Here is a 56,863-nt window from a genome sequence, read left to right on the forward strand (position 1 = left end):
CACCGGCCCGTTGGGTATTCGCATGCACTTGCAGATCCCGATCGGTATGCCAACGCTGGGGGCTTCGCTGGCGACCCAGTCGGGGCTGTTGTTCTTCGCCGGGACACAGGATTTTTATCTGCGTGCGTTCGATACCGGCAATGGCAATGAGATCTGGAAGGCGCGTTTGCCGGTGGGTAGCCAGTCAGGGCCGATGACGTACGTTTCGCCCAAGACTGGCAAGCAGTACATCTTGCTGACGGTAGGTGGTGCGCGTCAGTCGACGGATCGTGGGGATTATGTGATTGCGTATGCGTTGCCCAAGTAGGGGGTGAATCGCAAGTACGACAAAGCTGTGCCATTCGCACACAAAAAGCCCGGCATTTTCGCCGGGCTTTATCGCAGCATTCATATTCAAGCGCATGCATTACCTTGGTTATGCCATCCGCCTTCAAACTCCAAATTCAGTTTGTAGAGGTCGTGGTCCAATTTGTTGATGGTATTGATAGCTGCCATCAAATCCGCTTCGCCAGTTTTGGCTTCGAGATAAAGGCCCCTCAAGTAGCGGTCGTTCACCATTGGGATTTTGTCGGTCTTTTCCCAGATTGCTACAGCCTGGCTCGTCAAACCAACGATCTCAGCGAGACTTTCTTGAGACAGCCCAAGCTCTTTCCTGAGAAATCGGAACTCAGCCCCTGTCAACACAGATGTCTTCTCGGCGATGGCCTTGCCGATAACGTCATGTAAGCCTTTCACATCGGTGATGGCGACGGACTCGCCATACGCGGTCTCTTTCACCACGAAGCCATTGCTAAGCCATACATTTGGCAGGCCGCTCTCTACGTAGTGGTACATAAAATTCACCCCTTTTTTTGTATCGTGGTCACTATGACGAGAAATGTCCCGTCGTCATCAACGTCGATTGCGCCGACGACCTGGAGAGGTGACCCAGCTCTAAACCAGGAAATAGTAAACCTCCAATCACCCCCTGGTTGCTGAAACGGCCCTTCAGTGATCTGCCCCTTGCCCAGACAATCCATCACATCCGGCATGCTCACACCTCGCTCAATCATCCTTGCCTTGGCATGCGGAGAGTAGAAGATGCGTTCCGATACCTCCGAAAGCCCACGTATTATTTCGAGAGCTTTCTTTTTTGGCAGTGGAAAAGGCAGTAGGAGGCTCATTAGTTTTCTATAGTATTTATAGGTTGAGTCATCCTAAAGTTCAAGGCTAGCTTGTCAAATTCAATTGTATGTCTAGGAATGACGCCACTGAGGTGGCAAGCCCACGCCGACACTAAGCTGCCTTTTGAAGAAAAAAGCTTGGGGAGCCTGAACGCCGGACACGAAAAAGCCGCGCAATGCGCGGCTTTTTTGTTTGGTGGGCCCACACGGACTTGAACCGTGGACCAAAGGATTATGAGTCCTCTGCTCTAACCAACTGAGCTATAGGCCCTCAGTAGGCCGCGGATTATAGCGACGGTTTCTCGGCTGTGCTATCCGAAAAATCCGATACGGCTATACGAAGAAACGTCGCGGCGAATTCGTCGGCGGGAAGAGGCGGGCTCACGATGTAACCCTGGATCTGTTCGCAGCCTTCGGCGGCGAGGAATTCCTGTTGCGCCAGGGTCTCCACACCCTCGGCGATGACGGTGAATTGCATGCTGCGGCCCAGGGCGATGATCGCGCGAACGATGGCGGCATCATGCGGATCGTCAGGCAGGCCGCGGACGAACGACTGATCGATCTTGAGAATGTCCAGTGGCAGGCGCTTGAGATAGCTCAATGACGAGTAGCCAGTACCAAAGTCATCGATGGCTAACTGCACGCCCAGTTGTTTGAGCTGGTGCAGCACCGCCAGCGCTTCTTCGGCCTGGCTCATGATGAAGTTTTCGGTAATCTCCAGTTGCAAAAATCCGGGCTGGAGATGGCTGTCCTTGAGCAATTGTTCGATTCGCCCCAACAGATTGGGTTGACGCAATTGGGCGCCAGCGAGGTTGACCGATAGCGGGCCGAGGCATTCATACACCTGATTCCACTCGTTCATTTGCCGGCAGGCGGTTTCAAGGACCCAGTCGCCGATTTGCAGAATCATGCCGTTTTCTTCGGCCAGGGGAATGAAGTGTTCTGGCGGCACCATGCCAAAGGTCGGGTGATGCCAACGAATCAGTGCCTCGGCGCCGACCAGTCGATGGTCGTCGAGGCTGATTTTTGGCTGGTAGTGCAGGAACAGTTCGTTGCGCTCGATGGCGCGGCGCAATTCGTGTTCCAGCGCCACGCGCTCGCTGGCCTGGGCGGTGAGGTCGCGGGTGTAGCTTTCGACCCGGTTGCGCCCCTTCGCCTTGGAACGGTACATCGCGGCATCGGCGTTCTTGACCAGCGTGGCGACGTCGCAGCCGTCCTTGGGGTACAGGCTGGTGCCGATACTGGCGCTGATGAAAAACTCGTGTTCACCGGCCTGGAACGGCGCCCCGAAGCAGTTGAGCAGTTTGGTCGCGATATTGTCGGCATCGCTGTTCTGTTGCAGGCCCGGCAGCAGGATGATGAATTCGTCACCGCCCAGGCGCGCAACGGTATCGATGTCGCGTAGCTGCTCCTTGAGGCGCACCGCGATGCCTTTGAGCAGCAGGTCGCCGACCGGGTGGCCGAGGCTGTCGTTGATGTGTTTGAAGCGGTCCAGGTCGAGGAACAGCACGGCGCCTTGGCCACCATTTTCCTGTTGGGTGTTGAGCGCGGTCTGCAGTCGACTCTCGAACAGTGTGCGGTTTGGCAAGCCGGTCAGCGGGTCGTGGTGCGCCTGGTAGTCGAGTTTGGCCTGAGCGTGTTTGAGGCTGGAAATGTCGGCGAACACCGCCACAAAGTGGGTGATGAACTTGTCCCGGTTACGCACGGCGCTGATGGTCAGCCAGCTCGGGTAGAGTTCGCCATTTTTGCGGCGGTTGGAGATTTCGCCTTGCCAATGACCTTCTGCAGTCAACTGGTGCCACATCGCCGCATAAAACGCGCTGTCATGAAGGCCAGAGGCAAGCAGGCGAGGGGTGTGGCCCAGTGCTTCGCTCTCGCTGTAGCCGGTAATCTCGGTAAACGCGCGGTTGACCGCGCTGATGTGCTGCTGGGTGTCGGTGATCAGCACGCCTTCGGCCGTGCTTTCGAACACGGTGGCGGCCTGTTGCAGCTTTTCCTGCATCAGGTGCCGCTCGGTGATGTCCCGGGCGATGGTCAACATGCAGTCGTCATCACCGATAGGTAATGGGCGGCTCGACACCTCGCAGAGGCGAATCTGCCCGTCGCTGCGGCGGATGTGGCAACTGAAGTCGCGGACGAAACCATCCCGGTGCAGCAGGTCAAGCATCTGTTTGCGTTCGTTGAGGTTGACCCATATCCCCAGGTCCAGGGACGATCGATCAACGGACATCGCGCTGTTGAAGCCGGTAATGCGGCTGAAACCTTCATTGACCTCCAGCAGCAATCCGTCGCTCTGGCGCGACAGCAACAAACCGTCCGGGGACGCGTGGAAGGCCTTGGCGAATTTCTCTTCGGACGTTTGCAGTTGTTGCTGGGTTTCTTTGAGCTGGCTGATATCACGCACCACCACCACCAAGGCAGGTGTTGTGTTCAAATCAAAAGGCTCGGCGGAAATCAGGCCGGTGAACACGTGGCCGTTACTGCGGCGAAAAGGCATCTCCAGGTTGCGGATGCTGCCAGCCTGCAATCGCTGCAACAGACCCGGCCCGACGCCGGGGATGCCCCAGATGTTGAGGTCGGTGGCGGTCTGGCCGATGACGTCTTCAGCCCTGAGGCCGATTTGCTCTTCGAAGGCTTTGTTCACCTCCAGTAGGCAACCGTCGGACAGTCGCGCGATCACCAGAATGTCCGGGCATTGCTGGAAGACCGAAGCAAATTTTTGCTCGGACAGACTCAACGCTTCTTCAGTGCGTTTGGCATCACTGATATCGATCATCAGCCCGCGCATGATCGGTTCATGACCGTGCTCGATCAGGCTGACTATATCGCGCACCCACAGGCAGCGACCGTCGGCGGTGATAACCCTGTAATCGACGCTGTGATCGCGCCCGGCCAGCACTTCGTGATCACAAAAAGACTGTGCCCGGGTCAGGTCTGCGGGGTGGATGATGTTGCGCCAGAAGCCTGGAATCAGCCAATGAGACAGGGGATAACCGAGGAGGTCTTCGGCATGGGGTGAGACGTAGCTGTAGGTGAAATCGCTGATCCGTGCTTCCCAGGCGATGGCCGACAAACTTTCGACGAGCCCGCGATAGTGGTACTCGCTGCTGCGCAGTTCCTGCTCCAGGTCGACCCGGCGCGCAATTTCAGAGCTCAGGCGTCGGTTGATCCGGATCACCACGGCCAACATGACCGTCAGAAACAGCAACCCCGGCAAGCCGTAGACCAGCAAGTCCGACCAGAAGGTGCGATGTTCCAGGACATTGCCCACCCAGTGTTCCTGAATGGCGCTGATTTCACTGGGGCTCATGTCCGCCAGCACTTTGTCCAGAATGCCGACCAGAACCTTGTTGCCGGGAGGCACAGCCATTGCCAGTTGATAGCGGTAGGGGGTTTCGCCGCTGACATACAGCCCTTCGAGCTTGAGCTGGCGAAGGCTCCAGACACTGGAAGCGAGATCGCCCACCACGGCGTCCACTTCGTCGGTGGCCAATGCCTGCAAGGCCGAGCTCACACTGGACATCGGCACGAGATTCAGGTCCGGGTGGTGGGTGCGCAGCAGCTCATGGGGCGCATAGTTTTCCACCACGGCGATCTTCAGCCCGTACAGGTCTTCGAGTTTGTGCGGTTGGGCGCCGCCGACATGGGCCAGAATGACAATTGGAAAGTCAAGATACGGGCGAGTAAACGACAGGTAGGACTGGCGCTCCGGGGTCGACATGATGCCCGGTAAAACGTCCAGCTTGCCTTGCTTGGCCTGTTCCAGCACGACCGTCCAGCTGACCGGTTCGATGGGCGTGAGCTTGATGGCCAGCCGTTGACGGATCACGTTGATGTAGTCCGCAGCAAGGCCCTGATAGCGGCCCTGTTCATCGCGAAACTCAAACGGCGGCCAGGACGCGTCCACGCCCAGGCGCAAATCCGGGTGTGCGCTCAGCCAGCTACGTTCGTCGTCGGTCAGAGTCAGCGCGCCAGCCGTTGCGGTCCAGGTCATCAGCGACAGCAAAAAAAACACGGTCGGCAGTCTGGGCATAACGGTCTCGTTATGGCTCGGGGGAATGTTTCGAGTGTAGACGGGCTAGGCGGCGGGGGGGAGGTGCGAGGGATTTAATCTGCATAAAGCAAAACCCCCGGCCTGGGCCGGGGGTTCTGTTATTACTCGTCGAGGAAGGAGCGCAAATGCTCGCTTCTCGTCGGGTGGCGCAGCTTGCGCAGTGCCTTGGCTTCGATCTGACGAATCCGCTCACGGGTCACGTCGAACTGCTTACCAACCTCCTCAAGGGTGTGGTCGGTATTCATGTCGATACCGAAGCGCATGCGCAGAACCTTGGCTTCACGGGCAGTGAGGCCGGACAGAACTTCGCGAGTCGCTTCTTTAAGGCTCTCAACGGTGGCGACATCGATTGGCGACTGCATGGTCGAGTCTTCGATGAAGTCACCCAAGTGGGAGTCTTCGTCATCACCGATCGGGGTTTCCATGGAGATCGGCTCTTTAGCGATCTTCAATACCTTGCGGATCTTGTCCTCAGGCATTTCCATGCGTTCGCCCAGCTCTTCCGGGGTCGGTTCGCGACCCATTTCCTGCAACATCTGCCGGGAAATACGGTTGAGCTTGTTGATCGTCTCGATCATGTGCACCGGAATACGGATGGTGCGGGCCTGGTCGGCGATCGAGCGAGTGATCGCCTGACGGATCCACCAGGTGGCATAAGTCGAGAATTTGTAGCCGCGGCGGTATTCGAACTTGTCTACCGCTTTCATCAAACCGATGTTGCCTTCCTGGATCAGATCGAGGAATTGCAGGCCGCGGTTGGTGTACTTCTTGGCGATGGAGATCACCAGACGCAAGTTCGCTTCAACCATCTCTTTCTTCGCGCGGCGGGCCTTGGCCTCACCGATCGACATGCGACGGTTGATGTCCTTGATCTCGGCGATCGTCAAACCGGTTTCGGTTTGCAGCGCGGTCAGCTTCTGCTGGCAACGAACGATGTCCGGTTGCAGGCGACCAATGGCTTCAGCGTATTTGCTTTTGCCCTTGGCCAGTGCATCGGTCCAGCTTTCGTCAACTTCGTTGCCCGGGAACTGGCGCAGGAAGTCGGCACGCGGCATGCGCGCATCACGAACGCAGAGCTGCATGATCGCGCGCTCTTGCTGACGCAGGCGATCCAGGGCGCTGCGAACACGCTCGACCAGGCCTTCGAATTGCTTCGGAACCAGTTTGATCGGCATGAACAGCTCAGCCAGTATCAACAGCTCGGCGATTGCCAGCTTATTGCTACGACCGTGCTTTTTCAGCGCCTTGCGGGTGATTTCCATCTGATCGGAGACAGCGCCAAAACGCTGGGCTGCGATGACCGGATCCGGACCGCTTTCGGCTTCTTCTTCGTCGTCGGTGCTGGCTTCAGCTTCATCGTCGTCGGTGTCGTCATCCGCTTTCACGGCTTTCGGATCGATCGGCGGCGGCACTTCTGCAGCAGGCGGCGCAATGCCGTCGTCCGGGTCGATATAACCGCTCAGGACGTCGGACAGGCGGCCACCTTCGGTGGTGACGCGAGTGTACTCGGACAGAATATGATCAACCGTGCCAGGGAAGTGCGCAATTGCGCCCATCACTTCACGGATGCCCTCTTCAATACGTTTGGCGATTTCGATTTCGCCTTCACGTGTGAGGAGCTCTACCGTACCCATTTCGCGCATGTACATGCGCACTGGGTCGGTGGTGCGACCAATGTCGGTCTCGACCGCTGCCAACGCTGCTGCTGCCTCTTCGGCCGCGGCTTCGTCGGTATCGGCGTCGGCCAGCATAAGGGAATCCTTATCTGGCGCAACCTCGAATACGTTGATCCCCATGTCGTTGATCATGCGGATGATGTCTTCCACCTGTTCCGGATCTGAAATATCCTCCGGCAGGTGGTCGTTGACCTCCGCGTAAGTCAGGTAACCCTGCTCACGACCAAGTGTGATCAACTCTTTGATACGAGACTGCTGTTGCGCTTTTCCGGACATAACACCCTATCCACTGAAGGTCTTGGCGGGCAAAAAACAAGCCGAGGATTATACCTGAGCTATGACCTCACGCGCCAGTTGAGGTCGGGTTTGATACAGCCATATTGCGTTTTAATAGGTCGCGCATCTGATTTGCGATCTGATTTGCTTCCTCCGGGGTCAATCCCGGCTGTCTGGCTTTCCTGATAAGTACTTCCAGGCTATCCGTGTGTTGAGCGGCCGATAACCTAGTAATGGTGTCTAAAAACTGTTGTTCAAGGTTATCGCCTGCAATCAGCCATTCCTTTTCTGCCAATGCCTTGAGCAGTCGTCCCTGTTCGGTACCGTGCCAGCGTGCCATTAACTGAATTGAGTTTAGCTTAGGATTTTTTTGCACCGCCTCGATCAGAGCCACGAGCAGTTGTGCGTAGGTGTTGCTCTCATTGGCAAAATGGTTGGCGGTTTCTACCCGGCCAGCCAGATCCGGATGATGAATAAGGGTGCGCAGCGCGATCAGGGTGGGTGCCTCTACCGCAATCGGTGTGCGCGGGGCGCTCGGTTGATCGCGATCGCCGCCGCGCTTGCCGTTCTTGTCCCACGGTTTCTTGTCCCACTTCTTGCCGCCAGCGCCGGGTTTCTTCGGCGTCCACTCCTGCTGCGGCACATACATTTCTTGTGACTGCGGCTGATGGTAGTCGCTGTAGTCCGGCATGGCGTCGTAATCCATGCCTGGATCGTAAGCCGGTGGCGCGTTCTGAGGGGCGCTTTGCACCAGTTGGCTCACTGCTTCGCCGCTGAGGCCGGTGATTTCGGTCAGGCGCTGACGCATCAGGATGCGCAGGTTGGCACCTGGGACTTTGTCGATGAGCGGCGCGGCGAGGGTGGCCATGTGGGCCTTGCCCTCCAGCGAGCGCGGGTCCGACTCTTCGGTCAGTTGCTGGAAGAAATAATCCGCCAATGGCTGGGCGTGCTGGTTGATTCGGGCGCGGAAAGCATCCGTGCCTTCGGAGCGGACCAGCGTATCCGGGTCTTCACCTTCCGGGAGGAACAGAAAGCGTGCACGCCGTCCGTCTTGCAAGCAGGGCAGCGTCGCCTCCAGTGCTCGCCAGGCAGCATTGCGGCCCGCCTGGTCACCGTCAAAACAGAACAGCACGTTGGGCACGACGCGAAACAGTCGCTTCAAGTGCTCTTCGCTGGTGGCGGTGCCCAGGGTCGCCACGGCATTGCGCAGGCCTTGCTGGGCGAGGGCGATGACGTCCATATAGCCTTCGACGACGATGATTTCGTCGAGGTTGCGGTTGTTCTTGCGTGCTTCATAAAGGCCATAGAGTTCCTGGCCTTTATGGAATACCGGGGTTTCCGGTGAGTTCAAGTATTTCGGCTTGTCGTCGCCCAATACCCGGCCACCGAAAGCGATGATGCGCCCGCGGCTGTCGCGAATCGGGAACATCACGCGATCGCGGAAGCGGTCATAGCGTTTGCCGGTTTCGGCGTTCTCGATCAGCAGGCCGGCATCGACCATGGCTTTTTGTTGCAGTGTGTCGCTGCTCAGGTGTTTGAACAGGTTGTCCCAGCCCGGCGGAGCAAAGCCGAGGCCGAAGTCGCGAGCGATCTCGCCGGTCAGTCCGCGACCTTTCAAGTAATCCACAGCGGCTTTGCGCGATGGATGGCTTTTCAGTGCCTGACGGTAAAAGTCGGCGGCGGCGGTGAGCAGCGGATACAACGGCGAATCGGTCGGTTGCCGCGGTTTGTGCGGTCGGCCGCTTTCTTCGCGGGGGATTTCCATGCCCGCGGCTTTGGCCAGTTCCTCCACGGCCTGGACGAAATCCAGGTTGTCGTGGTCCATCATGAAGCCGAGGGCGTTACCGCCAGCACCGCAACCGAAGCAGTAATAGAACTGTTTGTCAGGGCTGACGCTGAAAGACGGGGTTTTCTCTTTGTGAAACGGGCAGCAAGCGGTGTAGTTCTTGCCGGCCTTTTTCATTTGCAGGCGCGAGCTGACCACATCGACGATGTCGGTGCGGTTCAGAAGGTCGTCAATGAAGCTCTGGGGAATTAGCCCGGCCATGGCGTTCTCGTCATCTGCGCTGAAAGGGACCTATAACGAAGTGCGGCCGAACGCGGGTCGTTGTTTGAGGCGCGCAAAAGATGCGGCTCGACCGGTGTCGTCTGCGTAATCGCTATCGGGGAGTGTATCTGCCGAAAATCCACTGACGTTAATACCAATCAGTAATCGACTGTTTGAAAGTGTTGCGCTGAATCCGCTACGGCCTGTCGATGGCCTCGGATAGCTCAATAAGCGGGCACGCAAGCAGGTGCCTTGGGCTGATCGTCGTGAGAGGAATCAGTGGGTGTGCTCGTCAGTAGCCTTGGAAGGCTCGTCAGAAAAGACGTGCACCGCTGGCAAAAGAGCCAGGTCTGACGCTGTGAAGCGGGTTTGTCTTGGTCGCGTCTGCGGCTTCGACGGTGAAGCATCAAGCGTTTTACGCAAATGCCATTAGCCCGGCTTGGAGCCGGGCTTGGCAGAAGCTTGCTACGATCGTCTGTGTATTAGTACAGACGAACGGCGCGGCGCTGTTCGCGCTGAACTTTCTTCGCGTGACGCTTAACAGCGGCTGCTGCTTTGCGCTTACGCTCAGAAGTTGGCTTCTCGTAAAATTCGCGGCTACGAACTTCAGCCAGTACACCGGCTTTTTCGCAGGAGCGCTTGAAACGACGCAGAGCTACGTCGAAGGGTTCGTTCTCTTTTACTTTGACGGCTGGCATCCAGAGCTACCTTCATTCATTACCGGGGTCAACATCCTCGCGGCAAAAGAGCACTTGAAGACGTCGGTTTTTAAGGGTTGCGGATGTTAACTCCTCATCGCTCGGAATGCAAAGCCTCTGATCGAAAACCGCTGGTCGGGGCATCACGTGGCGACTATTATGCGCGCCTTCGAATTCAGCCTAAACAAGGCGTAAACCCATGCTAGTACTGGGATTAGAAACCTCCTGCGACGAAACCGGTGTCGCATTATATGACAGTGAACGCGGGCTGTTGGCCGACGCACTGTTCAGCCAGATCGACCTGCACCGTGCCTATGGTGGCGTGGTGCCGGAGCTGGCCTCGCGCGACCACGTCAAACGCATGCTGCCCTTGATTCGTCAGGTGTTGGCCGAAGCTGGCTGCGTGCCGACCGAGATAGACGCCATCGCTTATACCGCGGGTCCTGGCCTGGTCGGGGCGTTGCTGGTGGGCGCTTCCTGCGCCCAGGCGCTGGCCTTCGCCTGGGGCATTCCGGCCTTGGGCGTGCACCACATGGAAGGCCACTTGCTGGCGCCGATGCTGGAGGCGCAACCGCCAGAATTCCCGTTCGTCGCTTTGTTGGTGTCCGGCGGCCATACGCAGCTGGTTCAGGTCGACGGAATCGGCCAATACACGCTGCTGGGCGAGACCCTGGACGATGCCGCCGGTGAGGCTTTCGACAAGACCGCGAAAATGATGGGGCTCAATTACCCGGGCGGCCCGGAAATCGCGCGCCTGGCCGAGCAAGGCGTATCGGGGCGTTTCACGTTTCCGCGTCCGATGTGCGATCGCCCGGGCCTGGCGTTCAGCTTCAGCGGCTTGAAAACCTTTGCGTTGAACACCTGGCAGCAAAGCGTCAGCGCCGGGGACGACAGCGAGCAAGCCCGTTGCGACATCTCTCTGGCGTTCCAGCAGGCCGTGGTGGAGACTTTGACCATCAAGTGCAAGCGAGCCCTCAAGCAGGCGGGCATGAAGCGCCTGGTCATCGCTGGGGGCGTCAGCGCCAACAAGGCCCTGCGCACCTCGCTGGAAAAAATGCTCGGTGACATGAAGGGCGATGTGTTTTACGCCCGTCCGGAGTTCTGCACCGACAATGGAGCGATGATCGCGTTTGCCGGATGCCAGCGCTTGCAGGCCGGTCAGCATGAAAGTCTGGCGATCAGCGTGCAGGCGCGTTGGCCGATGGAGCAATTGTCGGCGCTGCGATGAGCCGCGCTCACGTCCGGTATTTAGAAATGCCGTTCGCGCCCGGCAAACAGGTCGCGTAGATTGCCGCGATGACGCCAGACAATCAGCCCGGTGAGCACGCTCATGGGCAGCAAGGCCGCCGGTTCCTGCCAGGCAAGCAACGGTAGGGTCAGCGGTGTGGCGATCAGTGCAGCGAGTGAGCTGGTGCGGGTCAGGTAGAACGTCAGCAGCCAGGCGCAGATCGCTAGCAGTGCCGCCGGCGGGTAAAGCCCCAGCAGCATGCCGGCAGCGGTGGCGACACCTTTGCCGCCGCGAAAGCGGAAGTACACTGGAAACAGATGGCCGATGACGGCGCAGATGCCGATCCAGGCCTGTTCTTGCAGCGAAAGGCCCGCAAGGCCGGCGATCAGCACCGGCAGCAAGCCTTTGCAGAGGTCGCCGAGCAAGGTCAGGACGGCGAGTTTTTTGCCGGCCAGGCGCAACATGTTGGTGGCACCGGCATTGCCCGAGCCACTCATTCGCGGATCGGGGTTCCCGGTCAGGCGGCTGAGCAAAATGGCAAAGGACAGAGAGCCGAGCAGGTAGGCGAGGATCGCCAATAACCAAAACATGCTAACTATTCCGGGCGAGGACGCCCTGATTCTAACGGCGCATTGCGCCCTTGTCGTGCAGCGGAGAAAAGTGCTTGGACAGAGTGTTTATCGAGGGCCTGGAAGTCGACACCGTGATCGGTGCCTACGACTGGGAGCGAGGCATCCGACAGTGCCTGCGTCTTGATCTGAGCTTCGCCTGGGATAATCGCCCAGCCGCCGCCGGTGATGACCTGACCCTGGCGCTCGATTACGCGAGCGTTTCGTCGCGCATCCAGGCGTTTGCCGAGCAGGCGCAGTATCAGCTGGTCGAGACCTTTGCCGAGCGCCTGGTCGAAGTGCTGATGAGTGAGTTCAAGATCACCTGGGTGCGTCTCAAGCTGACCAAGCCTGGCGCTGTCCCGGCTGCCAAGGGCGGTGTGGGCGTGGAGATCGAGCGCGGATGTCGCTGACTCAGGTGTACCTCGGGCTCGGTAGCAATATCGAGCGTGAAACCCATTTGCAGGCGGGGCTTGAGGCCTTGGCGGCGTTTTTGGTGGATATCCGCTGCTCGGCTGTGTTCGAAAGCCAGCCAGTGGGCATCAAGAGCGGGCCATTCTTCAATTTTGTGGTGTCGGCATACACCGATCTGCCACTGATCGAGTTGGACCGTCGATTGAAATTCATCGAGGCGGACAATGGTCGTTATGCGCCGGACCGCAAGGGTTTGCCGCTGGACATCGACGTCCTGTTGTTTGGTGAACTGGTGGGCAATTTCGATGGTTTGATCCTGCCGCGGGCAGAGATTCTGAAGAATGCTTTTGTGTTGTGGCCTTTGTCGCTGATTGCGCCGGATCGTGTGCATCCGGGTGTAGGCAAAAGCTTTGCGACCTTGTGGAGTGAAGCGCAGATTGATCAGGTGTTGGCGCCGGTGGCGTTTGAGTGGCGCGGCGAGCAGTTGACCCCTTTAGAGTTGTTGTGATGCGGATGACGCCTTCGCGAGCAAGCCCGCTCCCACATTTGATGTGTGTACGACGCAGATGCAATGTGGGAGCGGGCTTGCTCGCGAAGCTTTTTCAGGCAGACGCCGCCTCTTTGTAAGCTTTCAGCGCTTTGAGTCGCTCACGTTTGATCGCCTCGCCCAGCTCCGGCCCCTTGAATCCTTTCTCCAGCAACGGCTGAACTGCGACGCTCCGTGCTGCCGTCGCCGCCCCGCGCAAATAATCCGCCTGTGGATAACTTCTCTGCTCCAGCCCTTTGCGCCCGCGAGCGTCCATCTCGCACGCGCTAATGAACTCTTCAAAGCGCTGAGGCCGACGGTAAACGTCAAAGCTTTGCAGCAACTCCAGCAAGGTCGAAGGTTTCAGCTCCAGGGCGCGATGGCCATGGGTGTGATATTGGCCGACCAGCAGCGCCAGTTCCTGACAGTCTTTCGGCGCCTTGAAGCGTTCGTTGACCGCTTTGATCAGCTTCAGGCCGGTGTGCTCGTGTGCAATATGGCGCGGCCATTCTTCCTCGGGCGTCAGTCCTTTGCCGAGGTCGTGCAGCAGGCAGGCCCAGCGCACGGTCAGCGGTTGTTTGTGCTGCGCCGATTGCTCAAGCACGCTCAATGTGTGCACGCCGGTGTCGATTTCCGGGTGGTGAGCTTCGGGCTGTGGAACGCCAAACAGCGCGTCGACTTCAGGCATCAGCACCTTCAATGCGCCGCACTCGCGCAGCACTTCAATGAACACCTGCGGCTGATCTTCCATCAATGCGCGAGAGATTTCTTTCCAGCTGCGTTCAGCGGTCAGGGCTTGCAGTTCGCCGGATTCGCTGAGTTCTCGCATCAATCCAAGCGTCTCGGGAGCGACCGTAAAACCCAGCGTCGCATAGCGCGCAGCAAAGCGGGCAACGCGCAGGACACGGAGAGGATCTTCGGCGAACGCGGGGGAAACGTGACGCAGCAAGCGCGCTTCAAGATCACGCTGACCATGGTAAGGGTCGGTCAGGTTTTGCTGATCGTCTTCGGCCATCGCATTGATCGTCAGGTCGCGGCGAATCAGGTCTTCTTCGAGGGTGACTTCGGGGCTGGCGTGAAAAGTAAAGCCGCCATAACCGCGCCCGCTTTTGCGTTCGGTGCGGGCGAGGGCGTATTCCTCGCCGCTTTTCGGATGTAGGAACACCGGAAAGTCTGCACCCACCGGGCGAAAACCCTTGGCGAGCATTTCTTCGGTCGTTGCACCCACCACCACCCAGTCGATATCGGTGACAGGTTTGCCGAGCAGGCGATCACGTACCGCACCGCCGACTTTATAAATCTGCATAAAAAACCTCCGTTAGCTCGACAGAATAACCGTTGCGTCGAACTTGCGGAGGTTCAAACAGGCTCAAAGATGAATGACGGCCAAGTCCAGCCGCCCGTAATCCCCTTCGCTGTGCTCGCTTCTGGGTGGAACATGATGGGTTTTCATCACCTGATCCCCTTGCAGGGTTTCCAGGTGAATATCGAAGCCCCACAACCGGTGCAGGTGTTTGAGCACCTCCTCGGTGGATTCGCCCAGCGGCTTGCGGTCGTGTTGCTGATGACGCAGGGTCAGGGAGCGGTCGCCACGCCGGTCGATGCTGTAAATCTGCACGTTAGGCTCGCGATTGCCCAGGTTGTACTGCGCCGCCAGGGTTTCACGGATGGTGCGGTAGCCTTCTTCATCGTGGATCGCGGGTACGAGCAGGTCGTCCTTTTGGTCGTCATCGAGAATGCTGAACAGCTTCAGGTCGCGGATCACTTTCGGTGACAGGTACTGCAGGATAAAACTCTCATCCTTGAAGCTGCTCATGGCGAACTTGATGGTCGACAGCCAGTCGGTGCCGGCAATTTCCGGGAACCAGTGGCGATCTTCATCGGTGGGTTCCTCGCACATGCGCCGGATGTCCCGGTACATGGCAAACCCGAGGGTGTAAGGGTTGATTCCGCTGTAGTAAGGGCTGTCAAAACCGGGTTGAAACACAACGCTGGTGTGGGATGTCAGGAACTCCATCATGAAGCCGTCGGTGACCAGGCCTTCGTCGTACAGGTCGTTCATCAGCGTGTAGTGCCAGAACGTGGCCCAGCCTTCGTTCATCACCTGGGTCTGACGCTGTGGATAAAAGTACTGGGCGATCTTGCGCACGATCCGCACGATTTCCCGCTGCCACGGCTCCAGTAGCGGCGCGTGTTTTTCGATGAAGTACAGGATGTTTTCCTGAGGTTCGGCGGGGAAGCGCGCATTGTCCTTGTCGCTGTACTTGTCTGCGCCTTTGGGAATGGTGCGCCACAGATCATTGATCTGTTTCTGCAGATGCTCTTCCCGATCCTTTTGCCGACGCCGTTCTTCTTCGGCGGAAATCGGGTAGGGGCGTTTGTAGCGGTCGACGCCGTAGTTCATAAGCGCATGGCAGGAGTCGAGCAAGTCCTCCACGGCGTCGATGCCGTGGCGTTCCTCGCACTGCATGATGTACTGCTTGGCGAACACCAGGTAATCGATGATCGAACTGGCGTCAGTCCAGGTTCGGAACAGGTAATTGCCTTTGAAAAAGCTGTTGTGCCCGTAGCATGCATGCGCCACGACCAGCGCTTGCATGCAGATGGTGTTTTCTTCCATCAGGTAAGCGATGCACGGGTCGGAGTTGATTACGATCTCGTAGGCCAGCCCCATCTGCCCACGGCTGTAGGATTTCTCGGTGCTGAGGAAGTGTTTGCCGTAAGACCAATGGTGATAGCCCAACGGCATGCCGACAGAGGCGTAGGCGTCCATCATCTGCTCGGCGGTGATCACTTCGATCTGGTTAGGGTAGGTATCGAGGGCGTAACGAGCCGCCAGGCGACTGATTTCTTTGTCGTAGGCCTGGATCAGCTCGAATGTCCATTCGGAGCCGGTGGAAATGGGTTGGCGCTTCTGCTCTTTGGCGGTCATGTCACTAACCTGCGCTGGAAGAGTTCACGGAAGACCGGGTAGATATCCCCGGCCGAGACCAGTTGCTGCTGGGCAAAAGTGTCAGAGAAGGCTTCGGCGATGCGTTCGTACTCGAACCACAGGGCCTGATGTTCGCGCGGGGTGATCTCAACGTAAGTGTAGTACTGCACGAACGGCATGATCTGGTTGATCAGAATGTCGCGGCAGATCGGTGAATCGTCGTTCCAGTTATCGCCGTCGGACGCCTGAGCCGCATAGATGTTCCACTCGTTGCTCGGATAGCGCTCGGCCATGATCTCCTGCATCAATTTCAAGGCACTGGAGACAATGGTGCCGCCGGTTTCGCGCGAGTAGAAGAACTCTTCTTCGTCCACTTCACGGGCGCTGGTGTGGTGGCGGATGAACACGACGTCAATCTTGTCGTAATTACGCTTGAGAAACAGGTACAGCAGGATGAAGAAGCGCTTGGCGATGTCCTTGGTCGCCTGCGTCATGGAGCCGGACACGTCCATCAGGCAGAACATCACTGCCTTGGAGCTGGGGTTGGGCTGCTTGATCAGCAGGTTGTACTTGAGGTCGAACGTATCAAGAAACGGCACGCGATGAATGCGTGCACTGAGTTTTTCGATTTCGGCTTCGATTTTCTGGATATCGCCGAAATTGTCTGGTTCTTCCTGCTTGAGTCGCAGCAGTTCCTCTTTGGCCTCACGTAACTTGGCGCGGCTGCTGCCGGACAGGGCGATGCGCCGCGCGTGGGCCGAGCGCAAGGTGCGGATGATGTTGATGCGCGACGGGTTGCCTTCGTTGCTGATCCCGGCACGTACGGTTTTGAAGGTGTCGGTGCCGGTCAGGTTGCGCTTGACCAGGTTTGGCAGCTCGAGGTCCTCGAACATGAATTCGAGGAATTCCTCCTGGGTGATCTGGAAGACGAATTCGTCCATCCCTTCGCCCGAGTTGCCTGCCTTGCCAGGGCCCCTGCCACCTCCACCACCGGGCGGACGGGCAATGTGCTCGCCGCTGGTGAATTCCTTGTTACCGGGGTGCACGACGGTTTGTTTGCCGCCACGGCCGTGATGAAGCACCGGCTCGTCGATGTCGCGGCCGGGAATGCTGATCTGTTCGCCGTGTTCCATATCGGTGATGGAGCGCCGGCTGACCGCCTCTTCGACAGCCTTTTTGATGTGATCACGGTAGCGTCGCAGAAACCGCTGGCGGTTCACCGTGCTCTTGTTCTTGCCATTGAGACGTCGGTCGATCACATAGCTCATAGGCCCCTCCGGGGAGCTTCAAGTCGTAAGCTTCAAGCTGCAAGCGAAAGCGCCGCCAGTTCCCGGAATCGGGAGTTACCCGCTTTTCTCTTGCAGCTTGTAGCTAGAAGCTTGCAGCTGCTTCACTGCGACTTCCGGACCCGTAGGTACCATTCGGAAAGAAGCCGTACCTGTTTGTCGGTGTAGCCGCGCTCGACCATCCGTGTGACGAAGTCGTTGTGCTTCTGCTGGTCCTCTTTGCTGGCCTTGGCATTGAAGCTGATGACCGGCAACAGGTCCTCGGTGTTGGAGAACATTTTCTTCTCGATGACCACCCGCAGTTTTTCGTAACTGAGCCAGGTCGGGTTTTTGCCGTTGTTGTTGGCCCGGGCGCGCAGTACGAAGTTGACGATTTCGTTGCGGAAATCCTTCGGATTGCTGATGCCGGCCGGTTTTTCGATTTTCTCCAGTTCTTCGTTCAGGGCCACGCGGTTGAGGATTTCGCCGGTTTCCGGGTCGCGGTATTCCTGGTCCTGGATCCAGAAGTCGGCGTACAGCACGTAGCGATCGAAGATGTTCTGGCCGTACTCGCTGTACGACTCGAGGTAGGCGGTCTGGATCTCTTTGCCGATGAACTCGATGTAGCGCGGTGCCAGGTATTCCTTGAGGAATCGCAGGTAGCGTTCGCGGGTTTCGGCCTGGAACTGTTCCTGTTCGATCTGTTGTTCCAGCACGTACAGCAAGTGCACCGGGTTGGCGGCGATTTCGTGCGGATCGAAGTTGAAGACCTTCGACAGAATCTTGAACGCGAAGCGGGTAGACAGGCCGTTCATGCCTTCGTCAACACCGGCGTTGTCGCGGTATTCCTGAATCGACTTGGCCTTCGGATCGGTGTCCTTGAGGTTTTCACCGTCGTACACGCGCATCTTGGAATAGATGTTCGAGTTTTCCGGCTCCTTGAGGCGTGAGAGCACGGTGAACTGGGCGAGCATCTTCAAGGTGTCGGGCGCGCAATGGGCCTTGGCCAGAGAACTGTTGAACAGCAGCTTGTCGTAGATCTTCACTTCGTCGCTGACCCGCAGGCAGTACGGCACTTTGACGATGTAGATCCGGTCGATGAACGCTTCGTTGTTCTTGTTGTTACGGAAGGTGTGCCATTCAGATTCGTTGGAGTGGGCCAGCAGGATCCCGGTAAACGGAATCGCGCCGAGGCCTTCGGTACTGTTGTAGTTGCCTTCCTGGGTGGCCGTCAGCAATGGGTGCAGCACCTTGATCGGCGCCTTGAACATTTCGACGAATTCCATCAGGCCCTGGTTGGCCCGGCACAGTGCGCCCGAGTAGCTATAAGCATCGGCGTCGTTCTGTGGGTACTCTTCCAGTTTGCGGATATCGACCTTGCCCACCAAGGCCGAAATGTCCTGGTTGTTCTCGTCACCCGGCTCGGTTTTGGCCACGGCGATCTGATTGAGGATCGACGGATAGAGTTTCACTACGCGGAACTGGCTGATGTCGCCGCCGAATTCGGCCAGGCGCTTGGTGGCCCATGGCGACATGATGGTGTTGAGGTAGCGCCGCGGGATGCCGAAGTCTTCTTCGAGGATCGCGCCATCTTCGGTGGCGTTGAACAGGCCCAGTGGCGACTCGAATACAGGCGAGCCCTTGATTGCGTAGAAGGGGACTTTCTCGATCAACTGTTTCAGCTTCTCGGCCAGGGACGATTTACCGCCGCCGACGGGGCCTAGCAGATAAAGGATTTGTTTCTTTTCTTCCAGGCCCTGAGCGGCATGGCGGAAATACGACACGATCTGGTCAATGCATTCTTCCATCCCGTGGAAGTCTTCAAAGGCCGGGTAGCGGCGGATCACCTTGTTGGAAAAGATTCGCGACAGTCTCGAGTTGGCCGAGGTGTCGAGCAGCTCCGGTTCTCCGATGGCCAGCAATAGACGCTCGGCGGCGGAGGCGTAGGCGCTGCGGTCCTGTTTGCACAGCTCAAGATACTCTTGCAGCGAGAGTTCTTCCTGGCGTGTGGACTCGAAGCGTTGTTGGAAGTGGCTAAAGATACTCATGACGTCACCTCGCTCGATACGTGGAGCCGACGCCGGATCACTCAGTCGATGCTGGCAGCAACCGAACAGGCGGTTGCTGTTTACCCCCCAGAACTCTAACGGAGCTGACTACTCCGAAAGCTACTCCCGATGACCCGCGCGCCGGTGTACCGGCTCTCCCCTGTTTTGGATGGCCTGCGCTTAAGGATAGTTGGGAATTCGGGAGGTAAAGGCGAGATACGTAATTAGTTGTGGCAGACCGTTCGTCTGCCACCGCGCGAGCCCGCGGGGGCCGGGGGCTCGCAGGTTACAAAAAAATTATTCGGAGGTGCCTTGCGCAGTTTCCGCAGGGTAAGTCGTGCGCCACAGCTCAAAACCGCCGTCCATGCTGTAGACGTCGGAGAAACCCTGGCTGATCAGGTACGCCGCAGCGCTTTGACTTGAATTGCCGTGATAGCAGACCACTACCGTCGGTGCATCAAGGTCGGCGGCGCGGATGAAGTCAGAGATGGAGACATTGTCCAGGTGCTTCGAGCCGCTGATGTGCAGCGCAGCGAAGGTGGCAGGATCGCGGACGTCGACGACCACAGCGCCTTTTTCGCGCAGGGCCTGTGCCTGTTCCGGGGGGATACGTTTGAATTCGCTCATGGCGGGCTCCTGTGGCTCGGCTGATAGCGCAGCCTAGCGCGGGGCGCTGGCTGGGGTTTGTTCGGTAATGGTTGGGGCGACGGCGGGTTCGCTGTGGCCCTGATCGTTGCATTGGCACTGCAGACGCTCGAAGGTATCGACGTTCATCAGGGTCATGGCCCCGCCCCAGACACAACCGGTGTCGAGCGCGAAGATTCCCGGTTCGTCACAGTGGCCTTCGAGGGCCGCCCAATGGCCGAAGATGATCTTGAGGCCCTTGGTCTTGCGTTCCTTGTACGTGAACCATGGCTTGTAGCCCGGTTGCGCTGTGCCGACGCCTTCCTTGCTCTTGAGGTCGAGTTTGCCCTCGCTGGTGCAGAACCGCATGCGGGTGAAATAATTGGTGATGACGCGCAGGCGGGTCACGCCCTTGAGGTCGCTATCCCATTTCACCGGTTCGTTGCCGTACATGCCGTCCAGGTACGGGGCGATGCGATTGTCGTCGCGCAGGGCTTCTTCAACTTCGGCGGCGCACTTCAAGGCTTTGCGCAGCGACCACTGCGGTGGAATGCCGGCGTGCACCAGTGCGATGTCGCGCTGTTCGTCGTAGTGCACGAGCTTTTGCTGGCGCAGCCACTCCAGCAGGTCCGCACAATCGGGCGCTTCGAGGATCTCGCGCAGGGTGTCGGCTTTCTTCAGGCGTTCGATGTTGCGTCCGGCGGCCAGCAGATGCAGGTCATGGTTGCCGAGTACGCACACCAGCGATTCACGAATGCCATAGAGAAAACGCAAGGTTGCCAGCGACTGCGGACCGCGGTTGACCAGGTCGCCGACCAGCCAGAGGCGATCTTTTGCCGGGTCGAAAGCGACCCGCTCAAGCAGGCATTGCAGGGGCTCGAGGCAGCCCTGCAAGTCTCCGACGGCGTACGTTGCCATCAGTGCAAGGCTCCGGGCACCGCCAGACGGAATGGAGCGATGATGGCGTCGAAATGCTTACCGTCGTCGGCAATCATCTGGTAAGTGCCCTGCATGGTGCCGACTTTGCTGGTCATGACCGTGCCGCTGCTATAGGTGTGACTCTCTCCCACCTCGATCAACGGCTGCTGGCCAACCACACCGGCTCCGCGAACCTCCTCGACATGCCCGTCACCGTCGGTGATCACCCAGTGCCGCGACAACAGTTTGGCCGGTAGCCTGCCTTTGTTGTGCACGGTGATGGTGTACGCGAAGGCAAAGCGGCTTTGCTCGGGTTGCGATTGTTCTGCCAGATAGCGGGTGACGACGCTGACGTCGACCTGATAACGAGGATCGGACATGCAAGAGGCCTTAAAAACGAAGCGGGACGCGGGGCGTAGCTGATGGAGTTCAGTCTAGGCCAAGTACCGGGTAGTAAACCAGACATCGCGTCTGGCGTCCTACCCGATAACGCTCGTCACCTGTCAGTCGGCGGCGGGCGGGTTCAGGACTTGCTCGCTGAGCTTGTCGGCCAGGCGCACGAAGGCGGCCAGGTCGAGCTGCTCGGGACGCAAGCTGCCATCGACGCCAGCGGCTTCGATTTCGGCATTGCTCAGCAGCAACTTGAGGGTGTTGCGCAGGGTCTTGCGGCGCTGGTTAAAGGCTTCGCGAACCACGCGCTCCAGCAATTTATGGTCTTTGGCCGGGTGTGGCAGAACCGCGTGAGGCACCAGGCGCACGATGGCCGAATCAACTTTTGGCGGCGGATTGAACGCGCCCGGGCCGACATTGAACAGATGTTCGACGCGGCAGTGGTACTGGACCATGATCGACAGGCGACCCCAGTCACCACCGCCAGGACCCGCCGCCATGCGCTCTACCACTTCTTTTTGCAGCATGAAGTGCATGTCGCGGATCAGGCTGGCGTTATGCAGCAGGTGAAAAATCAGCGGTGTAGAGATGTTGTACGGCAGGTTGCCGACCACGCGCAGGCTGCCCGGCGCAGCATTCAGGCTGGTGAAGTCGAACTTCAGCGCATCGCCCTGATGCAGGCTGAAGTTGCTCCGTCCGGCGAACTGCTGATTGAGGATCGGGACCAGGTCCTTGTCCAGCTCCACCACGTCCAGCTGCGCGCCGCTATTGAGCAGGCCTTGAGTAAGGGCACCCTGGCCCGGGCCGATTTCCAGCACGCGGTCTTCGGCCTTGGCATGGATGGAGCGCAGGATTTTGTCGATAACCCCTGCATCGTGCAGGAAGTTCTGGCCAAAGCGTTTGCGCGCCTTGTGTTGGTAATGCTCGGTCATAAACGGGTCTCGGCCATCTGGTAGGCGGTTTCCAGGGCGACTTGCAGGCTGCCGGTGTCGATTTTTCCGCTGCCGGCCAGATCCAGGGCGGTGCCGTGGTCGACCGAGGTGCGGATGATCGGCAAGCCGAGAGTCACGTTGACTGCCGCGCCGAAGCCTTTGTATTTCAGCACGGGCAGGCCCTGGTCGTGATACATCGCCAGCACTGCGTCGCAGTGCTCCAGATATTTGGGGGTAAACAGAGTGTCGGCGGGCAGGGGGCCACGAAGGTCCATGCCTTCACCGCGCAGGCGCTCTAATGTAGGTTCGATGATGTCGATTTCTTCATGGCCCAGGTGTCCGCCTTCGCCGGCATGGGGGTTGAGCCCACACACGAGGATGCGTGGCTGGGCGATGCCGAATTTTTCTTGCAGGTCGGCGTACAGAATTCGTGTGACCCGCTCCAGGCGCTCCGGTGTGATTGCATCGGCAATCTCGCGAAGAGGCAGGTGAGTGGTGACCAGCGCTACGCGCAATCCACGCGTGGCCAACATCATCACCACTTGGGCGGTATGGGTCAGGTCAGCCAGAAATTCCGTATGGCCGGAGAAGGCGATCCCGGATTCGTTGATCACACCCTTGTGCACAGGCGCGGTGATCATCCCGGCAAAGTACCCGTCCAGGCAGCCCTGGCCCGCACGGGTCAGGGTTTCCAGGACAAAAGCGGCATTGGCCTTGTTCAGATGGCCGGCGGTGACTGGCGCATTGAGCGGAGTATCCCAGACATACAGACTGTTTGCAGGCGCAGGAACATCCGGCCAACTGTCCGGCGTTACCGGCAGCAGATCGACAACCACACCCAGCTGCGCGGCCCGCTCAAGGAGCAGGTCGCAGCTGGTAATGGCAATCAGGGGGTGTGGCTGGGCGTGCGAGGCGAGCAGCAGGCACAGGTCAGGACCTATGCCGGCCGGTTCGCCGGGTGTCAGCGCGAAACGCTTGGGTTTCACTGCGCTGCCTGGCTTGCACCAGGGAGTTTGATTTCTACGTACGCTTCGTCACGGATTTGACGCAGCCAGGTTTGCAGCTCTTCGTCGTATTTGCGGTTACGCAATACGGTCATCGCCTGTTGCTCGCGTGCCTGGGCGGTGCTGTCGGTGGCGCGACGGCCCAACACTTCCAGGACGTGCCAGCCGTACTGGGTCTTGAATGGCTTGGACAACTGACCTTGCGGGGTCTTGGCCATTACTTCGCGGAACTCAGGCACCAGTGCGTTCGGGTCGATCCAGTTCAAGTCGCCGCCGTTGAGGGCAGAACCCGGGTCTTCCGAATAGCTTTTGGCCAGTTCGCTGAAGTCTTCACCAGCTTCGATACGCGTGTAGAGCGACTGGGCCAGGGCCTTGGTTTTCTCTTCGTCACGGATCGGGCTTGGTTTGACCAGGATGTGGCGCACGTGCACCTCATCTCGCGTCTGGGTTGCACCGCCACGCTTGTCCAGGATCTTCAGGATGATGAAGCCACCCGGTGTGCGCATTGGTTGGGTAACTTCGCCAACGGTCATGGTGCTCAACATGCGATCGAACGGAGGTGGCAGTTGAGCGGCTTTACGCCAGCCCATATCGCCGCCTTCCAGTGCCGTTTCGCTGGCAGACTTGGCGATGGCCAACTGACCGAAGTCAGCGCCTTGCTTGAGCTGCTGGTAAACCGCGTCGGCCTGTTTGGCAGCATTCTGAATCGCGTCGGAGTTGGCGCTTTCCGGCGTAGGAATCAGGATGTTGGCCAGGCGGAACTCTTCGGACAATTGCATCTTGCCAAGGTCGGAGGCGAGGAAGTTCTTCACTTCCTGCTCAGACACCTGGATGCGCTCGGCCACGCGGCGTTGACGCACTCGGCTGATGACCATTTCACGGCGAATCTGTTCACGGGCGTCGTCGTAAGACAGACCGTCGTGAGCCAGCGCGGCGCGGAATTGATCTACCGACATGTTGTTACGCTGGGCAATGGTGCCCACCGCCTGGTTCAGTTCTTCATCGGTAATGCGGATGCCCGAACGCTCGCCGATCTGCAATTGCAGGTTTTCGACGATCAGGCGCTCAAGCACCTGCTGCTCCAGCACGCTGGCTGGCGGCACGGCGGAGCCACGCTTGGCAATGGTTGCCTGAACTTCATGAACGCGTTGGTCCAGTTGGCTCTGCATGACCACGTCGTTGTCGACGATGGCCACCACTTTGTCGATGGACTGTACGGCGGCGTTAGCCGCGGTACCCAGGAACAGCGCGCCCAGCAGCAGCGGGCGCAGACAATCAGAAAGCTTGGTCTTCACGTTCACGATAACCTTGGATGCCTTTGTCGAGGAAGCTCTCTACTTTGGCGCCGGTGAGGCCGCCGAGACCTTTCAGAACGATTTGTAGGAAGACGCCGTGGTCGCCTTTTTCGTTTTGTGGCGCTTGTTGACTGAACTCGTCGAAATTAATGAAGTAACGGTTGATCACGCGCAGCTTCCAGCAGCAGTTGTCGTATTCGAAACCACCGAAGGCTTCAAGGGTCCGGTTTTGGTTGTAGTCATATTGCCAGCGGCTAATGAGATTCCATTGCGGTACGATCGGCCAGATCACCGAGAAGTCATGCTGTTCGATCTTGTAGTAGTCCTTCACGAAATCAGGCGTGCCAGGGGTGCCGTAGTCACCGCCGAATTGCCATTGACCGGTGTTCTGGTTGTAGATCACCTGGTCGTTACGATAGCGATAGCCGGCGTTGATGACCTTGTTCGGATTGTCTTCAGGCTGGTAGTGGAACATCGTGCTGCCCGAGCGAGTGCTGCGGCTGTTCGGATCCCAGTTGAAGTCGGTGGTGTTATACCAGTCGCGGTTCCAGTGATATTCGTATTCCAGTGCATAGGGCGAATTGCTGGTTTGCGCATCGGCACGGGTTTTTGGATTGACACCGGGCAACTGGACTTCGCGGTCCTTGAAGAACAAGGCCTGACCTACGCTGAAGCGTTGGCGTTCAAAGCCATCTTCTTCGATCCAGCGGTTGGTGATGCCCAGCGACAGTTTGTTCTCGTCGCCGACACGGTCGGAGCCAGAGAAGCGGTTGTCCCGGAACAGCGATGCATAGTTGAAGGTGTATTCACTGGTGTCGAACACAGGAATGTCTGTCTGGTCTTCCTCTGGTACATAGAGGTAGTACAGGCGCGGCTCCAGTGTCTGGCGGTAGTTCTTGCCAAACCATTGGGTGTCGCGATCGAAGTACAGACCACTGTCAATGCTGGCAATCGGCACGCCACGGTTCTGGTTGCTGCCGAAATTGCCGTTGAAGTTTTTAGTCCCGGCGGCAGCGGCGGCTTGATCCTGAGACACGATCTGGTTCTTGCCGATGCTGTCCAGGTCCAGTTGGTACTGGGTGTATTGGTACTTGAGCTTCGGCTTCACGAAGCCATAAGTCCAGTCCAGCGGCAGGCTGACGGCTGGCGCCAGGTTGAGGCGATCGCCGTTGGCACGGGCCAGGCCTTGAACGTTGGTGTCCAGACGTGGGGACACGTTGCCGTCTTCGTCCGTGTACGTACCGTTAAGCAGGTCTCGTTCGAACCGCACGATTTCAGTGCTGTAACTGAAATCCAGACCACCTGGATGATCCGGCAGCTCACCGTTGAAGGTGATCTGCGGCAAGCGATCATACGGCGTGATGGAGGCAACAGTCGCCAGCTGAAACGCCTGGGCGTTGACAGTGGCGGCATAGTCGTCACCACGGTAGGTGACGGAACCCTGCTGGTTCACGAAGTCAGCGCTTTTCACGCCAATCTGGTCAGTCTGCAGATCCTGGAAGTAATAAGGATCGCTGAGCTTGGTGTAGTCGACTTGCGTGAGGACACGCTCATCGAGACCACCCTTGTGCTGCCAGTTATACATGTAGCGTTCTTTCTGGAAGTCGGTCTGCTTGTCGCGTTGGGTGTCCTCGTCATTGAGGTACGCCGCACCGAACTGACCTTCGCTGGACTTGGTCAGGTAGCGGAATTCGCCTTCCATCAACAAGCCATGCTTTTCCATGTAACGTGGGTACAACGTGGCATCGTAGTTCGGTGCCAGGTTGAAGTAATACGGGGTGACCAGCATGAAGCCGGTATCGCTGCCGGTGCCGATAGTCGGCGGCAGGAAGCCCGACTGGCGACGGTCGTCGATCGGGAAGTAGATGTACGGCGTGTACAGGACAGGAATGTCCTTGACCCGCAGTGTCACGTTGGTCGCGGTGCCGAAGCCGGTCGCCGGGTTCAGGGTGATGTTGTTACCCTTGAGCTGCCAGGCGTTGCTGTTCGGTTCGCACGTGGTGTACGTACCATCCTTGAGGCGGATGATCGCGTTTTCGGCACGCTTGGCGTACAGCGCGTTACCACGGATGCGCGATTTGTGCATCACGTATTCGGCGTTGTCGACCTTGGCTTCACCGGTGTCGAGCTGCACGTCGGCATGGTCGCCGACGATCAGTGCGCCGTTGTCGCGGATGCGCACGTCGCCATTGAGTTCGGCGCGGCTTTCGGCCTGATACAGGCTGGCTTCGTCGGACTCGACCTGCATGCTGCCTTGACGCAATACAACGTCACCTGCCAGCGTGCCGACTTGATCTTCGGTGTTGTAACGAGAGGCCTTGGCGCCGATAAAGGTCGGTGCGTCACTTTTATTCGTCTTGTCATTCATGCCAGGACGAATCGGTTCGATATAGGAACCAGAGCAGTAAGGACCGGTTTCGGCCAATTGCGCGGCAGTGAGGCTCTCGCGTGGAACCCAGTCGAGGTGACTGTAGTCTGCACTACGCGACTTCATGCCACGGCCCTTGGACTCGGTAACGAGTGCAGGCTTGGCGGCGGAACCGCTCTCGGCTTCTGCGTCGTCAACGGCAGTGACCGCACCGTCATGGGCGGGGCGCGGTGGCAATGCCGCCGCTGGCGATTTTGGCGCACAGTCCCAGGCACCCGAAGCAGAGACTGAGCAGTCATACTGTTCCGCGGCGACCACGAATGAAGTGGCTAGGGGTTGCAGGGCCAGCAGACTGCCGGTAACCAACAACGGAAATTTTTTACGAAACGCGGGGGATTTCAATGCCATCTTATTAGTCCGGGCTTCCTGCGTGCCATCTGCCCGCGGTGTGGGCCGCACGCCTCTCGATGGTCTGAAAAAGATGCTGGATAATAAAGCATGACCCGCTTGACGGCTAGCGCCGTCGGAGACCCTTGCAATGCCTGACCAAGATGTACGTTTGCAACACCTGAAAGTTTGGCTCGATGAGCAGTTGGCAATTCTCTTTGCAGAACAGGGCTGGGGCGCCGTACCCCCGGCCACGTTGACTGCGGCGAGTAGTGACGCGAGTTTTCGGCGCTATTTTCGCTGGGAAGGCGAGGGCAAAAGCTTCATCGTAATGGACGCTCCGCCGCCCCAGGAAAACTGCAAACCCTTCGTGGATATCGCTTTTTTGCTGGCGAAATCCGGAATAAATGTGCCGAAAATTTATGCCGAAGACCTCGAACGCGGTTTTCTCTTGCTCAATGACCTGGGCAACAAGACTTACCTTGACGTGATCGACAGCGAAAATGCCGATGATTTGTTCAACGATGCCCTGCAGGCACTGTTGGCTTTTCAGCAGTTGCCGATGGTTGCGCCATTGCCGAGTTATGACGTCGCACTGTTGCGTCGCGAACTGGAACTGTTCCCCGACTGGTATGTGAAACACGAGTTGGGCATCGAGTTCGACGCGGCGCAGAAAATGCTCTGGCAGAACGTCACCGATCTGTTGATCGATAGCGCTCTGGCCCAGCCCAAAATCCTGGTGCACCGCGACTACATGCCACGCAACCTGATGCTCAGCGAACCGAATCCGGGCGTGCTGGATTTTCAGGACGCGGTGTACGGTCCCGTGACCTACGACGTGACCTGCCTGTTCAAGGACGCCTTCCTCAGCTGGCCCGAAGAGCGTGTGCGCGGCTGGCTCGAACTGTACTGGCAGCGAGCCGGCGAGCTCGACATTCCGGTTCAACCGGACTTCGAAGAGTTCTTGCGTGCCAGCGACTTGATGGGCGTGCAGCGTCATCTGAAAGTCATCGGCATCTTCGCCCGCATCTGCCATCGCGACGGCAAACCGCGCTACCTCGCTGACGTGCCGCGCTTCTTCGCCTATATAGAAGCTGTGATTGCCCGCCGCCCTGAACTGGCCGAGCTGGATGTGTTGCTGCTGAGCCTGCGTGCCGGAGCGAATGCATGAAGGCAATGATTCTGGCTGCCGGTAAGGGCGAGCGCATGCGCCCGTTGACCCTGACCACCCCCAAACCGCTGGTTCGCGCCGGCGGCGTGCCATTGATCGAGTACCACCTGCGCGCCCTCGCGGCGGCCGGGTTCAACGAGATCGTGATCAACCACGCCTGGCTCGGTCAGCAGATCGAAGACTATCTGGGCGACGGTTCGCGCTATGGCCTCAGCATTCAGTACTCGCCGGAAGGCGAGCCGCTGGAAACCGGTGGTGGGATTTTTCGCGCATTGCCGTTGCTGGGGGATGAGGCGTTTGTGGTGGTCAATGGCGACATCTGGACCGACTACGACTTCAGCGTGTTGCATCAACCCATCAACGGGCTGGCTCACCTGGTGCTGGCGGATAACCCGGCCCATCACCCGACGGGCGATTTCACCTTGCTCGACGGGCACGTGCGCGACGGTCGGCCGGAGACAGCGACCCTGACGTATAGCGGCATCGCGGTGCTGCATCCGCAACTGTTCGACGGCTGTTCGGACGGGGCCTTCAAGCTTGCGCCGCTGTTGCGCAAAGCCATGGCCGACGGGCAAGTGACGGGGGAGCGCCTGAAAGGCCATTGGGTGGATGTCGGTACGCACGAACGCCTGGCCGACGTTGAAACCCTGATAGAAGCGAGCCGCTGAGGTGCTGTGGCCAGGGACTCTGATCGGAGCCGGAGCAGGCTTTGCCATAGCCAGCATTCCGGGGGCCATGCTCGGCGCCTTGTTGGGGCAGGCGCTGGATCGGCGCTTGCACCTGCAAAGCTTCGGGCACTTGCTTGAAAAGCTCGGCGGTCGTCCGATGCTGCGCAATGATGAGCTGCTGTTCGTGTTGTTGGGGCGCTTGGCCAAGAGTGACGGGCGAGTGGTGGATGGCCATATCCAGCAAGCCCGCCAGGAAATGCGTGCGCTGGAAATGACGGACTCGGCGCAGCGTCGTGCCATTGCGGCGTTCAATCGCGGCAAGTCCGGCAATGACCGGCTACGCGGCTATCTGCGGCGCTTGAGCGCTCAACCGCACGCGGCGGAAGGTGTGTTGCGTGCCTGCTGGCGGATGGTTTGGGCCGATGGTCGTGCCGGCAGTCATGAACGCGAGTTGATTGCCCAATGGGGTAAGTGGCTGGGCTGGACGCCGCGTCAGGTTCAGGCGCTGGCCGCCGATTACGAGCAACACAAGCGTCCGCAGGTGAGCAGCGCGATCACCTATCAGGATGCGTTGCGGCTTTTGGGGGTGTCGGCAACCAGCGAGCCGGCGCAGATCAAGCGCGCTTATAGGCGCCTGCTGAGTCGTCATCATCCGGACAAGATCGCCGGCAGCGGGGCGACGGCGTTGCAGGTGCGGGAGGCAACGGACAAGACGCGTGAATTGCACGCGGCTTATACGTTGATTCGTGAGCGGCGGGATTTTCGCTAGCTGGTAAGAGTTGTATCGCCCGGGATGCCGCCTTCGCGAGCAAGTCGAATCGTCGCACCGCCGCTCCCACATTTGATCTTCGTCGCACGCAGATTCTGTGCCGACTGAAGATTAAATGTGGGAGCGGGCTTGCTCGCGAACGGGGCGACTCGGTCTATCAGTCCGCAGCGTTCTGCGGGTTCAACCAGCCGCGCACCCGGCGCACCAATTGCTCCTGCTCAGCCTTGGCATCACCCGGCAGTGCCTTGAGCGCCACCTGACTAAACGCCGAGGCCTTCAACCGTTTGCTGGCCTGCATGCGCTCCAGCGCCGCTTTGCGATCCAGCGGCTTATCCACATAGAAAAGGTCGGCAGTCGGCAGCTTCAATGTCGGCGTCAGTTCGGCCAGTTCAGGCTTTGCCGTCACCGGTGTCTGAGCGGCGACCATCACAAACTTTTCCACCTGCGAGGGTTGTCTCTCGCTCAGATAACGCGCCGCCCAGTAAGCGCCAGTACCATGGCCCAGCACGACAATGCTGCGAGCACTTTGCTGTTCGGCATAAGTGATGGCGGCGTCGATTCGCGCGAAGATGCGCTCGGCGTCGACCTTGGCGTGTTCTTCGGTTGTTTCGGCGATGGCCTTGTCAGCCACTTCCGCTTCGCCGCCGGCGGCCTGCTCGATGGGCGCCGCGGTGGTGGAATCCTTGCTGCCGGTCTCCGGCGCTTTAGGCGCCGGCGCGACTTCGACGATGCGTGGTGCAATGGCGTCGCTTTGCAGGTCCGGCAAGGTGATACTCAGGCTGCTCCATTTGGCGTCCGGCAATTGACGGCGCAAAGGACCGATTGCTTGCGGCCAGTCAACAGTTTCACCAGCGCCCGGGATGATAATCACCGCGCCCTTGGGCTCGGCGGTGTTGGCCGGCTTCCACAAAGCGAGAAAAGTGTCGGTGCCGGCTTGCAGTTGTTGCTGCTCCTGAACAGGGACTTTTCGCTCAAGTGCGGTCGCTTCTTCCTGACTACGCTCAGGCAATGGCTGGCGTTCGACCGGTTTTTCTTCGGCGGGTTTTTCTGCCGCGGCAGGGGCCGGGTCGGCGGCCTCGACAGAAAAGGCACAAGGCAGGATCAGCGACAGGCACAATGCTGGCAGTGCCAGGCGGTAGACAGGGGGCATCGGATATTCCAGGCCAGAAGTGATTCCGGCAGCCTAATGGGTTAGTCAGTGTTTGTCAGTGTGTGAGACTTCGATGATGCGTTTTCGCTGCCTGTGGGTTATCGGCTGGTTGTGGTTTCCCTTGATGGGGTGGGCGGCGTCCGCGCCACCGGGGCATGCCGCGGCCTTGTCACCTGAGCAACAACAATGGCTCGCCGCCCATGACGAATTGCGCGTCGGCGTGGTGTTGCAGGCGCCTTATGCTCAATACGATCGCCGCTTGCAGCGTTTGTCCGGAGTCAACGTCGAGCTGATGAAGTGGCTGGCCAGTGCGCTCAAGGTCGAGCTCAGCTGGCGCAATTTCCCGGACGTCGCGCAACTGGAAGACGCCGCGCGCGAGGGTGAAATCGACATCGCCGTCGGCCTGACGCAAACCCCGGCCGGTTTGCGCCTGTGGCAATTTACCGACCCGTACATGCGGGTTCCGCAACTGGTGGTCAGTGATGAAAAGGGCACCGGTGTCGTGGAGCTGGAGAAACTCGACAGCCAGACCCGCGTCGCGGTGCGTATGCCCAGTGCGACCGCCGATTATCTGCGCAGCAACTTTCCGCATCTGAACCTGCAAGGCGTCCCCATCGAGCGCCAGGCGCTGCAATTGTTGCTCAGTCAGCAAGCCGGGTACGCCGTGGTCGACGAGGCGCAACTGGGGCGTTTGTCCGCCGAACCGGAGTTCGCCGGGCTGGTCGTGGTGGGCGACATCGGCCTGCCGCAATTGCTGCGCGTGGCTACTCGCCGGGATTGGCCGGAACTGGCCGGTATTGTCGAAAGCGCGCTACGGGCAATCCCGGCCAAGGACCTGGAACAACTGCACAACCATTGGCTACAACCCAAGTATCCGAGACTGACCGAATCCCCGGGGTTCTGGCAAAACCTGTGCCTGCTGTTCGCCGTCATGCTGTTGAGCAGCATGGCCATCGTGTTTTGGCAGCGGCGTCAGCAACACAGTCTGGAGGCGCGTCTGTTGGCCGCGCGTGAAGACATTGCGTTGCGCGAGGCCAGCGAAGAGGCGCTGCGCCTGACGCAGTTTTCCATCGATCAGAGCACCGTCGGCATTCTCTGGGTCAACTGGGACAGCCATGTGCGCTACGCCAACCGTGCCGCCGAAAACATGCTCGGCTATGCGCCAGGCGGAATCATCGATCGGCCGCTGATCGACTTCGAACCCGGCCTGCACATGGACCGCTGGTTGAATCTGTGGAAACGCGCACGGGCCAGTGACGACGGACCGCAAAGTTTCGAAACCCACTGCGTGCGGGCCGATGGCAGCATTTTGCCGACGGATGTCTCGTTGAGCTTCATGCGCTTTCGTGAGGGTGAATACCTGGTGGTCTACCTCAACGACGTCACCGAACGCCGTCGCGCACTGGCCGCGTTGCAGGAAAGCGAGGCGCGGTTACAGGGGATCGCGGCCAACGTTCCGGGACTGGTCTTTCGCCTGGAGCGCGCGCCGGTGACGGGACAGATCGACTTTGCCTACATCAGTGAAGGCAGTGAAACCCTGGTCGGTTACTCGCCGGCCACCCTGGCCCATCGCGACAAAGGCCTGCGCAGTCTGGTGCACCCGGACGACAAGGCCAGCTATCACCAGACGCAGGACCGTGCTCTGGACACCGACAGCGACTGGTCGTGGCAAGGCCGGATACTGACCCGTTCGGGCGAACAACGCTGGGCCGAGATCAAGGCCATCACCCGTAGGCTTGATGATGGCGCTTACGTCTGGGACGGTATCGTCTGGGACATCAGCGAGAGCAAGCGCATTGAACTGGAACTGGCCAGCTCCCGTGAACAGTTGCGTGAATTGTCGGCGCACCTGGAAAGCGTGCGGGAAGAGGAAAAGGGGCGCATCGCCAGGGAGGTTCATGACGAACTGGGCCAGATGCTGACCGTACTCAAACTGGAAACGTCCATGTGCGAACTGGCCTACGCCCAACTCGACCCAGGCCTGCACGAACGCTTGAACAGCATGAAGCGCTTGATCGCTCAGCTGTTCCAGTTGGTGCGCGATGTGGCCACGGCGTTGCGACCACCGATTCTCGATGCCGGCATCGCTTCCGCCATCGAGTGGCAGGCTCGGCGTTTCGAGGCGCGCACGCAGATTCCGTGTCTGGTGCAGGTGCCGGAGAATCTGCCGGTGCTCAGCGATGCCAAGGCGATTGGCTTGTTCCGGATCCTTCAGGAAGCCCTGACCAACGTCATGCGCCATGCCCAGGCGCATACTGTTGAACTGTCGCTGGCGCTGGAGGGCGACGAGTTGTGTCTGACGGTCAGTGATGATGGCGTAGGATTTGTTCCCGCGACGGGAAGGCCGACCTCCTTTGGGGTCGTGGGCATGCGTGAGCGGGTGTTGATCATGGGTGGGCGGTTGTCGCTTGAGAGTGAGCCGGGGGAGGGCACGACCCTGAGTGTGCGGGTGCCGCTGGATGCAGTCTGATTTTTTGTAGCGCCTTTGCTCGCGATAGAGCTTGGCTCTGAAATAAAAAGAATGGAGAAGAACGTGATCCGTGTACTGGTAGCCGAAGACCACACCATCGTCCGTGAAGGCATCAAACAGTTGATCGGCCTGGCCAAGGACCTGCTGGTGGTGGGGGAGGCGAGCAATGGTGAGCAGTTGCTCGAAACCTTGCGGCATGTGCCGTGCGAGGTGGTATTGCTCGACATCTCCATGCCAGGCGTCAATGGCCTGGAAGCGATCCCGCGGATTCGTGCGCTGAACAATCCGCCCGCCATCCTCGTGTTGTCGATGCACGACGAAGCGCAAATGGCCGCGCGGGCGTTGAAGGTCGGCGCAGCGGGTTACGCGACCAAGGACAGTGATCCGGCGCTGCTGCTGACCGCGATTCGTAAAGTGGCGGCAGGCGGGCGCTACATCGACCCGGACCTCGCTGACCGCATGGTCTTCGAAGTCGGCCTGACCGACTCCCGACCGTTGCACTCATTGTTGTCGGAACGAGAGTTTTCGGTGTTCGAACGCCTGGCCCAAGGCGTCAACGTCAATGACATCGCCCAGCAACTGGCCCTGAGCAGCAAAACCATCAGCACTCACAAGGCGCGGCTGATGCAGAAGCTCAACATCACCTCGCTGGCTGAACTGGTGAAGTACGCGATGGAACACAAACTCCTCTAAAACCCACCACTGTCCAATGTGGGAGCGGCGGTGCGACGATTCGACTTGCTCGCGAAGGGGCCATGTCAGTCGACATCAATTTCGCCTGATCCACCGCTTTCGCGAGCAAGCCCGCTCCCACAGGTTTTTTGGTGGCTTGTCTGTTTGCGACATCCACTAACTCCGTGGTCACCGGTTCCTGCGGCTTGCAGCCCGCCGCCTGTCGCAATACCCGATCCACATATCCATCCCCGCCATCCTTGTAGGGCAATCCCTACCCCAAACCTTCCATCCCGCTGAGGCGATTCTCTCTTGCGCCCCGATTTGCGTGGTCGGCAGTGTCCACTAGGCTTAGTCCACAGCAGTCATCAACAACAAAGGTGTGGGTATGAGCCAGGTCGATTCAAACGCAGGGGCCAGTGACATTCTGGTCAGCTTTCGTGGAGTGCAGAAAAGCTACGACGGCGAGAACCTGATCGTCAAAGACCTCAACCTGGACATTCGCAAAGGCGAATTCCTCACTTTGCTCGGGCCGTCCGGCTCCGGCAAGACCACCAGCCTGATGATGCTCGCCGGCTTCGAAACACCGACCGCAGGCGAAATTCTGCTGGCCGGGCGTTCGATCAACAACGTGCCGCCACACAAGCGTGACATCGGCATGGTGTTCCAGAACTACGCGTTGTTCCCGCACATGACCGTCGCCGAGAACCTCGCGTTCCCGCTGACCGTGCGCGGCCTGAACAAGAGCGACGTCAGCGACAAGGTCAAAAAAGTCCTGAGCATGGTCCAGCTCGATGCCTTTGCGCAGCGCTATCCGGCACAACTGTCCGGCGGCCAGCAACAGCGTGTGGCCCTGGCCCGTGCATTGGTGTTCGAGCCGCAGCTGGTGCTGATGGACGAACCCCTCGGCGCACTCGACAAGCAACTGCGCGAACACATGCAGATGGAAATCAAACACCTGCACCAGCGCCTGGGCGTGACCGTGGTCTATGTGACACACGACCAGGGCGAAGCCCTGACCATGTCCGACCGCGTTGCCGTGTTCCACCAGGGCGAGATCCAGCAGATCGCACCGCCGCGCACCCTCTACGAAGAACCGAAAAACACCTTCGTCGCCAACTTCATCGGCGAGAACAACCGCCTCAATGGGCGCCTGCACAGCCAGACCGGTGATCGCTGCATCGTTGAACTGAGTCGCGGTGAAAAAGTTGAAGCGTTGGCGGTCAATGTCGGCAAGACCGGTGAGCCGGTCACGCTGTCGATTCGTCCCGAGCGCATCAGCCTCAACGGTTCCAGCGAGTCATGCGTCAACCGCTTCTCAGGGAGGGTGGCGGAATTTATCTATCTGGGCGATCACGTCCGGGTTCGCCTGGAAGTCTGCGGCAAGACCGACTTCTTTGTGAAACAACCGATTGCCGAGCTCGATCCCGCGCTGGCTGTCGGCGACGTGGTACCGCTTGGCTGGCAGGTCGAACACGTTCGCGCGCTCGATCCACTTCTAGAGGCGCATTAATCGCCCCGGCAATACCAACACCAACCCTGCACGTGGAGAGAACAATAAATGTTGAGATCCCTGAAATTCACCGCCCTGGTCATGGGCATGATCGGTGCGGCACATGCGATGGCGGCGGGCCCGGACCTGACCGTGGTGTCCTTTGGCGGGGCGAACAAGGCTGCGCAGGTCAAAGCCTTCTACGCACCGTGGGAAGCGGCAGGCAACGGCAAGATCGTGGCGGGCGAGTACAACGGCGAAATGGCCAAGGTCAAAGCCATGGTCGACACCAAGAGCGTGTCCTGGGACCTGGTAGAAGTTGAATCGCCAGAACTGTCCCGTGGTTGCGACGAAGACATGTTCGAGCAGCTGGATCCGAAGCTGTTCGGCAAAACCGAAGACTACGTCAAAGGCGCTATCCAGCCGTGCGGCGTGGGTTTCTTCGTGTGGTCGACCGTGCTGGCCTACAACGCCGACAAACTGGCTTCCGCGCCAACCAGCTGGGTGGATTTCTGGGACACCAAGAAATTCCCGGGCAAGCGTGGCCTGCGTAAAGGCGCCAAGTACACCCTGGAATTCGCTCTGATGGCCGACGGCGTGGCGCCCAAAGACGTCTACAAAGTGCTGGCTGGCAAAGATGGTCAGGACCGCGCATTCAAGAAACTTGATGAGCTGAAGCCAAACATCCAGTGGTGGGAAGCCGGTGCACAACCGCCGCAGTACCTCGCCTCCGGTGACGTGGTCATGAGCTCGGCCTACAACGGCCGGATCGCTGCCGTGCAGAAAGAAAGCAATCTGAAAGTGGTGTGGAACGGCGGCATCTACGACTTCGACGCATGGGCGATCCCAAAAGGTCTGGACAAGGCACGCGCTGAAGCGGCGAAGAAATTCATCGCGTTCTCGGTGATGCCGCAGCAGCAGAAGACCTACTCGGAAAACATCGCTTACGGCCCGGCCAACACCCTGGCCGTACCGTTGCTGTCCAAGGACGTGCTGAAAGACATGCCGACCACCCCGGAAAACATCGCCAACCAGGTGCAGATCGACGTCAGCTTCTGGGCTGACAACGGCGAGCAACTGGAGCAGCGCTTCAATTCCTGGGCTGCGAAGTAACCAGAGGGCTCGCCCTCTTGTGAGGGCGAGCTTTTGTGGCGAGGGGGCTTGCTCCCGCTTGAGTGCGCAGCACTCACAAAATTGGAAGTTGTCAGCAGAATTTTGGGGCCGCTTCGCAGCCCAGCGCGAGCAAGCTCGCTCGCCACAAAAGTTCGCTCCCACTTTAATGATCGTTTAAAGATTTCCGGAGTACGCCATGGCCACCGCCATTCCCCTGAACGCGGGCACTGACCCCACCTTGAAGCAGCGACTCAGGCACGCCGAGCGGATCAACCGCTGGAAGGCCCAGGCCTTGATCGCGCCGCTGGTGCTGTTTCTGTTGCTGGTGTTCCTGGTGCCCATCGTGGCGCTGCTCTACAAAAGCGTGGGTAACCCGGAAGTGGTCGGCGGCATGCCGCGCACTGTCTCGGCCATCGCCAGTTGGGACGGCCGAGGCCTGCCCGCTGAACCGGTTTACAAAGCGGCCAGCGAAGACCTCGCCGAAGCCCGCAAGAATCAAACCCTGGGCGATTTGTCCAAGCGCCTGAACATGGAGTTGGCCGGCTACCGCAGCCTGCTGACCAAAACCGCCCGCGCATTGCCGTTCGCCACCGAGCCGGCTTCTTATAAGGAAGCGCTGGAAGGTCTCGATGAGCGCTGGGGCGATCCGGCCTACTGGCAAGCGGTACGCCGCAACGTCAGCAGCATCACGCCTTACTACCTGCTGGCGGCGGTCGATCATCGTATCGATGACCTCGGCGAAATCGCCCCGGCCACACCTGACCAGGCGATCTACCTCGACATCTTCGCCCGGACCTTCTGGATGGGCTTGATCATTACCGTGATCTGCCTGCTGCTGGCGTATCCGTTGGCTTACCTGCTGGCGAACCTGCCATCGCGTCAAAGCAACCTGTTGATGATCCTGGTCCTGCTGCCGTTCTGGACCTCGATCCTGGTGCGTGTCGCCGCGTGGATCGTGTTGCTGCAATCGGGCGGGCTGATCAATAGCGGCCTGATGGCCATGGGCATCATCGATAAACCGCTGGAGCTGGTGTTCAACCGTACCGGCGTCTACATCTCCATGGTGCACATCCTGCTGCCGTTCATGATTCTGCCGATCTACAGCGTCATGAAAGGCATCTCGCCGACCTACATGCGCGCCGCGATTTCCCTCGGCTGCCACCCGTTCGCCAGCTTCTGGCGGGTGTACTTCCCGCAGACCTATGCTGGTGTCGGCGCCGGTTGCCTGTTGGTGTTCATCCTCGCCATCGGCTACTACATCACCCCGGCCTTGCTGGGCAGCCCGAACGATCAGATGGTCAGCTACTTCGTCGCCTTCTACACCAATACCAGCATCAACTGGGGCATGGCGACCGCGCTCGGTGGGCTGTTGCTGTTGGCGACCGTGGTGCTTTATCTGATTTACAGCTGGCTGGTGGGCGCCAGTCGCCTGCGCCTGAGCTAAGGGGAGAACGAAATGCTGAGTCCTTATATGTCGCCCGTTGAGCGGGTGTGGTTCTACAGCTTGCGGATTCTCTGCGGCTTGATCCTGTTGTTCCTGATTCTGCCGGTGCTGGTGATTATTCCGTTGTCGTTCAACTCGGGTAGTTTTCTCGTGTACCCGTTGCAAGGTTTTTCGTTGCACTGGTACCAGGACTTCTTCGCCTCGGCCGAATGGATGCGCGCCCTGAAGAACAGCATCATCGTCGCCCCGGCGGCGACGGTGTTGGCGATGGTCTTCGGTACGCTGGCGGCGATTGGCCTGACCCGTGGTGATTTTCCTGGCAAGGCGCTGGTCATGGCGCTGGTGATTTCGCCGATGGTGGTGCCGGTGGTGATCATCGGTGTGGCGAGTTATCTGTTCTTTGCCCCGTTGGGGTTGGGCAACAGCTTCTTCTCGCTGATCGTGGTGCACGCGGTGCTGGGTGTGCCGTTTGTGATCATCACGGTGTCGGCGACCTTGCAGGGCTTCAACCATAACCTGGTGCGCGCCGCGGCAAGCCTGGGTGCATCGCCACTGACCGCGTTTCGCCGGGTGACCTTGCCGCTGATTGCGCCGGGCGTGATTTCGGGGGCGCTGTTTGCCTTCGCGACGTCGTTCGATGAAGTGGTGGTGACCTTGTTCCTCGCCGGTCCAGAGCAAGCGACCTTGCCTCGGCAGATGTTCAGCGGGATCCGCGAAAACCTCAGCCCGACCATCGCCGCTGCAGCGACATTGCTGATCGCCTTCTCGGTGATCCTGCTGCTGACCCTGGAATGGCTGCGCGGTCGCAGCGAAAAACTGCGCACCGCCCAGGTCTAAGCCACACACAGTAGAAATGTGGGAGCTGGCTTGCTCGCGAAAGCGGTCTGACATTCAACACCAATGTTGGCTGTAAAGGCCCCTTCGCGAGCAAGCCCGCTCCCACATGAGATTTATGGTGTTTTCGGGATCTGCGTTCATTCATTGCCTGAATAGCAGACAAACCCCAATCCCCAGCTACTATTGTGCCCAGCTCCCCTACCTATAAGAGGCTGCGCACGATGAGTCTTTCCTCTTTCAAAATTGCTCACAAACTGATCACCGGCGCAGGTGCCATCGAGCAGCTCGCCGCTGAACTGACCCGTCTGGATGTCGATAACCCGCTGATCGTGACCGACGCAGCGCTGGTCAAGTCCGGCACGGTCGAACTGGCGCTGGCGCATCTGGGAGACCGGAGTTACGAGATTTTCGACCGGGTGCTGCCGGACCCGGAAATCGCCATCGTCGAAGACTGCATGCGGGTGTATCGCGACGGCGGGCATGACGGCTTGATCGGTCTGGGCGGCGGCAGTGCCATCGACATCGCCAAGAGCGTGGCGGCGTATGCCGGTTACCACGGTGCGCTGGAAGATTTGTTTGGCATCAATCAGGTGCCGCGCAAAGGTCCGCCGCTGATCGCGATTCCGACCACCGCTGGCACCGGCTCTGAAGTCACCAACGTGGCGATCCTTTCCGACAAGGTCGCGCAGTTGAAAAAAGGCATCGTCAGCGACTATCTATTGCCGGACGTGGCGCTGGTCAGTCCGCAAATGACCCTGACCTGTCCGCGCAGTGTCACCGCCGCCAGTGGCGTCGACGCGCTGGTGCACGCCATCGAATCCTACCTGTCGGTCAACGCCTCGCCGATCACCGACGCCCTGGCCATCGGCGCCATCAAGCTGATCGCCAAGGCGCTGCCCAAGGCCTATGCCAATCCGTCCAACCTGCAAGCCCGCGAAGACATGGCCACCGCCAGCCTGATGGCGGGCATGGCGTTCGGCAATGCCGGGGTCGGCGCGGTGCATGCGCTGGCGTATCCGCTGGGCGGACGTTTCAACATCGCCCACGGTGTCAGCAACGCCTTGCTGCTGCCCTATGTCATGACCTGGAACAAGATGGCCTGTGTCGAGCGCATGCAGGATATTGCCGAGGCCATGGGGGTGAAGACCGCTCATTTGAGCGCCAACGAAGCGGCGGACAAAGCCGTGGAGGCGATGACCGCTCTGTGTGCAGCGGTAGAAATCCCGTTGGGCTTGCGCAGTTTCGGTGTTCCCGAAGACGCCATCCCGGCCATGGCCGCAGAAGCGGCGGGGATCGAACGTCTGATGCGCAACAACCCACGCAAATTGAGCGCCGTCGATATCGAGAAAATCTACCGGGCGGCGTACTAGAGCGCTGCCAGCGCAAATTGATCGAAGGCAGCCCCAATCATCGCGGTCACAGTGCGCGCGCCAAACTATGAGGTATACAATGCGCGCCATCGTGATTCTGCTCAAAAAAGGTGCGTCATGCAGCCCTTCGTCATTGCTCCGTCGATTCTCTCCGCCGACTTCGCCCGCCTGGGTGAAGAAGTGGACAACGTCCTGGCCGCCGGTGCCGACTTCGTGCACTTCGATGTCATGGACAACCACTACGTGCCGAACCTGACCATCGGCCCGATGGTGTGCGCGGCGCTGCGCAAGTACGGCGTGACCGCGCCGATCGACGCGCACCTGATGGTCAGCCCGGTGGACCGCATCGTCGGTGACTTCATCGAAGCCGGCGCGACCTACATCACCTTCCACCCGGAAGCCTCGCAGCACGTCGACCGTTCCCTGCAACTGATCCGCGAGGGCGGTTGCAAGTCGGGCCTGGTGTTCAACCCGGCGACCCCGCTGAGCGTGCTCGAATACGTGATGGACAAGGTCGACATGATCTTGCTGATGAGCGTCAACCCGGGCTTCGGCGGGCAGAAATTCATCCCCGGCACCCTCGACAAACTGCGTCAGGCGCGGGCCTTGATCGATGCGTCCGGGCGTGACATCCGCCTGGAAATCGACGGCGGCGTGAACGTGAACAATATTCGTGAAATCGCTGCGGCGGGCGCGGACACCTTCGTGGCGGGCTCGGCGATTTTCAATGCGCCGAACTATCAGGAAGTGATCGAGAAGATGCGCGCCGAACTGGCGCTGGCTCGCCCATGAGTGGTTTTGAGCAGCTGTTCCCGGGGCGTCTGCCGCGGCTGGTGATGTTCGATCTGGATGGCACGCTGATCGATTCGGTCCCGGACCTCGCAGCGGCCGTGGATCACATGCTGCTCAAGCTGGGCCGCAAACCCGCCGGCATCGAGTCGGTACGGGAATGGGTCGGTAACGGCGCACCGATATTGGTGCGCCGTGCGCTGGCGGGTGGCATCGAGCACTCGGCGGTCGACGACGTCGAGGCTGAACACGCGCTGGAGATTTTCATGCAGGCCTATGGTGCGAGCCATGAGCTGACCGTGGTTTACCCCGGTGTGCGTGACACCTTGAAGTGGCTGCACAAGCAAGGCGTGGAAATGGCGCTGATCACCAACAAGCCGGAACGCTTCGTTGCGCCGCTGCTGGATCAGATGAAAATCGGCCGCTACTTCAAATGGATCATCGGCGGCGATACCTTGCCGCAGCAGAAACCTGACCCGGCCGCGCTGTTTTTCGTGATGAAAATGGCCAACATTCCGGCTTCGCAATCCTTGTTCGTCGGCGATTCGCGCAGCGATGTGCTGGCGGCGAAAGCGGCGGGGGTCAAGTGTGTGGCGCTCAGTTATGGCTACAACCATGGTCGGCCGATTGCCGAGGAATCGCCGGCGCTGGTGATCGACGACCTGCGCAAACTAATTCCCGGTTGCCTGGATCCGGCCGCTGAGATAACGTTGCCCGACGCTGTTCAACCCCCTGCTGGAAACGCCATCGTGGTGGTCACTCGCAAACTCTGGATGAAAGTCATCAAGGCCCTGGCCCGCTGGCGTTGGCGCGCCTGACTTGTTCCTGGCCGGCGTACCGGCGCGTTTGCATACCTGACTGTTAGACCCTCAAGCCACGAGGCTACCCCATGATCCGCGAAGAATTCCTGCGTTTGGCCGCTGCCGGCTACAACCGCATCCCGCTTGCCTGCGAAACCCTGGCTGACTTCGACACGCCGCTGTCGATTTACCTGAAACTGGCCGACGAGCCAAACTCCTACCTGCTGGAATCGGTTCAGGGCGGGGAGAAGTGGGGCCGTTACTCGATTATCGGCCTGCCATGCCGCACCGTGTTGCGGGTGCATGACCATCACGTCAGTGTGACCGTCGACGGCATCGAAACTGAAAGCCACGATGTCGAAGACCCACTGGCGTTCGTCGAAACCTTCAAGGCCCGTTACAACGTGCCGACCATCGCCGGCCTGCCGCGTTTCAACGGCGGCCTGGTGGGGTATTTCGGTTATGACTGCGTTCGGTATGTGGAGAAGCGCCTGGGCAAATGCCCGAACCCGGATCCACTGGGCGTGCCGGACATTCTGCTGATGGTCTCCGACGCGGTGGTGGTGTTCGACAACCTCGCCGGCAAGATGCACGCGATTGTGCTGGCCGACCCGGCGCAGGCCGGCGCTTTCGAACAAGGCCTGGAACGTCTGGAAGAACTGCTGGAAAAACTCCGCCAGCCGATCACGCCGCGCCGTGGCCTGGATTTCAGCAAGCAACAGTCGGCTGATCCGGTATTCCGTTCGAGTTTCACCCAGGACGATTACGAAAAAGCCGTCGACACCATCAAGGAATACATCCTGGCCGGCGACTGCATGCAGGTCGTGCCGTCCCAGCGCATGTCGATCGACTTCAAGGCTGCACCGATCGATCTGTACCGGGCGCTGCGCTGCTTCAACCCGACCCCTTACATGTACTTCTTCAACTTCGGCGACTTCCATGTCGTCGGCAGTTCACCGGAAGTGCTGGTGCGGGTCGAAGACAACCTGATCACCGTGCGCCCGATTGCCGGCACCCGTCCACGCGGGGCCAACGAAGAGGCCGACCTGGCGCTGGAAAAAGACCTGCTGTCCGATGACAAGGAAATCGCCGAGCACTTGATGCTGATCGACCTCGGCCGTAACGACACCGGTCGGGTCTCGGAAATCGGTTCGGTGAAGCTCACCGAGAAAATGGTCATCGAGCGTTATTCCAACGTGATGCACATCGTGTCCAACGTCACCGGGCAATTGAAGGCCGGGCTGACGGCGATGGACGCGTTGCGGGCGATCCTGCCGGCGGGTACGTTGTCCGGTGCGCCGAAGATTCGCGCAATGGAAATCATCGACGAACTGGAACCGGTGAAACGCGGCGTCTACGGCGGTGCGGTCGGATACTTTGCCTGGAACGGCAACATGGACACCGCGATTGCGATCCGCACCGCGGTGATCAAAAACGGTGAACTGCACGTGCAGGCCGGTGGCGGCATCGTGGCCGACTCCGTACCGGCGCTGGAATGGGAAGAAACCCTGAACAAACGCCGCGCGATGTTCCGTGCCGTGGCCCTGGCCGAACAAACCCCGGACACCTGAACCTGTGGGAGCGAGCCTTTGTGGCGAGGGGGCTTGCCCCCGTTCGGCTGCGCAGCAGTCGTAAAACCAGGCGACTCGATAAATCTGTAAGAGTGCGAGGGGCCGCTCCGCGACCCAACGGGGGCAAGCCCCCTCGCCACAGTTAAGTATTCAGCACCATAAAAAACGCGGTGCCTGTGAAGGCACCGCGTTTTTTATGGCCGATCGATTTAGAAGTCCAACGCAACCCCTAAGTTGATCCCCTGCTGGGTAAAGTCGTCATCCTTGCGAATGTTGTAGCTGGCGCGCAGTGCCAGTTCCTTGGTGAGGTTGTGGCTCACCCCCAGGTTCACCCGGTTCAGGTTGGTTTGCGGGGTGTAGCCTTCCAGCGTGAACTGGTTGTTTGGCAGGCTGTTGAGGTTGATCGCCACGTCCTGGGTGTCGTCGTTGTACTCACGTTCGTGGGCCACTTCGCCAAATACCTGGGTTTGTGGGGTGATCTGGTATTTACCCTGCAAACCAATGCCCAATCGACGGGAAATACTTTCCTGATCGCCAAAAGTCAGCGCAGTAGAATCATTGCCGTCCTCTGTATAACCATCGACTTTCACCTTGGAGAAGTCAGCGCTGACAAACGGCGACAGGTGCCAAGGGCTGCTGGCTTGCTGTGCAATGTCGTAACCGATGCGAGCGCTGAAGGCTTCGACGAAGCCACTGGTGTCGCCTTTTTCGCTGCGTTCATTGGCGCCCAGCTGGAATTTACGCTTGAGGCTGTCGTAATCCAGGTGTCCGGCGGTCAACGCCATGTCCGCCCAGATGCGGTTTTGTTGGTACTGGGCGAATGCGGTACCCAGGTAAGTGTTGAGCTTGTAGTCGGAGTCGTTAGTCCCGGCTTCGAGTTTCTGGTTATAGAAACCGGCCGCTACGCCCACGCGCCAGGCATCGTCGAGGCGATAGCTGCCGCCAATGTTCAGGTTGTAACCATTGCCGTCGGCGCTCGTGACGCTGTCCTGACCATCAAAGTCCTGATGCTGGCCACCGCCGGAAACAATGGCGCGCCACTGACCAACGTCCTGCCAATTCTCCCAGTCGGCCAGCCATTGGTTGCGCAGTTCATCCTGGTGCGCGCGCAAGGTGCCTTGGGCCATTTGCGGCAGCAGCGTCATCTCCCACGGCGCTGACAACAGCGAATAGGCGTAATCGGCAATCAGGCGTTGCCCGGCTTCGGTCGGGTGGACCGAGTCGTTGTAGATCAGCTTGGTCGGGTCGGGAGTGGCGCTGTTGATCCCGTAACGGGCGTTCTCGGTGCAGCCGCTGCCGCTGAAGCAGGTGGCGGTCAGGTTCTGGTCGGTCGCCAGGCCGAACTGCGCCGGGTTGGCGAACGCCTCTTTGAGAAGCACCGGAATATTGAGCGGGATGATTTCTGCATTGATGTTCTGCAGTCGGCTGACCAACTCAGTGTTGAACTGGGCGCTGAGCTGGGAGGTGAACGCTTGCAGCGGGGAGCCGTTGAACGCTGGGGTGAAGCCGATATCCGGCAGCAGCCAGACCATGACGTATTTTGCGCCAGCGGTTTGCAGCGTCTGTACGCTATCAGCCAATCGGTCGGCGGCGGCACTGGCCTGCGGCAGGCTGGTGACGCGGCCCTGCAGGAAGTCGTTACCGCCACCCGACAGGTAATACAGCGCGTTCGGGTCAGCGCGGAAGTTGTTCGACGGCAGGTACCCGGAACGCACGCGATCACCGGTGTCGGACGTGGTGGTGATCGAATCGAGAATCTGATCGGTGCGATAACCGCCGACGGCCCAGTTGTTGCCATCGGGCTGGCCATTGCTGGCGCGCACTGCCGAATTCGATGACGCGGTCTGGTCTGCGGTGTACCCCAGTTTTCCACCCAGTATTTGCGTGGAGTTGAGCGAGCGGACTTCGCCGCTGCCATCCAGGTAAACCGGCCCCGTCCGGTTGGTGTAACGCTGAGTGGAACCAGCAGGCCCACCGGTGTCGGCAAAAGTACCCGCATCGTTGAGGCTGTCGCCGAAGACGACGAAATTGGTGTAGGGATTCGGTGCGGCGTACGCCTGAGCGCAGGCCATGGCGAGCAAGCATCCTGCGAGCGGTACAAACAACGTCTGTTTGATCATGAGCAAGTCCGTTTATTTATTGTTTTAGGAAAACGAAACGACAGTACCAAAAACTTTCGGCCTTTTGCCATCCGTCGCGAAGCCTTTGAGAGTTTCGCGAGCGGCAGCCCCGGCCATATTGCACGCTCTGCCCAGCTAAGTTACTGTGCCGAGACGTATGAATGAGACCTTCCCCGTGTTGATCATCAGTAAACTCCTGGATCAAGTCATCAAGGCACACGCCCGCTGGCGTTGGCGCGCCTGAATTCTTTTGCCGGCCTCGCCGGACCTGTACCGCTTTGCCTTCGTTACCTGTTTGAAATGCCGCTTTGCTGGCGCTACCCCGGCACCTGACAAAGCGCAGCGCTCTGCGGGTCAATCATTCGAAGGCTGTCTTTAAAGTCAGTGAATTCAAGAGGTTCAAAAACGCCATGTTGCTGATGATCGATAACTACGACTCCTTTACCTACAACGTTGTGCAGTACCTCGGTGAGCTCGGCTCCCAGGTCAAAGTCGTGCGCAACGATGAGCTGACCATCGCTGAAATCGAAGCCCTCAACCCAGAGCGCATCGTGGTATCCCCCGGTCCTTGCACCCCGACCGAAGCCGGGATCTCGATTGAAGCGATCAAGCATTTCGCCGGCAAACTGCCGATTCTTGGCGTCTGCCTCGGCCACCAGTCCATCGGCCAGGCCTTTGGCGGTGATGTGGTTCGCGCCCGTCAAGTGATGCACGGTAAGACTAGCCCGGTATTCCATGAGGACAAGGGCGTATTTGAAGGCTTGAATCGCCCATTGACGGTTACCCGCTATCATTCGCTGATCGTCAAACGTGAAACCTTGCCCGACTGCCTGGAGCTGACCGCCTGGACCCAACTTGAAGACGGTTCGGTCGACGAGATCATGGGCCTGCGCCACAAGACCCTGAATATCGAAGGCGTGCAGTTTCACCCCGAATCGATCCTCACCGAGCAGGGCCACGAACTGTTCGCCAACTTCCTCAAACAAACCGGCGGCACGCGCTAAGGACTTTTCATGAACATCAAGACAGCCCTGGGCCGTATCGTCGATCACCTCGACCTCAGCACCGATGAGATGCGCGATGTAATGCGCGAAATCATGACCGGCCAATGCACGGATGCACAGATCGGCGCCTTCATGATGGCGATGCGCATGAAGAGCGAGAGCATCGACGAAATCGTCGGCGCCGTGTCGGTCATGCGTGAGCTGGCGGACAAGGTCGAACTCAAGACCCTCGACGGCGTGGTCGATGTGGTCGGCACCGGCGGTGACGGTGCGAATATTTTCAACGTATCGACCGCATCGTCGTTCGTCGTCGCAGCAGCCGGTTGCACCGTGGCCAAGCACGGTAACCGTGCGGTGTCGGGCAAAAGCGGCAGCGCGGATCTGTTGGAAGCGGCGGGCATCTACCTGAACCTGACGCCGGTTCAAGTCGCACGCTGCATCGACAACGTCGGCATCGGTTTCATGTTCGCCCAAACTCACCACAGTGCCATGAAGTATGCCGCCGGTCCGCGCAAGGAGCTTGGCCTGCGTACCCTGTTCAACATGCTCGGCCCGCTTACGAATCCGGCCGGCGTGAAACATCAGGTGGTGGGCGTGTTCAGTCAGGCGTTGTGCCGGCCATTGGCCGAAGTTCTGCAACGTCTGGGCAGCAAACATGTGCTGGTGGTGCATTCGAAAGATGGCCTGGACGAATTCAGCCTGGCTGCGCCGACCTTCGTGGCGGAATTGAAGAACAACCAGATCACCGAATATTGGGTCGAGCCCGAAGACCTGGGTATGAAGAGCCAGAGCCTGCACGGTCTGGCCGTGGAAAGCCCGGCGGCCTCGCTGGAGCTGATTCGCGATGCCTTGGGCAAACGCAAAACCGAAAGCGGTCAGAAAGCCGCCGAAATGATTATGCTCAATGCCGGTGCCGCGTTGTACGCCGCCGACCATGCAACCAGTTTGAAAGAAGGCGTTGCCCTGGCGCACGATGCGCTGCACACAGGCCTCGCTCGGGAGAAACTGGAGGAGTTGGGTGCATTTACCGCGGTATTCAAAGTGGAGAATGAGGGATGAGTGTACCGACGGTTCTGGAAAACATTCTGGCGCGCAAGGTCCAGGAAGTCGCCGAGCGTAGCGCTCGTGTGAGCCTGGCCGAGCTGGAAAGTCTGGCCAAGGCGGCCGATGCACCCCGTGGTTTTGCCAAGGCATTGTTGGCGCAGGCCAAGCTCAAACAGCCAGCGGTAATTGCCGAAATCAAGAAAGCTTCGCCGAGCAAGGGCGTGATTCGCGAGAACTTCGTTCCCGCCGACATCGCCAAGAGCTACGAGAAGGGCGGGGCGACATGTTTGTCGGTGCTGACCGATATCGATTACTTCCAGGGCGCCGATGCGTATCTGCAACAGGCCCGGGCGGCGTGCAAACTGCCGGTGATCCGCAAGGACTTCATGATCGATCCTTACCAGATCGTCGAAGCGCGGGCGCTGGGCGCCGATTGCGTGTTGTTGATCGTCTCCGCGCTGGATGACGTGAAAATGGCCGAACTGGCTGCCGTGGCAAAAAGTATCGGCCTCGATGTGCTGGTGGAAGTTCACGACGGCGACGAGTTGGAGCGGGCCTTGAAAACCCTCGACACTCCGCTGGTCGGCATCAATAACCGCAACCTGCACACATTTGATGTCAGCCTGGAAACCACCCTCGACCTGTTGCCGCGCATCCCTCGTGATCGCTTGGTGATTACCGAAAGCGGCATTCTTCACCGCGCGGATGTCGAGCTGATGGAAATCAGCGACGTGTATGCGTTTCTGGTCGGCGAGGCGTTCATGCGCGCCGAAAGCCCGGGGACCGAGTTGCAGCGTCTGTTCTTTCCGGAGCGCGGTACCGCGGTGAGTGGTTCTACACTCGACTGATTTCCGACAGGAAAACCGTGGTGCGCCCTTCGCGAGCAAGCCCGCTCCCACATTTGACTGGTGTTGTTCAATTGAACGCGGACTAATGTGGGAGCGGGCTTGCTCGCGAAGAGGCCCTCAACATTTCCAAAAATTTCAAACTTTGCGGAGTACTCAATGACCCAGCCGACCAATCTGACAATCGAAGTCGGCCTGCAAGCCGAACAGGATCTGCTGGCGTCGGTCTGTGCCGGCGACGCTGAATTTGGTCTGCTGTTCTGGCAACCCAATGACCGCGCCCTGGTCATGCCCCGACGCCTGAATCGTCTACCCGGTTTTGAAGCAGCCTGCGAGGTCTCGGCGGCTGCCGGTTGGCCCGTGCTGTTGCGTGAGACTGGCGGTGAGCCAGTGCCGCAATCGGCGTCCACTATAAACATCGCATTGGTCTACGCACCGCCACGCAGCGAAGGCGACCAAAATCGCATCGAAACCGCCTATCACCGGCTCTGCGATCCGATCTGCCAGTTGCTGGATGAGCTGGGCGGCGTGTCGTCCCTCGGCGAAATCGAAGGTGCGTTCTGCGATGGCCGTTTCAACGTCAACCTAGATGGCCGAAAAATGGTCGGCACCGCTCAACGCTGGCGCCAGAGCAAGGGCGGCACGCGTCCGGTCGGATTGGTGCACGGTGCGCTGTTACTGGATAACGAGCGGGAATCGATGGTTGATGCGGTAAATCGTTTCAATGAAGCCTGCGGCCTGGAACAGCGGGTTCGCGCAGAAAGCCACATCGCCCTGCATGAGAAGTTCGCCGCGCCCGATGCGCTCGGGCGGCTTGACACACTTTATCGCCAGTTGCTGGCGGATATGTTCAAGGTTTAGCGCGTACCGAAGACCACCATGGTCTTGCCTTTGACGTCCACCAGGTTGCGTTCTTCCAGATCCTTGAGCACGCGACCGACCATCTCACGCGAACATCCGACAATCCGGCCGATTTCCTGACGGGTCACTTTGATCTGCATGCCGTCGGGGTGGGTCATCGCGTCCGGCTGCTTGCACAGTTCCAGCAGGCAACGAGCGACACGACCTGTCACGTCGAAGAACGCCAGGTCACCGACCTTGCGCGTGGTGTTGCGCAGGCGCTGTGCGATTTGTCCGCTGAGGACGTAAAGAATGTCCGGATCTTGCTGGGACAGCTCGCGGAATTTCGCGTAGCTGATTTCCGCGACTTCGCATTCGATCTTGGCGCGCACCCAGGCGCTGCGTGCCTGTTCCAGGCCAGCTTGTTCGAACAGACCCAACTCACCGAAAAAGTCCCCGGCGTTCAGGTAGGCGATGATCATTTCACGACCATCGTCATCCTCGATCAGGATCGTGACCGAGCCTTTGATGATGAAGAACAGGGTTTCCGAGCGATCGCCCGCACAAATGATGTTGCTCTTGGCCGCATAGCGACGGCGCTGGCAATGCATCAACAACTTGTCGAGGTTTTTGATTTTGGGTATTGGGGTAATAGCAACCATGGTTGTATCCCGAAAAGACGTCACGGTGTGTGTTTGATTTTCTTATGAGTCGCCGACAATGGCCAAGCAAAGCTGGCTATGCGCCAGCGAATTGGCGTCAGCTTAACAGACACTTCCTGCAATATTCGAGAATTTACCTACAGCGCAGAGGCTTGCGTCCTAGGAAGGCGAGGCACCGTCAATCAAGGGCCCTGTGCTAAGCTGGCGACCCTTTTTTAGACAGTGGAGTCTTGGCGATGAAGGCACGCATCCAATGGGCTGGCGAAGCCATGTTCCTCGGTGAATCCGGCAGCGGTCATGTCGTGGTCATGGACGGTCCGCCCGATGCCGGCGGTCGCAACCTGGGTGTCCGGCCAATGGAAATGCTCCTGCTCGGTGTCGGCGGTTGCAGCAATTTCGACGTGGTCAGCATCCTCAAGAAGTCCCGTCAGGCCGTCGAAAGCTGCGAAGCCTTCCTCGAAGCCGAGCGTGCGACCGAGGACCCCAAGGTCTTCACCAAGATTCACATGCACTTCGTGGTCAAGGGTCGCGGGCTGAAAGAAGCCCAGGTCAAGCGCGCCATCGAGCTGTCGGCGGAGAAGTATTGCTCGGCCTCGATCATGCTCGGCGCAGCTGGCGTGGCGATTACCCACGACTACGAGATCATCGAACTCGGTTGAGCCGACATTCAACTATCATAAAAGCGGTGCAGACTCTGGCGAACCCAAGCTGACGTCTGCATAATGCGCCACTTTTTTCAGGGTAGTGGTCCGTCAACCGACAGGCCGCGCCCCCGAACAGACAACCAAAATCGCCATCGCGAAGAGGTGTTAACCGTCCTACGCAGGTGCGTTGTTCGCATTTGACGGGCATGCTTGATCACGCGGCCGGGCCGCAATACATAGAGAGTTTTTAACGGTGAAAAGCAAACTCAAGCTCCACGGGTTCAATAACCTGACAAAGACCTTGAGCTTCAACATCTATGACATCTGCTACGCGGAAACCCCGCAAGACCAACAGGCTTACGTTGAGTACATCAATAAAGAGTACAACGCGAAACGCCTGACGCAGATCCTCACGGAAGTTGTCGATATCATTGGTGCCAACATCCTGAACATCGCCAGTCAGGACTACGAACCTCAGGGCGCCAGCGTCACGATTCTGATCTCTGAAGAGCCGGTAACCCCGACCGACAGCCAGATCGAAGAGTCCCCGGGCCCGCTGCCTGAAATTATCCTGGCCCACCTCGACAAGAGCCACATCACGGTGCACACCTACCCTGAAATCCATCCGGTGGACGGTATTGCAACTTTCCGTGTGGACATTGACGTGTCGACCTGTGGTGTCATCTCACCGTTGAAAGCACTCAACTTCCTGATTCACCAGTTCGATTCGGACATCGTGACCGTGGATTATCGTGTGCGCGGTTTCACCCGTGACGTTGAAGGCAAAAAGCACTTCATCGACCACGAGATCAATTCGATCCAGAACTACCTGTCCGACGACACCCGCGACGCGTACCAGATGACCGACGTGAACGTGTACCAGGAAAACCTGTTTCACACCAAAATGCTGCTGAAGAACTTCGAACTGGATAATTACCTGTTCGGTGACGCCACCAGCAACCTGTCCTCTGAGCAACGTGCCCAGGTGACCGATCGTGTGAAACACGAAATGCTCGAAATCTTCTACGCACGCAACATGGCATAAGATTCTCGAACACGAAAAAGGCGACTCCCTCACGGCAGTCGCCTTTTTTATGTCTGTCGCAAAACCTTTGTATGAGCAAGGCTTGCCCGCGATAGCGTCCTCGAGATCGCCATCGCGGGCAAGCCATGCTCCTAGGGTCAGATCCGATAGGTACTCTTGGTCATCACCTTGGCCAACAAGCTCATCCCGAACTTCACCGGTGCCGGAAAACGGAACCCTCCGGCATCCAGCGCACTTTCCGCATGATGTTCTTCATCAATGCGCATCTGCTCAAGAATCGCCCGGGACTTTTCATCTTCCGCCGGCAATTGCTCAAGGTGTTCATTCAAGTGCTTGCACACTTGATGTTCGGTGGCGGCAACGAAGCCCAGGCTGACTTTGTCGCTGATCAAGCCTGCCACCGCGCCAATCCCGAAGGACATGCCGTAGAACAGCGGATTGAGAATGCTGGTATGGCTGCCCAACTGATGAATGCGTTGCTCGCACCAGACCAGATGGTCGATTTCTTCTTCGGCAGCATGCTCCATGGCGGCGCGTACATGCGGGAGCTTGGCGGTCAGGGCTTGCCCTTGATACAACGCCTGGGCGCAGACTTCACCGGTATGGTTGATACGCATCAGACCTGCAACGTGCCGGGTGTCCTCGTCGCTCAATTTTGCATCGGGCTGGACGATGGCCGGCGACGGACGGTAAGGCTGGCCACTGAAGGGCAGCAGGGTGCGCATCGCGGCATCGGCTTGCAGCAGAAGACGGTCAATCGGCGAGTAGTGACGTTGGGTAGTCATGCTGACCTCCGGGAAAAATCTCGGTGGCCAGTTTAACCCAATCGGCCGGGGAAGGTTTGAGCTGGGTCATTGCGACGCAGGCTTCTTCTGTAGGAGCACAGCTTGCTGGCGACGGCGATTTCAATGACGCCATCGCCAGCAAGCTGTGCTTCTACAACGAAGGGTAATGAATCAGCCCGGCGGCCAGTGCATCTGACGCTGACCCAGCACGTGCATATGAATGTGATAGACAGTCTGCCCACCTTCTTCATTGCAGTTCATGACAACGCGGAAACCTTTTTCGCAACCCAGTTCCAGCGCCAGGCGCTGCGCAGTGAACAGAATATGCCCAGCCAATGCCTTGTCGTCCTCGGTGAGGTCGTTCAGGGTGCGCACGGGTTTTTTCGGGATCACCAGAAAATGTACCGGTGCCTGTGGGGCGATATCGTGGAAGGCCAGTACCTGGTCGTCCTCGTAAATGATCTTGGCCGGGATTTCCCGGTTGATGATCTTGGTGAACAGAGTATCCACAGCTGTTTTCTCCGTTGTTTTGGCTGGCCTGAGTGTACCCATGGTTTTACCGTAGGACCATTCAGCGAGGGCAGTAAACCTTGTTGACCATGCCGGCGATTGTCCGATTCAACCAGCGCGAGCCGAGCCGTGGCAGAAAGGCGCGCCAACGGTTGCGTCGGCCCGGGATGATGATTGCGCGATTTTTCTCCAGGGCGCGTACGGTGTAGAGCGCTACTTCTTCGGGACTCATGAGCATTTTGCTGTCGATCAGTTTGCCCGTGTCCAACTGCGCGGTACGGAAGAAACCGGTGCGCGTCGGACCGGGGCACAGCACCGAGACCTTGACCGCGCATTTCTTCAGTTCGACGCGCAAGCCTTCGGAAAAATGCAGCACGTACGCCTTGCTCGCGTAGTAGGTGCTCATCCACGGGCCGGGCAGGAACGCGGCGACCGAGGCCACATTGAGGATCTGCCCGCCACCCTGCAAGGCCATGGAATTTCCGATGGCGTGGCAGAGGCGGGTGAGCGCCAGGATGTTCACTTCGATCAGGTCCTGCTCGGTCATCCAGTCTTGAGCGAGAAAGGGACCGCAGGTGCCCATGCCGGCGCAGTTGACCAGCAGATCGATCTGACGGTCACCTTCCTCCAGTTCCAGCAGAAAGCCCGACAGGCGTAGCGGCTCGCCAAGGTCACAGGCACGGAACAGCACTTCCACGCCAAAACGTTGAGTCAGTTCAATCGCAATACTTTCCAGCTGATCACGCTGTCGGGCCACCAGAATCAGGCTGCGGCCACGGCGGGCCAGCGCTTCGGCCATCGCCAGGCCGATGCCGCTGGAAGCGCCAGTGATCAGAGCGTAACGGGTCATGCAGTTCTCCATCGCAACAGCTCCGCGCCGCGACGCAGGTGTCACGGGCGGGGAGCGCTGTTTATTCTTTCGCAGAGTCTACAGGGGCTGGGGCTTGTTCGGCTTCATCGTCTGCAGAATCCGGTGCGGGTTCGGCTACTTCGGCCGGCTCGACTTCAACGTCTTCGGTTGTCACCGAGCCGCTGTCGTAGCTGCTTGCCGCGGTGCTTTCGTATTCTTGCTGAATTGCACTGTAACCGCCGGCCAGCATCCCCACGATGACGATGGCGATAAACACGACCCACAACGAAGACAGCACTTTGACCGCGGTGCTATTGGGCGGAGGTGGCGGGCCGTAGCGATTGGCGATGTTGGTGCCGGGAGCGACCATGATCACCAGCGGGAAGAAACTGCCCACGAACGGGACGAGGTTCAACAGCCAGAGCCAGCCGGACCAGCCAATGTCGTGCAAGCGTTGAACACTGAACTGGATGCCGACGACCGCGATCGCGATGAACAGAATGAATGCAACCAGACCGCCGATGATCAAGCCGGCCGTCGAATCGGCACTGATAATCGCGAACGCCAGGATGGCCAGGACCGAAACGACGGGGAGCAAGACCAGAGTCAGGGCCATCGTCCAGGCCAGGTAACGCAAGCGGCCAATACGCCCTTCGACACTGAATGGCTTGAGGGTGGCGAACGCCGGCAGGCTTTCGCCGACACTGGCCTGAGGCGGAGCGTAGGGGGATACCGGTTCGGCGAAGACAGGCTGGGGCCTGGCGGGAACGTGTTCGTGAGCGTCGGCCAGGTTCAGCTCGATAGACGATTCGCTTTCGATCCGTGCCTTGATGCCGGTTTTCGTCAGTGCTTGAAGGTAGATTTGTGCGTCGGCGTGCGACAGATCCTGCTTGAGCGTGACGGTCTTGCCGGTGAACAGCCGTTCAACCGCAGCGACTTCGCTTTTGTACAGTGCGGCGAGATTCTGCTTGGCGGTCGTGAGGTCGACGCCTGGCAGCAGAGCGCCGTCGAATACGATCTTGAAACGGTTTTCGCTCATTGCGAGGCATCCTTGTCGCGAGTGTTTGAGTTAGAAAGTGTTACAGCGACAGAGTGTAAGGCCAGCCGGGTTGGGCTGGCCAAAATTTTCCTCTCAGCGCGGCCAGCGTTTTGGCAATTGTGCCGCCAACTCCAGCGCCTTGCGGTATTCCGCGTCCAGCCGCGCGACCAATTGATCGACACTCGGCAAATCATCGATTTCCCCTACGCCCTGACCCGCCGACCACACGGTTTTCCAGGCCTTGGCTTCATCGCTGACCGGTTTCAGTTTGGAACCGAAGTTGACCTCACCCTGGTTTTGCAAGGCGGTCATGTCGAAACCGGCGGCTTCCAGGCTTTGGCGCATGAAACTCGCCGGTATGCCGGACACCGCTGGAGTATGGACGATGTCCGCCGCTCTGGAAGCCAGCAACATCTCCTTGTAAGCGTCAGGCGCATGACTTTCAGTGGTGCCGATAAATCGCGTACCGAAGTAGGCCAAATCCGCACCGAGCAATTGCGCAGCGAGAATCTCGTGGCCATGGTTCAGGCAGCCGGCCAGCAGCAGGGTTTTGTCGAAGAACTGACGAATTTCGGCGATCAGCGAGAACGGGCTCCAGGTGCCCGCGTGCCCACCGGCGCCCGCGGCCACGGCGATCAAACCGTCCACACCGGCCTCGGCAGCTTTTTCCGCATGACGGCGAGTCGTCACGTCGTGGAACACCAGGCCTCCATAACTGTGCACGGCGTCGACCACTTCTTTCACAGCGCCGAGGCTGGTGATCACAACCGGCACTTTGTGCTCGATGCAGATCGCCAAGTCTGCTTGCAGCCGTGGGTTGCTGCTGTGGACGATCAGGTTGACCGCATAAGGGGCCGGGTCCTCCAGTGTCGCCAGACCTGCTTCGATCTCTTCCAGCCAGGCCTTGAACCCGCTGCTCTCGCGTTGGTTCAACGCGGGGAAGCTGCCCACCACGCCATTACGGCAGCAGGCGAGCACCAATTGCGGGTTGGAAATCAGGAACATCGGCGCAGCCACCACGGGCAAACGCAAACGTTGTTCGAGCAGAGCGGGCAGCGACATGGAAGTACCCCGGTGAGTTGTGCTTATTGAAGTCAGAACGGTCGAACCACGACCAGAATTACGATAGCCAGCAATATCAGAACCGGGACTTCATTGAACCAGCGATAAAAGACATGGCTGCGGGTATTTTCGCCACGGGCAAAGCGCTTCACCTGCGCGCCGCACATGTGGTGGTAGCCGATCAGGATGACCACCAGGGTCAGTTTGGCGTGAATCCACGCGCCCTGACTGAAGATACTCGGATTGAGGGCGATCAGCGCAATGCCGAAAATCAGGGTGGCGATCATCGCCGGGCCCATGATGCCTCGGTACAGCTTGCGTTCCATGACGCTGAAGCGTTCCTTGCTGACGGTGTCTTCACTCTGCGCGTGATAGACGAACAGGCGCGGCAGGTAGAACAGGCCGGCAAACCAGCAGACCATGCTGACGATATGAAACGCTTTGAGCCACAAATAGAGCATTTTTAGTTATTCCCAGGTTCACGGTAGCCCGGATAGTAGAGGCTTGAGCGGCCGCACGTCACCTTGCCGGTTGTCGCAGGACGATACGCACCCTATTATCGACGGCTTTCCAGTGGGTTCGTTGAGGGCAGGTTTATGGTCAAGGTCGGTATCGTCGGCGGCACGGGTTACACCGGTGTCGAACTGCTGCGTCTGTTGGCACAGCATCCGCAAGCTGAAGTGGTGGTGATCACTTCCCGATCCGAGGCTGGCCTGGCCGTGGCCGACATGTACCCGAACCTGCGAGGCCATTACGAGGGCCTGGCGTTCAGCGTTCCGGACATCAAGACGCTGGGCGCCTGTGATGTGGTGTTCTTCGCCACCCCTCACGGCGTTGCCCATGCGCTGGCCGGCGAACTGCTGGCCGCTGGTACCAAGGTCATCGACCTGTCGGCAGACTTCCGTCTGCAGGACTCTGTTGAGTGGGCCAAGTGGTACGGCCAGCCGCACGGCGCTCCGGAACTGCTGGAAGAGGCGGTTTACGGCTTGCCGGAAGTCAATCGTGAGCAGATCAAGGAGGCTCGCCTGATTGCTGTGCCGGGTTGCTACCCGACCGCTACGCAATTGGGTTTCCTGCCGCTGCTCGAAGCGGGCCTGGCGGATACCACTCGCTTGATCGCTGACTGCAAATCCGGTGTCAGCGGTGCCGGGCGTGGCGCCTCTGTAGGGTCGCTGTACTCCGAAACGTCGGAAAGCATGAAGGCTTATTCGGTCAAAGGTCACCGTCACTTGCCGGAAATCCGC

The 56,863-nt window shown here is 59.1% G+C and carries 52 protein-coding genes and 1 tRNA gene (2 of these 53 only partly in view); 25 read left to right on the top strand and 28 right to left on the bottom strand.

From position 1 onward, the window contains the following. On the top strand, positions 1 to 307 hold the 3' end of the coding sequence (locus tag EAH78_RS29590; RefSeq protein ID WP_140671601.1) for a glucose/quinate/shikimate family membrane-bound PQQ-dependent dehydrogenase. 2,048 nt of this gene lie to the left of the window's left edge; 307 of the gene's 2,355 nt are visible here — the last part of the coding sequence; the start codon falls outside the window, past its left edge; its stop codon occupies positions 305 to 307. Between the two features lie 86 nt (positions 308 to 393). Here EAH78_RS29590 and EAH78_RS29595 read toward each other — a convergent pair whose 3' ends face one another. The 7 genes from EAH78_RS29595 to rpsU all read right to left on the bottom strand — a co-directional run bounded on the left by EAH78_RS29595 (position 394) and on the right by rpsU (position 9,914). Beyond that, entirely contained in the window at positions 394 to 834 is a 441-nt protein-coding gene (locus EAH78_RS29595) for a transcriptional regulator (protein WP_123433081.1), read from the bottom strand. Between the two features lie 5 nt (positions 835 to 839). Beyond that, positions 840 to 1,163: a DUF4258 domain-containing protein gene (locus EAH78_RS33475; RefSeq protein ID WP_140671603.1), complete on the bottom strand. Its 324-nt coding sequence runs from the start codon at positions 1,161 to 1,163 to the stop codon at positions 840 to 842. Between the two features lie 194 nt (positions 1,164 to 1,357). Continuing rightward, positions 1,358 to 1,434: transfer RNA gene (locus EAH78_RS29605), tRNA-Ile, on the bottom strand. Between the two features lie 15 nt (positions 1,435 to 1,449). Then, the gene (locus EAH78_RS29610) at positions 1,450 to 5,196 is read right to left on the bottom strand and encodes a bifunctional diguanylate cyclase/phosphodiesterase (protein ID WP_140671606.1); all 3,747 of its coding nucleotides are present in this window, start codon (positions 5,194 to 5,196) and stop codon (positions 1,450 to 1,452) included. A gap of 122 nt (positions 5,197 to 5,318) precedes the next feature. Continuing rightward, on the bottom strand, positions 5,319 to 7,169 hold the full coding sequence (gene rpoD / locus EAH78_RS29615) for an RNA polymerase sigma factor RpoD (RefSeq protein ID WP_140671609.1): 1,851 nt from the start codon (positions 7,167 to 7,169) through the stop codon (positions 5,319 to 5,321). Between the two features lie 67 nt (positions 7,170 to 7,236). Next, the gene (gene dnaG, locus EAH78_RS29620) at positions 7,237 to 9,216 is read right to left on the bottom strand and encodes a DNA primase (RefSeq protein WP_140671611.1); all 1,980 of its coding nucleotides are present in this window, start codon (positions 9,214 to 9,216) and stop codon (positions 7,237 to 7,239) included. 482 nt (positions 9,217 to 9,698) lie between these two features. Next, a complete protein-coding gene (gene rpsU / locus EAH78_RS29625; RefSeq protein ID WP_002551877.1) occupies positions 9,699 to 9,914 on the bottom strand; it encodes a 30S ribosomal protein S21 in 216 nt (71 codons plus the stop codon). A 199-nt stretch (positions 9,915 to 10,113) separates the two neighbouring features. Between rpsU and tsaD the strand changes: the two genes are divergently transcribed. After that, complete coding sequence (gene tsaD / locus EAH78_RS29630; protein ID WP_140671613.1) at positions 10,114 to 11,142, top strand: tRNA (adenosine(37)-N6)-threonylcarbamoyltransferase complex transferase subunit TsaD; 1,029 nt, start codon at positions 10,114 to 10,116, stop codon at positions 11,140 to 11,142. A 20-nt stretch (positions 11,143 to 11,162) separates the two neighbouring features. Here the strand turns inward: tsaD and plsY are convergent, their stop codons facing one another. Next, positions 11,163 to 11,732 carry a glycerol-3-phosphate 1-O-acyltransferase PlsY gene (plsY, locus tag EAH78_RS29635; RefSeq protein ID WP_140671615.1) on the bottom strand — a complete coding sequence of 190 codons (570 nt, stop codon included), beginning with the start codon at positions 11,730 to 11,732 and terminating at the stop codon, positions 11,163 to 11,165. A gap of 74 nt (positions 11,733 to 11,806) precedes the next feature. On the opposite strand from plsY, the gene folB reads away from it, so the two are divergent. Continuing rightward, a complete protein-coding gene (gene folB, locus EAH78_RS29640) occupies positions 11,807 to 12,163 on the top strand; it encodes a dihydroneopterin aldolase (RefSeq protein ID WP_027926721.1) in 357 nt (118 codons plus the stop codon). Further along, positions 12,154 to 12,672, top strand: a complete 519-nt coding sequence (gene folK / locus EAH78_RS29645; RefSeq protein WP_140671617.1) for a 2-amino-4-hydroxy-6-hydroxymethyldihydropteridine diphosphokinase — start codon at positions 12,154 to 12,156, stop codon at positions 12,670 to 12,672. Before folB ends, folK begins: the two co-directional genes overlap by 10 nt. 94 nt (positions 12,673 to 12,766) lie before the next feature. Here the strand turns inward: folK and EAH78_RS29650 are convergent, their stop codons facing one another. The 11 genes from EAH78_RS29650 to EAH78_RS29700 all read right to left on the bottom strand — a co-directional run bounded on the left by EAH78_RS29650 (position 12,767) and on the right by EAH78_RS29700 (position 26,874). Next, positions 12,767 to 13,996 (bottom strand): multifunctional CCA addition/repair protein, encoded by a 1,230-nt coding sequence (locus EAH78_RS29650; protein WP_140671619.1) that lies wholly within the window; start codon positions 13,994 to 13,996, stop codon positions 12,767 to 12,769. 63 nt (positions 13,997 to 14,059) lie between these two features. Then, positions 14,060 to 15,622, bottom strand: coding sequence for a SpoVR family protein (locus EAH78_RS29655; RefSeq protein ID WP_140671621.1), 1,563 nt, complete (start codon positions 15,620 to 15,622; stop codon positions 14,060 to 14,062). After that, positions 15,619 to 16,890 (bottom strand): YeaH/YhbH family protein, encoded by a 1,272-nt coding sequence (locus EAH78_RS29660; protein ID WP_007947798.1) that lies wholly within the window; start codon positions 16,888 to 16,890, stop codon positions 15,619 to 15,621. Before EAH78_RS29660 ends, EAH78_RS29655 begins: the two co-directional genes overlap by 4 nt. 122 nt (positions 16,891 to 17,012) lie before the next feature. Then, positions 17,013 to 18,935 carry a PrkA family serine protein kinase gene (locus EAH78_RS29665; RefSeq protein ID WP_140671623.1) on the bottom strand — a complete coding sequence of 641 codons (1,923 nt, stop codon included), beginning with the start codon at positions 18,933 to 18,935 and terminating at the stop codon, positions 17,013 to 17,015. Positions 18,936 to 19,232: 297 nt separating this feature from the next. After that, the gene (gene glpE, locus EAH78_RS29670; RefSeq protein WP_140671625.1) at positions 19,233 to 19,562 is read right to left on the bottom strand and encodes a thiosulfate sulfurtransferase GlpE; all 330 of its coding nucleotides are present in this window, start codon (positions 19,560 to 19,562) and stop codon (positions 19,233 to 19,235) included. 33 nt (positions 19,563 to 19,595) lie between these two features. Continuing rightward, positions 19,596 to 20,477: a symmetrical bis(5'-nucleosyl)-tetraphosphatase gene (locus tag EAH78_RS29675; RefSeq protein WP_140671627.1), complete on the bottom strand. Its 882-nt coding sequence runs from the start codon at positions 20,475 to 20,477 to the stop codon at positions 19,596 to 19,598. Continuing rightward, positions 20,477 to 20,857, bottom strand: a complete 381-nt coding sequence (gene apaG / locus EAH78_RS29680; protein ID WP_140671629.1) for a Co2+/Mg2+ efflux protein ApaG — start codon at positions 20,855 to 20,857, stop codon at positions 20,477 to 20,479. Before apaG ends, EAH78_RS29675 begins: the two co-directional genes overlap by 1 nt. A 123-nt stretch (positions 20,858 to 20,980) precedes the next feature. Then, positions 20,981 to 21,799, bottom strand: coding sequence for a 16S rRNA (adenine(1518)-N(6)/adenine(1519)-N(6))-dimethyltransferase RsmA (gene rsmA, locus EAH78_RS29685; protein WP_123433093.1), 819 nt, complete (start codon positions 21,797 to 21,799; stop codon positions 20,981 to 20,983). Beyond that, positions 21,796 to 22,785, bottom strand: a complete 990-nt coding sequence (pdxA, locus tag EAH78_RS29690) for a 4-hydroxythreonine-4-phosphate dehydrogenase PdxA (RefSeq protein ID WP_140671631.1) — start codon at positions 22,783 to 22,785, stop codon at positions 21,796 to 21,798. The genes rsmA and pdxA overlap by 4 nt, the downstream gene beginning before the upstream one ends. Beyond that, a complete protein-coding gene (gene surA, locus EAH78_RS29695) occupies positions 22,782 to 24,104 on the bottom strand; it encodes a peptidylprolyl isomerase SurA (protein WP_193560109.1) in 1,323 nt (440 codons plus the stop codon). The genes pdxA and surA overlap by 4 nt, the downstream gene beginning before the upstream one ends. After that, the gene (locus tag EAH78_RS29700) at positions 24,079 to 26,874 is read right to left on the bottom strand and encodes an LPS-assembly protein LptD (protein ID WP_140671635.1); all 2,796 of its coding nucleotides are present in this window, start codon (positions 26,872 to 26,874) and stop codon (positions 24,079 to 24,081) included. The genes surA and EAH78_RS29700 overlap by 26 nt, the downstream gene beginning before the upstream one ends. A 130-nt stretch (positions 26,875 to 27,004) precedes the next feature. Between EAH78_RS29700 and EAH78_RS29705 the strand changes: the two genes are divergently transcribed. Genes EAH78_RS29705 through EAH78_RS29715 form a run of 3 tightly spaced genes read left to right on the top strand, consistent with a single transcriptional unit; the run spans position 27,005 to position 29,461 of the window. Continuing rightward, complete coding sequence (locus EAH78_RS29705) at positions 27,005 to 28,024, top strand: aminoglycoside phosphotransferase family protein (protein ID WP_140671637.1); 1,020 nt, start codon at positions 27,005 to 27,007, stop codon at positions 28,022 to 28,024. Continuing rightward, on the top strand, positions 28,021 to 28,692 hold the full coding sequence (gene murU, locus EAH78_RS29710; protein ID WP_140671639.1) for an N-acetylmuramate alpha-1-phosphate uridylyltransferase MurU: 672 nt from the start codon (positions 28,021 to 28,023) through the stop codon (positions 28,690 to 28,692). Before EAH78_RS29705 ends, murU begins: the two co-directional genes overlap by 4 nt. 1 nt (position 28,693) lies before the next feature. Continuing rightward, a complete protein-coding gene (locus tag EAH78_RS29715; RefSeq protein WP_140671641.1) occupies positions 28,694 to 29,461 on the top strand; it encodes a TerB family tellurite resistance protein in 768 nt (255 codons plus the stop codon). A 157-nt stretch (positions 29,462 to 29,618) separates the two neighbouring features. Here EAH78_RS29715 and EAH78_RS29720 read toward each other — a convergent pair whose 3' ends face one another. After that, complete coding sequence (locus EAH78_RS29720; protein WP_140671644.1) at positions 29,619 to 30,611, bottom strand: alpha/beta hydrolase family protein; 993 nt, start codon at positions 30,609 to 30,611, stop codon at positions 29,619 to 29,621. A gap of 73 nt (positions 30,612 to 30,684) precedes the next feature. Between EAH78_RS29720 and EAH78_RS29725 the strand changes: the two genes are divergently transcribed. From EAH78_RS29725 to trpE, 10 genes are all read left to right on the top strand, one after another. Continuing rightward, the gene (locus EAH78_RS29725) at positions 30,685 to 33,081 is read left to right on the top strand and encodes a PAS domain-containing sensor histidine kinase (RefSeq protein WP_140671646.1); all 2,397 of its coding nucleotides are present in this window, start codon (positions 30,685 to 30,687) and stop codon (positions 33,079 to 33,081) included. Between the two features lie 51 nt (positions 33,082 to 33,132). Beyond that, positions 33,133 to 33,774 carry a response regulator gene (locus tag EAH78_RS29730; protein ID WP_172825925.1) on the top strand — a complete coding sequence of 214 codons (642 nt, stop codon included), beginning with the start codon at positions 33,133 to 33,135 and terminating at the stop codon, positions 33,772 to 33,774. A gap of 367 nt (positions 33,775 to 34,141) precedes the next feature. Next, the gene (locus tag EAH78_RS29735; RefSeq protein WP_140671649.1) at positions 34,142 to 35,266 is read left to right on the top strand and encodes an ABC transporter ATP-binding protein; all 1,125 of its coding nucleotides are present in this window, start codon (positions 34,142 to 34,144) and stop codon (positions 35,264 to 35,266) included. A 48-nt stretch (positions 35,267 to 35,314) separates the two neighbouring features. Continuing rightward, a complete protein-coding gene (locus EAH78_RS29740; protein WP_140671652.1) occupies positions 35,315 to 36,358 on the top strand; it encodes an ABC transporter substrate-binding protein in 1,044 nt (347 codons plus the stop codon). 196 nt (positions 36,359 to 36,554) lie between these two features. Next, the gene (locus tag EAH78_RS29745) at positions 36,555 to 37,802 is read left to right on the top strand and encodes an ABC transporter permease (protein ID WP_140671654.1); all 1,248 of its coding nucleotides are present in this window, start codon (positions 36,555 to 36,557) and stop codon (positions 37,800 to 37,802) included. 12 nt (positions 37,803 to 37,814) lie between these two features. Then, positions 37,815 to 38,639, top strand: a complete 825-nt coding sequence (locus tag EAH78_RS29750; protein WP_027926741.1) for an ABC transporter permease — start codon at positions 37,815 to 37,817, stop codon at positions 38,637 to 38,639. A 221-nt stretch (positions 38,640 to 38,860) separates the two neighbouring features. Further along, positions 38,861 to 40,009: an iron-containing alcohol dehydrogenase gene (locus tag EAH78_RS29760; protein ID WP_140671656.1), complete on the top strand. Its 1,149-nt coding sequence runs from the start codon at positions 38,861 to 38,863 to the stop codon at positions 40,007 to 40,009. 117 nt (positions 40,010 to 40,126) lie between these two features. Then, a complete protein-coding gene (gene rpe, locus EAH78_RS29765; RefSeq protein WP_027926743.1) occupies positions 40,127 to 40,801 on the top strand; it encodes a ribulose-phosphate 3-epimerase in 675 nt (224 codons plus the stop codon). Further along, complete coding sequence (locus tag EAH78_RS29770) at positions 40,798 to 41,616, top strand: phosphoglycolate phosphatase (protein WP_140671658.1); 819 nt, start codon at positions 40,798 to 40,800, stop codon at positions 41,614 to 41,616. Before rpe ends, EAH78_RS29770 begins: the two co-directional genes overlap by 4 nt. 71 nt (positions 41,617 to 41,687) lie before the next feature. Continuing rightward, the gene (gene trpE / locus EAH78_RS29775; RefSeq protein WP_140671660.1) at positions 41,688 to 43,169 is read left to right on the top strand and encodes an anthranilate synthase component I; all 1,482 of its coding nucleotides are present in this window, start codon (positions 41,688 to 41,690) and stop codon (positions 43,167 to 43,169) included. Between the two features lie 209 nt (positions 43,170 to 43,378). Here the strand turns inward: trpE and estP are convergent, their stop codons facing one another. Further along, a complete protein-coding gene (gene estP / locus EAH78_RS29785) occupies positions 43,379 to 45,289 on the bottom strand; it encodes an esterase EstP (RefSeq protein ID WP_140671662.1) in 1,911 nt (636 codons plus the stop codon). A gap of 410 nt (positions 45,290 to 45,699) precedes the next feature. Between estP and EAH78_RS29790 the strand changes: the two genes are divergently transcribed. The 4 genes from EAH78_RS29790 (at position 45,700) to EAH78_RS29810 (ending at position 49,043) form a co-directional block, all read left to right on the top strand. Beyond that, positions 45,700 to 46,293 (top strand): aminodeoxychorismate/anthranilate synthase component II, encoded by a 594-nt coding sequence (locus EAH78_RS29790; protein ID WP_007906885.1) that lies wholly within the window; start codon positions 45,700 to 45,702, stop codon positions 46,291 to 46,293. Between the two features lie 9 nt (positions 46,294 to 46,302). Beyond that, positions 46,303 to 47,352, top strand: a complete 1,050-nt coding sequence (gene trpD, locus EAH78_RS29795; RefSeq protein WP_140671664.1) for an anthranilate phosphoribosyltransferase — start codon at positions 46,303 to 46,305, stop codon at positions 47,350 to 47,352. Further along, positions 47,349 to 48,185: an indole-3-glycerol phosphate synthase TrpC gene (gene trpC / locus EAH78_RS29800; protein WP_140671666.1), complete on the top strand. Its 837-nt coding sequence runs from the start codon at positions 47,349 to 47,351 to the stop codon at positions 48,183 to 48,185. Before trpD ends, trpC begins: the two co-directional genes overlap by 4 nt. A gap of 156 nt (positions 48,186 to 48,341) precedes the next feature. Next, positions 48,342 to 49,043 carry a lipoate--protein ligase family protein gene (locus tag EAH78_RS29810; protein ID WP_140671670.1) on the top strand — a complete coding sequence of 234 codons (702 nt, stop codon included), beginning with the start codon at positions 48,342 to 48,344 and terminating at the stop codon, positions 49,041 to 49,043. On the opposite strand, the gene crp is transcribed toward EAH78_RS29810, so the two are convergent. Continuing rightward, positions 49,040 to 49,684, bottom strand: coding sequence for a cAMP-activated global transcriptional regulator CRP (gene crp / locus EAH78_RS29815; protein ID WP_027926750.1), 645 nt, complete (start codon positions 49,682 to 49,684; stop codon positions 49,040 to 49,042). The two genes, EAH78_RS29810 and crp, sit on opposite strands and share 4 nt — an antisense overlap. Before the next feature lie 236 nt (positions 49,685 to 49,920). Between crp and EAH78_RS29820 the strand changes: the two genes are divergently transcribed. After that, complete coding sequence (locus tag EAH78_RS29820) at positions 49,921 to 50,343, top strand: OsmC family protein (protein ID WP_007941657.1); 423 nt, start codon at positions 49,921 to 49,923, stop codon at positions 50,341 to 50,343. A 238-nt stretch (positions 50,344 to 50,581) separates the two neighbouring features. Continuing rightward, complete coding sequence (gene speD / locus EAH78_RS29825; RefSeq protein WP_140671672.1) at positions 50,582 to 51,373, top strand: adenosylmethionine decarboxylase; 792 nt, start codon at positions 50,582 to 50,584, stop codon at positions 51,371 to 51,373. A gap of 137 nt (positions 51,374 to 51,510) precedes the next feature. Here speD and coq7 read toward each other — a convergent pair whose 3' ends face one another. Next, positions 51,511 to 52,158 (bottom strand): 2-polyprenyl-3-methyl-6-methoxy-1,4-benzoquinone monooxygenase, encoded by a 648-nt coding sequence (gene coq7, locus EAH78_RS29830; RefSeq protein ID WP_027926752.1) that lies wholly within the window; start codon positions 52,156 to 52,158, stop codon positions 51,511 to 51,513. A gap of 23 nt (positions 52,159 to 52,181) precedes the next feature. Between coq7 and EAH78_RS32210 the strand changes: the two genes are divergently transcribed. Then, positions 52,182 to 52,325: a hypothetical protein gene (locus EAH78_RS32210; RefSeq protein ID WP_161599712.1), complete on the top strand. Its 144-nt coding sequence runs from the start codon at positions 52,182 to 52,184 to the stop codon at positions 52,323 to 52,325. A 4-nt stretch (positions 52,326 to 52,329) separates the two neighbouring features. On the opposite strand, the gene EAH78_RS29835 is transcribed toward EAH78_RS32210, so the two are convergent. From EAH78_RS29835 to hemJ, 5 genes are all read right to left on the bottom strand, one after another. Beyond that, positions 52,330 to 52,668 (bottom strand): histidine triad nucleotide-binding protein, encoded by a 339-nt coding sequence (locus EAH78_RS29835; protein ID WP_008027110.1) that lies wholly within the window; start codon positions 52,666 to 52,668, stop codon positions 52,330 to 52,332. Positions 52,669 to 52,729: 61 nt separating this feature from the next. Continuing rightward, a complete protein-coding gene (locus EAH78_RS29840; RefSeq protein WP_123433115.1) occupies positions 52,730 to 53,518 on the bottom strand; it encodes an SDR family NAD(P)-dependent oxidoreductase in 789 nt (262 codons plus the stop codon). A gap of 61 nt (positions 53,519 to 53,579) precedes the next feature. Continuing rightward, positions 53,580 to 54,557 (bottom strand): DUF805 domain-containing protein, encoded by a 978-nt coding sequence (locus EAH78_RS29845; protein ID WP_140671673.1) that lies wholly within the window; start codon positions 54,555 to 54,557, stop codon positions 53,580 to 53,582. Between the two features lie 93 nt (positions 54,558 to 54,650). Beyond that, on the bottom strand, positions 54,651 to 55,619 hold the full coding sequence (locus EAH78_RS29850; protein WP_140671675.1) for an NAD(P)H-dependent flavin oxidoreductase: 969 nt from the start codon (positions 55,617 to 55,619) through the stop codon (positions 54,651 to 54,653). A gap of 32 nt (positions 55,620 to 55,651) precedes the next feature. Beyond that, a complete protein-coding gene (gene hemJ, locus EAH78_RS29855) occupies positions 55,652 to 56,080 on the bottom strand; it encodes a protoporphyrinogen oxidase HemJ (RefSeq protein WP_027926757.1) in 429 nt (142 codons plus the stop codon). Between the two features lie 135 nt (positions 56,081 to 56,215). On the opposite strand from hemJ, the gene argC reads away from it, so the two are divergent. Further along, positions 56,216 to 56,863 carry the 5' portion of an N-acetyl-gamma-glutamyl-phosphate reductase gene (argC, locus tag EAH78_RS29860; protein WP_140671677.1) on the top strand. It continues 387 nt past the right edge of the window, so only the first 648 of its 1,035 coding nucleotides appear in the window; it begins with the start codon at positions 56,216 to 56,218; its stop codon lies beyond the right edge, outside the window.

The sequence above is a fragment of the Pseudomonas arsenicoxydans genome (assembly GCF_006438915.1).
GTDB classification, from domain to species: Bacteria; Pseudomonadota; Gammaproteobacteria; order Pseudomonadales; family Pseudomonadaceae; genus Aquipseudomonas; species Aquipseudomonas arsenicoxydans_A.

Excerpts from the sequence above, each read along its gene's own strand:
- EAH78_RS29595 (WP_123433081.1), bottom strand. The coding sequence starts at position 834 with ATGTACCACTACGTAGAGAGCGGCCTGCCAAATGTATGGCTTAGCAAT.
- EAH78_RS33475 (WP_140671603.1), bottom strand. The coding sequence starts at position 1,163 with ATGAGCCTCCTACTGCCTTTTCCACTGCCAAAAAAGAAAGCTCTCGAA.
- EAH78_RS29610 (WP_140671606.1), bottom strand. The coding sequence starts at position 5,196 with ATGCCCAGACTGCCGACCGTGTTTTTTTTGCTGTCGCTGATGACCTGG.
- rpoD (WP_140671609.1), bottom strand. The coding sequence starts at position 7,169 with ATGTCCGGAAAAGCGCAACAGCAGTCTCGTATCAAAGAGTTGATCACA.
- dnaG (WP_140671611.1), bottom strand. The coding sequence starts at position 9,216 with ATGGCCGGGCTAATTCCCCAGAGCTTCATTGACGACCTTCTGAACCGC.
- rpsU (WP_002551877.1), bottom strand. The coding sequence starts at position 9,914 with ATGCCAGCCGTCAAAGTAAAAGAGAACGAACCCTTCGACGTAGCTCTG.
- tsaD (WP_140671613.1), top strand. The coding sequence starts at position 10,114 with ATGCTAGTACTGGGATTAGAAACCTCCTGCGACGAAACCGGTGTCGCA.
- plsY (WP_140671615.1), bottom strand. The coding sequence starts at position 11,732 with ATGTTTTGGTTATTGGCGATCCTCGCCTACCTGCTCGGCTCTCTGTCC.
- folK (WP_140671617.1), top strand. The coding sequence starts at position 12,154 with ATGTCGCTGACTCAGGTGTACCTCGGGCTCGGTAGCAATATCGAGCGT.
- EAH78_RS29650 (WP_140671619.1), bottom strand. The coding sequence starts at position 13,996 with ATGCAGATTTATAAAGTCGGCGGTGCGGTACGTGATCGCCTGCTCGGC.
- EAH78_RS29655 (WP_140671621.1), bottom strand. The coding sequence starts at position 15,622 with ATGACCGCCAAAGAGCAGAAGCGCCAACCCATTTCCACCGGCTCCGAA.
- EAH78_RS29660 (WP_007947798.1), bottom strand. The coding sequence starts at position 16,890 with ATGAGCTATGTGATCGACCGACGTCTCAATGGCAAGAACAAGAGCACG.
- EAH78_RS29665 (WP_140671623.1), bottom strand. The coding sequence starts at position 18,935 with ATGAGTATCTTTAGCCACTTCCAACAACGCTTCGAGTCCACACGCCAG.
- glpE (WP_140671625.1), bottom strand. The coding sequence starts at position 19,562 with ATGAGCGAATTCAAACGTATCCCCCCGGAACAGGCACAGGCCCTGCGC.
- EAH78_RS29675 (WP_140671627.1), bottom strand. The coding sequence starts at position 20,477 with ATGGCAACGTACGCCGTCGGAGACTTGCAGGGCTGCCTCGAGCCCCTG.
- apaG (WP_140671629.1), bottom strand. The coding sequence starts at position 20,857 with ATGTCCGATCCTCGTTATCAGGTCGACGTCAGCGTCGTCACCCGCTAT.
- rsmA (WP_123433093.1), bottom strand. The coding sequence starts at position 21,799 with ATGACCGAGCATTACCAACACAAGGCGCGCAAACGCTTTGGCCAGAAC.
- EAH78_RS29700 (WP_140671635.1), bottom strand. The coding sequence starts at position 26,874 with ATGGCATTGAAATCCCCCGCGTTTCGTAAAAAATTTCCGTTGTTGGTT.
- EAH78_RS29705 (WP_140671637.1), top strand. The coding sequence starts at position 27,005 with ATGCCTGACCAAGATGTACGTTTGCAACACCTGAAAGTTTGGCTCGAT.
- murU (WP_140671639.1), top strand. The coding sequence starts at position 28,021 with ATGAAGGCAATGATTCTGGCTGCCGGTAAGGGCGAGCGCATGCGCCCG.
- EAH78_RS29720 (WP_140671644.1), bottom strand. The coding sequence starts at position 30,611 with ATGCCCCCTGTCTACCGCCTGGCACTGCCAGCATTGTGCCTGTCGCTG.
- EAH78_RS29725 (WP_140671646.1), top strand. The coding sequence starts at position 30,685 with ATGATGCGTTTTCGCTGCCTGTGGGTTATCGGCTGGTTGTGGTTTCCC.
- EAH78_RS29730 (WP_172825925.1), top strand. The coding sequence starts at position 33,133 with ATGGAGAAGAACGTGATCCGTGTACTGGTAGCCGAAGACCACACCATC.
- EAH78_RS29735 (WP_140671649.1), top strand. The coding sequence starts at position 34,142 with ATGAGCCAGGTCGATTCAAACGCAGGGGCCAGTGACATTCTGGTCAGC.
- EAH78_RS29740 (WP_140671652.1), top strand. The coding sequence starts at position 35,315 with ATGTTGAGATCCCTGAAATTCACCGCCCTGGTCATGGGCATGATCGGT.
- EAH78_RS29745 (WP_140671654.1), top strand. The coding sequence starts at position 36,555 with ATGGCCACCGCCATTCCCCTGAACGCGGGCACTGACCCCACCTTGAAG.
- EAH78_RS29750 (WP_027926741.1), top strand. The coding sequence starts at position 37,815 with ATGCTGAGTCCTTATATGTCGCCCGTTGAGCGGGTGTGGTTCTACAGC.
- EAH78_RS29760 (WP_140671656.1), top strand. The coding sequence starts at position 38,861 with ATGAGTCTTTCCTCTTTCAAAATTGCTCACAAACTGATCACCGGCGCA.
- rpe (WP_027926743.1), top strand. The coding sequence starts at position 40,127 with ATGCAGCCCTTCGTCATTGCTCCGTCGATTCTCTCCGCCGACTTCGCC.
- EAH78_RS29770 (WP_140671658.1), top strand. The coding sequence starts at position 40,798 with ATGAGTGGTTTTGAGCAGCTGTTCCCGGGGCGTCTGCCGCGGCTGGTG.
- trpE (WP_140671660.1), top strand. The coding sequence starts at position 41,688 with ATGATCCGCGAAGAATTCCTGCGTTTGGCCGCTGCCGGCTACAACCGC.
- estP (WP_140671662.1), bottom strand. The coding sequence starts at position 45,289 with ATGATCAAACAGACGTTGTTTGTACCGCTCGCAGGATGCTTGCTCGCC.
- EAH78_RS29790 (WP_007906885.1), top strand. The coding sequence starts at position 45,700 with ATGTTGCTGATGATCGATAACTACGACTCCTTTACCTACAACGTTGTG.
- trpD (WP_140671664.1), top strand. The coding sequence starts at position 46,303 with ATGAACATCAAGACAGCCCTGGGCCGTATCGTCGATCACCTCGACCTC.
- trpC (WP_140671666.1), top strand. The coding sequence starts at position 47,349 with ATGAGTGTACCGACGGTTCTGGAAAACATTCTGGCGCGCAAGGTCCAG.
- EAH78_RS29810 (WP_140671670.1), top strand. The coding sequence starts at position 48,342 with ATGACCCAGCCGACCAATCTGACAATCGAAGTCGGCCTGCAAGCCGAA.
- crp (WP_027926750.1), bottom strand. The coding sequence starts at position 49,684 with ATGGTTGCTATTACCCCAATACCCAAAATCAAAAACCTCGACAAGTTG.
- EAH78_RS29820 (WP_007941657.1), top strand. The coding sequence starts at position 49,921 with ATGAAGGCACGCATCCAATGGGCTGGCGAAGCCATGTTCCTCGGTGAA.
- coq7 (WP_027926752.1), bottom strand. The coding sequence starts at position 52,158 with ATGACTACCCAACGTCACTACTCGCCGATTGACCGTCTTCTGCTGCAA.
- EAH78_RS29840 (WP_123433115.1), bottom strand. The coding sequence starts at position 53,518 with ATGACCCGTTACGCTCTGATCACTGGCGCTTCCAGCGGCATCGGCCTG.
- EAH78_RS29845 (WP_140671673.1), bottom strand. The coding sequence starts at position 54,557 with ATGAGCGAAAACCGTTTCAAGATCGTATTCGACGGCGCTCTGCTGCCA.
- EAH78_RS29850 (WP_140671675.1), bottom strand. The coding sequence starts at position 55,619 with ATGTCGCTGCCCGCTCTGCTCGAACAACGTTTGCGTTTGCCCGTGGTG.
- hemJ (WP_027926757.1), bottom strand. The coding sequence starts at position 56,080 with ATGCTCTATTTGTGGCTCAAAGCGTTTCATATCGTCAGCATGGTCTGC.